This is a genomic window from Methylobacterium sp. GC_Met_3, from assembly GCF_026540775.1.
Classification (GTDB): Bacteria; Pseudomonadota; Alphaproteobacteria; order Rhizobiales; family Beijerinckiaceae; genus Methylobacterium.
Map to the genome: position 1 here is coordinate 1 of NZ_JALNUL010000023.1, position 57671 is coordinate 57671.

Sequence of the window (57671 nt, forward strand, 5' to 3'; positions counted from 1 at the left end):
CTAAAGCCACGACCCGTTGAACGGTGCACATCTATACATTCCAAGAAAGCTTTGTTTCGGCATTCCGGCAAGTGATTATTTTATCCATAGGCCGCGCCAAGCAACAGCGTTTAGCCTTCGCCAATATGACTGATACTGTATTCCGAACCGAATCTCTGTATAATGTCATACTTAGAGACCAAGAATCGATAAATCTCTTAATAAAAATCTATTCAAGCGATCGCCGCACGCCGAACCCATGCAATCCCTGTTTTCGACGGAAGGCCTCCATCCAAGCGGCGGCTTCAAACTGTGGCGCGAACTCCTGGGCGAGCGGCTCGTCCCTATCGAGGTCGAACGTCTCGACGCGGATGGCCCCTTCCGTGGCAAGCTGTATATCGCCGAAGTTGGCCTCCTTCACATCTCGCGCCTGACGCAGAGCGCGCTGCGGTGTGAAACGACGCCCGCGGCAGCCCGGCGCCACGACAGGGCCGGCATGGTCGTGGTGCTGTTCAAGCTCGCAGGCATGTCGACCAGTGTTCAGGACGGACGCGAGGCGATGCAGCGCCCCGGAGACATGGTCGTGCTCGACCATCGGCCCTCCGTGCTCACGACCCATGAGGACAGCCAAGCCTTGTTTCTTGAGCTACCCCGAGAACGTCTGGAGCGCGTGCTCGGGTCAACGCGCCTCTATACAGGGCTGTCCCTCAGCGCGGATCTCGCGTCCACCGAATTGACCACGTGCTTCATCCACGAGCTGATCCGCGTGCGTCGCCAGCTGACACCCGATGCGGCGGAGCGCATGGCGGCGATCGGCGTCGATCTGATCGTGGCCAGTCTCGCGGAGCGGATGGCGCAGAACGTACCCCGGCCGATCCATGGCAGCGTCGTGGTCCAGCGCGCCAAAGCCTACGTCGAGGCCAATCTTCAGGACACGGCCCTGGACCCCCCACACCTTGCCGCCGCGGTGGGCGTTTCGTTGCGTCGGTTGCAGGAGCTGTTCCACGAACGCGGCCAGCATATTTCGGACTGGATCTGGGAACGCCGGCTGGCCGTCGCTGCCAAGCGCTTAGCCGATCCGGCCTGCGTTCACCTGCCGATCGGCACGCTCGCATACGGATGCGGCTTCATCAGCCAGTCCCACTTCGCACGTCGCTTCAAGCACCACCACGGCATGAGCCCACGCGAATACCGCTACGCCGCGATCCTAAACGGCCGCGAACACAGGGCTGCCGTCGCTTCGCACCGTGTTTCGTAAGCCGCCCATCTGCGAACGGCCCGCCAACATCTCCCACCAACTGGCCGGAGCGGTTGATGAGCGGACTATCGCACCCTGCCCCCCAATCACCGTCATAGGTAAACCGAACACGTTCGGCCCCAAGCGTAGGTTAAGAGGAAGGGTCATTCCCTTACCGACTTCATGCCTTGAGCCCGTCAACCAGCACAGCCAGCGTCCCCCGAAACGCGTCAGGGCTCGCGAACAAGCGCTCCATCAGCAGCGCCCCCTCCAGGGTGGCGATGACGAAACGGGCCAGCACCGCCGGATCCGTGCCAACGCGGACGCTGCCGTCCGCCTGACCCGCGCGTAAAATCTCCTCCAGCCAGGCGAGGTGGTCCGCGAAGAAGGCCGCGATGTCCCGGCGCAGGCGCTCGGGCAGCGCTTCACCCTCGATAGCCAGCGCCGCGCACAGGCAGCCGAGCCCTTGCTCGACACCGCCAAGATAGAGGCGTCCGTAGGCCTCGATCCGGCCCGTCCCGTCCGGCACCTCCGCGCGGATCGCCGCCAAGGCGGCGGCGTAGCGTGCCGCGTAGGCCGCCACCAGAGCGGCGCCGAGATCGACCTTGCTGGGGAAATGGTGGTGGATGCTGGCCTTGCGGATGCCCACCGCCTCCGCGAGATCGGCATAGCTGAACCCGGCATAGCCCCGCCCCCGGACCAGGGTCTCGGCCTGCATCAGCAATTCGGCGCGGGTGTCCCTCATCGCAGCCTCGTCTGGGGCATGGTTCACACGAACGTGCGGCCGGCGCCTGTCCTGCTGCCTCTCTGCCACTTGACGGGATGGAAATCTACCTACCTAATGGTAGACAAGAATAACAGGAGGATGCGGCATGACGGCTTCCGCCGTCCAACCGGGGGCGTTCGTGGGCGGCCGAGCCTTGTCTCGGCGCGGCGCCCTGTTCGGCGGCCTGTGCCTGTGCTGCCTGCCGACTTTGGGCCGCGCAGCCGAATCGTTCACGCTGGAGGAGGTCGGGCCGGGTATTTTCGTCCGCAAGGGCCTGATCGCCGACGCAAGCTCTGAGAACGGCGACGCCATCGCTAATATCGGCTTCCTCATCGGCAAGACCGGCGTGCTGGTTACGGAATCCGGCGGCAGCCTCGCGGATGGCCAGTGGCTGCGCGCCGAGATCGCCAAGCGCACCCCAAAACGCGTCACCCACGTGGTGCTGACCCATGTCCACCCGGATCACGTTTTCGGGGCCGGGGCCTTCTTGGCGGACAAGCCCGTGTTTATCGGCCACTCTAAGCTCACCGAGGCGCTCTCCGCCCGAGGCGAGTTCTACCGCAGTCGCCTGATCGACCTGCTCGGCGAGGAGCGCACCGGCCCGGTGGTCTATCCGACGATGAGCGTGGCCGAAACCGCGGAGGTCGATCTCGGCGACCGGCGCCTGACCTTCACGGCGCACGGGCCGGCCCACACCACCTCGGACCTGTCGATGATCGATTCCGGCAGCGGCCTGCTGTTTCCCGCTGACCTGCTGTTCGTGAATCGAATCCCGTCCCTCGACGGCAGCCTGAAGGGCTGGCTCACGGAGATCGAGCGCCTGAAGGCCATGGGCCCCGCCCGCGCGGTGCCGGGCCACGGGCCGGTGGCGGTGGATCTCGCCCCGGCGCTGGCCGACCTCAGTGGCTACTTGACGGCGCTGCGCGATGGCACCCGCGCGGCGATCGCCAAGGATGTGCCGATCGACAAGGCGGTGGACAGCGTGGCCCGGGATCAACGGGACAAATGGGCCCTGTTCGACACCTATAACGGCCGCAACGTTACCGTGGCCTACCAGGAGCTCGAGTGGGAATAGGTTTTCGCGATCACCATATCTGATAACATCGGGAGTCACGCCATGACGTTCAGAATCAGAAAGACGGTTTCCAGCTTCGCCCTTGGCCTAGCTCTGGCGACGACGGCGCTCACCCCCGTCGCGTGGGCCGCGGGCGCCTCCGACACCGAGCAAGAGCGCACGGCCCGCTGGCAGGAGATCGCCAAGTCGATCTTCGGCGACCGGCAGATCGCCCAGACCGACAGTCTGGTGAAGATCGAGGCGCCGGCCCGGGCGCTCGACGCCGCCCTGGTGCCGATCACCCTGACCATGCTCAAGGACGGGCAGATCAAGGCGGTCTCGCTGATCATCGACGACAACCCGGCGCCCTACGCGGCCCGCTTCGAGTTCGGCCCGGCCGCCGATCCGGCCGAGCTGAAGCTTCGGGTGCGGGTCAACAACTACACCGACATGCACGCCGTGGTGGAGACGCAGGACGGCAAGCTCTACGAGGCCAAGCAGTTCGTGAAGGCCTCCGGCGGTTGCTCGGCCCCGATGGGCATGAGCGACGAAGAGGCCATGAAGGGCATGGGCGACATGCGCATGAAGTTCGCCGAAACCCAGCCCGGCAAGCCGGTCGAGGCGACGCTGATGGTGCGTCACCCGAACTTCTCCGGCATGCAGATGAACCAAGTGACCCGCGAGTACACGCCGGCGCGCTACATCGACAAGCTCACCGTCTCGGCCGGCGACCAGACGATCTTCACCCTGACGGGCGACATCTCGATCTCGTCCAATCCGGTGATCAACTTCGCGTTCAAGCCGGACGGGAAGCCGATCCAGGTCGCGGCCTCGGACAACCAGGGCGGACGCTGGCAGCACAGCTTCAATCCGCCGAGCCCGACGAACTGAGCGATGCGGGACATGCGCCTGATCGTTCGGGTCGCGGCGTCCTGCGCCGCGCTCCTGTGCCTCGCCGCCGCTCCGGCGGATTCCCCGGTCGCCGTGCCCGAGCCGGATGGGCTCTATGCCGGGCCCCCGAAGGGCTACACGCCGCCGACCCTGAAGGGCGCCACGGTTATCGACGCCGAGGGCCTCTCCGCCCTGATGGCGGGGCCGGACAAGCCGGTGCTGATCGACGTGGCCGCCTCGGACCGCAAGCCGTCGAACTTTCCAGCCGGACGGCTCTGGCTGCCGGTGCATCCCTCGATCCCCGGGGCCCTCTGGATGCCGGAGGCGGGGGCCGAGCCCCTGGCCCCCGAGCGGGAAGCGTTGTTCTACAAGCGGGTTGCGGAGCTGACCGGTGGCGACAGGGCCAAGCCGGTCGTGGTGTTCTGCCATGTGGAATGCTGGGGCAGCTGGAACGCCGGCAAGCGCCTCGTGCTGAAGGGCTATACCGGCGTGCGCTGGTTCCCCGAAGGCGTCGAGGGCTGGCAGGACAAGAACGAAACCACCAATCTGCAGGTCGATCCGGCCTGGAGAGCTGGGTCCGAGCCGCAGGCGGGGCGCTGACCGGCGCCACCGGGCGGTGTAAGAGGCTTTTCGCGCCTCTCGCATGTGGGGCTTGAAAGACACTCAAGGATCCGACCGGGATCTCTCCTCCCCCTTGCGGGGAGGAGTTGGAGGTGGGTGTGGTAGAGGAGGCACCGCGGTGCTTCATCCTGAACCACCCCCACCCCTGGCCCCTCCCCGCAAGGGGGAGGGGAAGGCGCTCGAGCCGAAAGGGATCTGAACCATGTCGCAGGTCGTGCAGTCCCGCAGGCTCCGGGCGATCGATATCGGCAAGCGCAAGGCCGAAGGGCGTAAGATCATCGCGCTCACCGCCTACCACGCGCACACGGCCGGCATCGTCGATCCCTATTGCGACTTCATCCTCGTGGGCGATTCCCTCGGCATGGTCATGCACGGGATGGAATCGACCATTCCCGTCACCCTGGAAATGATGATCCTTCAGGCGCAGGCGGTGATCCGAGGCACCGAGAAGGCGCTGGTGGTGGTCGACATGCCGTTCGGCTCCTACGAGGCAAGCAAGGAGCAGGCCTTCCTCAGCGCTGCCCGGGTGCTCAAGGAGAGCGGCGCCGGCGCGATCAAGCTGGAGGGCGGCGCCCATTTTGCCGAGACGGTGGCGTTCCTGGTCCAGCGCGGCGTTCCGGTGATGGGCCATATCGGGCTCACCCCCCAGGCCGTGAACACGATGGGCGGCTTCAAGGTTCAGGGCCGGGCGCCTGACGACGAGCGTCGCCTGCTGGAGGATGCCCGGGCGATCTCCGAGGCCGGGGCCTTCGCGATCGTGCTGGAGGGCATCGTCGAGCCGGTGGCGCGGGCGATCGCGACCTCGCCGCGGGTGACGGCGGCCACGATCGGCATCGGCGCCTCCGCGGTCTGCGACGGGCAGATCCTCGTGTTGGAGGACATGCTCGGCCTCTCCGAACGCACGCCGAAATTCGTGCGCCAGTTCGGCAGCCTGCGAAGCCATATCGAGGAGGCCGTGAAGGCCTACGCGGATGAGGTGCGAGCCGGGCGGTTCCCGGCCGCGGACCACACCTACGGGTAGGCTCGCCCTCAGCCCGGCGGCAGCGGCCGCGCCGGATTGCCGACGACGGTGACGCCCGCCGGCACATCACGGGTAACGACCGCGCCCGCGCCGATGATGGCATCATCGCCGACCGTGACGCCGGGCAGGATCAACGCGCCGCCCCCGATCCAGACATTCGCTCCGATCGTGATCGGCCGGCTGGATTCCAGGCCCGCCCGCCTCAGTTCCGGATCGCGCGGATGGTCGGCGGTCAGGAACTGCACCCCGGGGCCAACCTGGGTGAGATCGCCGATGGAGACCGCGGCGACGTCGAGGATCACGCAGTTGAAGTTGAGGAAGACCCCGTCGCCGACCGAAATGTGCTGGCCGTAATCGCAGAAGAACGGCGGCCGGATCACCGCACCCTCGCCGACATGGCCGAGGAGCTCGCGCAGGAGGATGCGACGCTCGTCGGGGGAGGCCGCCAGGGTGGCGTTGTAGCGGACCATCCAGGCGCGGGCACGCCGCGCGTCGGCGGCGAGTTCCGGGTCGCCGGGCCTGTAAGCCTCGCCGGACAGCATCTTCTGCTTTTCGGTCTTGGTCGTCATGCGGGCTCTCCTGCAGCGGCACGGGGCGACGGGACGCGGATCCTGCACCCGGAAGACGGCCTCGGCCCGCCCGAACCGCATTCTGCAGGCCGGCCCTGCGCAGTAGCCCGACCCATCACCCGACCCGCCGCAAGGGCAGCCGCAGGCCCGGCGCCGGCCGTTCCAGCAACACCTCACGCCGGAACCGCACCAGCCGTGCCGGACGGCCGGCGGCGCCGCTGGTTACGCTCTCGGTCTCCTCCACAAGTCCCTGCTGGGCGACCAGCCGCCGAAAGTTCTGCTTGTGCAACTGCGTGCCCGAGAGCGCCTCCACGGTGCGCTGGAGCTGGAGCAGGGTAAATTCCGGCGGCATCAGCTCGAACACCACCGGGCGGTACTTGATCTTGCCGCGCAAACGACTGATCGCGGTGGCCAGCACCCGCCGGTGGTCGAAGGCCATGGGCACGCCGGTCGGGTCGTTCGGGAGCGCCGGGCCGGTATTACCGCCGGCCTCCGGGATCAGCCCGGCCTCGAACAACAGCTCGTAGCGCTCCAGCACGCGCTCCTCGTTCCAGGTGCCGCCGTTCATGCCGAAGGTCAGGCCCAGGCGGTCGAGGCGGCGGGTGCGGGTGGCACAATCTTCGGGCTCGGCCGCCCAGGCGGCGAGCCGCGCCTCGATCGCGTCGAGCTGGCGCGGGCGCCCCTGACGGAAATCCTCGTAGGGCAGGTAGCGGTACCAGTTCTGCCACGCGGCCTCGGCGAGGCCGGCCGGCCGCTCCTCGCGGACCAGCGCAAGATAGGCCACCGAGAGCGAATGCACCCCCGACTGCTCCAAGGCCCCTGAGCGGTCGCGGTCACCGAAGGTATAGAGCTGCTCCACGTAGCCGAGGCGCTGATGCGTCTGCCGCTCCACCCAGGCGCGCAGGCCGCGCTCCAGGGTTGCGTGCTCCGGGACGAGCGGTCCGGCCGGCAGGCCGTCGCCGCGGCCCGGTGCCTGATCGGGCACGCGGATCGTCAGGGCGCGCGGCTCCCCCCCGGTCGCGGCGACGATCACCGCGACGAGGCCTACGGAAGAGCGCTCCGGCAGGGCCTGCGCCCCGCGCGCACCCGTCTGCGCCGCGGCAACCGTCATCGTCCCTCGACCACCTGTCCTGTCGAATGCACTGTCAAATCGAACGTTTCCGCGGACACCGGCGCTCGCTTCGGCGGAGCGCGTCCCGGCGGATCTCGCCTATAGGGGGGCAGGATCGGCGCGCGTCAACGCCGCCGCATGACGGTCGAGAGCCGCAGGGCCGTGGCGGACGCCTCCGATGAGGCGCTTCACGGAGCGCTTGCCAAGGCGGCTGCGTCTGACCAAACAGGGCCCCTCTGAAGGGGTCGGCCCGGAGCCGATGGGGACGGAGGCCGAGCGAGACCGATGCCAGCCAGCGCGAACGCTGCACAGACCGGGGGCAAGGCGGTCGACCTGCGGCTCTACGGCCTCCTCGATGTCGGCGTACTCGGCGGCGACGGCAACCGGCTGGCGCGGCTCGGCGCCGAAGCGGTCGCTGGGGGCTGCACCCTGCTGCAGTACCGCGAGAAGGACATCCCCGATGCCCGTGCTGCCCTGGCGCGGATCCGGGCGATCCGCGAAGCGGTGGGCGGGCAGGTGCCGGTGCTCGTCAACGACCGCGTCGACCTCGCCCTCGCGGCGGGGGCGGAGGGCGTGCATCTCGGCCAGAGCGACCTCCACCCGGCCGATGCCCGGCGACTCCTGGGGCCGGGCGCGATCATTGGCCTCACCGTGAAGACCACGGCGCAGGCCGATGAACTGTACCGGCTGCCCGTGGACTACGCCTGCATCGGCGGCGTTTTCGCCACCACCAGCAAGGACAATCCCGACCCGCCGGTCGGCCTCGAGGGCTTTGCCAGCATCGCCTTCCGGGCCCGGCTCGCCCGGGGGGCCGGCCTTCCGCTCGGCGCCATCGCGGGGATCGGCCCGGAGAACGCCGCCGCCGTAGTCGCCGCGGGGGCGGACGGGGTCGCGGTGATCACCGCCCTGTTCGGCGCGGAACCGGTGCGCCAGCGCGCCCGGGATCTGCGCGCACGGATCGACACCGCCCTGACGGAGCGCGCGGCGCGATGAGCGACCCCACCCCAATCGCCGTGACCATCGCGGGCTCGGATTCCGGCGGGGGCGCCGGCATCCAGGCCGACCTCAAGACCTTCTCGGCGCTTGGCGTCTATGGGGCCAGCGTGATCACGGCGCTGACCGCGCAGAATACGCGGGGCGTTCAGGGCATCCACGACGTGCCGTCGGAGTTTGTCGCTCGACAGATCGACAGCGTCTTCTCCGACCTCGCGGTGCGCGCCGTGAAGATCGGCATGCTATCGCGGACCGACGTGATCGTGGCCGTGGCCGAGGGTCTCGCGCGGCATGCCGGGGCGATCCCCGTCGTCCTCGACCCCGTGATGGTCGCCACGAGCGGGGACCGGCTGATCGCCGACGACGCCGTGGCGACACTCCGAGATCGGCTGCTGGCGCAGGCCGACCTGATCACCCCCAATCTGCCGGAGGCCGCGGTGCTGCTCGGCGAATCCATAGCCGAGGATCCGGCCACCGCCGCCGCCCAGGCCCGGCGACTCGTGGCGCTGGGCGCCCGGGCGGTTCTGATCAAGGGCGGACACGGGACGGGGCGCGACAGCATCGACCATCTGGTCACGGCGGACGGGACCCTTCAGACCCTGGTGGCGCCGCGGATCGCCACCGCCAACACCCACGGCACCGGCTGCACCCTTTCGTCGGCCATCGCGGCGGGTCTGGCCCGCGGCCTTGCACTGCCGGCCGCGGTGGCGGAGGCCAAGACCTATCTGACGGCAGCCCTCGGCGCCGCGGACCGGCTCCAGGTCGGCGCGGGTCACGGGCCGGTCCACCATTTTCACGGCCTCTGGGCTTAGCGCGAAGAGCCGGCGCGATCTCCATTGCCTTGCAACCGGACGACGATTGCGTTTGAAGAAGCGCACGATCGTTCGGATAATGGAACGGCGCGAGCGGGCCGGTGACAATGCAGGATCAGGCGGAACGGCCGGACCGGGCGCGCGGGCGTGACCTGCTGACGGGCGCGCAGGTGCTCTCCGGGCAACTCGGCAAGACCATCCAGCGGCTGCGCAAGGCTTACAACCTCTCGCTGTCGGAACTCGCCGAGCAATCGGGCGTGGCCAAGTCGATCATCAGCCAGATCGAGCGCAACGAGACCAACCCTACGCTCGCGACCATCTGGCGGCTCTCCCAGGCGCTTGACGTGTCGATCGAGCGCGTCCTGGCGACGGGCGACGAAGAACCGTTCATCGAGAAGACCTCTCGGGCGGATACGCCGATCCTGGTCTCCGAGGACGGGAAAGTGCGGCTGGCGATCATCGGCTGGCTGAAAACAATCGAATGGCTGCAATGGTACGAGGTCTCGGCCGATTTCGGCGGCGTCCTCGACTCGGATCCGCACCAGCGCGGCTCGGTGGAATCGCTGTCGGTCGGCGAGGGGGCGTTCGAGGTCGAGATCGGCGGCATCGTGCAGCGGGCCCGGGCCGGCGAAACCCTGCGCTATCGCTGCGACCGCCCCCACCTCGTGCGCTGCACCGAGGGTCCGGCCCGGGCCACCATGGTGGTGATCCTGAAGGCTGCCGTGATGGAGTGAGGTGCGCTCAGCGCCCCGTATTCACCCATCGCACCACGTCGGCCAGCACGGTGGTGAGCGCCTGATCCAGGGCGCGCGCGCCGTTGCCGGCGTCGATCTTGGCCACCGGCACCCGGGCCACGAAAATCCGCGCGGCGGTCACCTTTCCGGTGCCGTCAGCCACCAGCTTGAGCGCCAGGTCGACCACCGCCTCACCGGTCACCGACTGGACGTCGAAGGCGCGGATCTCGCTGACCAGCTGGTAATCGGCCACGATCTTGTCGCCGGGCCGGCTCACCGAGCGCAGCCGCCCGGAATTCTCCAGGCTCTGGATGATCCGGGACTGGATCAGCCGCGGCAGTCGGTCGGCCCATTGCCCACCGCCCAGGAAGGCCAGTGACCCACCGATCTCGCGCACGATGATCCGGTCCGCCTCGAAGGGCTGAATGCCCACCGGCTCCGACACCGCGATCGACCGGCCAGCCGCCACGGGCCGCCCGGTCGCAGGCAGGGCCGCGAGATCGAAGGTCAGCGGCGCCGCGCCGCCGCCGCAGCCACCCAGCAGGGCGGCAATCAGCGCAGCAGCGGCGATATGGGACGAGCGGACCATACACATGACCTGAGGAACCCCGCCGACGAACGGCGGAGTTGTATAAGCTATGCCGTTAAAACTACCCCGCGCTGGTATCCGTGCCGTGCGCCGGGACACATCGACCCGGCAAGCGGCGTTTTCACCGGCCGCCGTTGTATTCCGGCAACGATGGTTTGCCGCCGAAGATCACCTGGCTCGGGTCGCGCTCCAAGCTGCGCACGGTGCGGTTGAGGGTGCTGAGCGTCCGCTGTCCGTCCCCCGACAGGGCCTCGACCTCCCGGCGCCCGGTGCCGCTCAGGCGGCCGAAATTGGTCGAGATGCTGGCGGTGCGCTTGTCGAGATTCTCCGACATAACCCGGAACGCCTTGCCGGCGTCGCGCACCGAGATCGCCGCAGCGCGGATCTCGGCGAAGGTGCTGGAACCCTCCTGGCCGGAAGCCGAGCCGAGGAAGCCCTGGGCGCCGTTGAGCACCGCGTCGATCTTGTCGGCCGAGGCGTTGAGCTTGGCGGCGAGCGAGCGGGCATCGTGCACGGCGCCCTCGATGTCGGGGCTCGATTTGGACAGGGCCGCGGAGAAGCGGTCGGCATTGTCGATCACGTGGCCGAGCTTCGCCCCGTCCACCGCCTTGACCAGCGCCGAGATGTTCGGGCCGGCATCGGCCAGCGTCTTCGAGAAGGTGTCGACGTTGGCGAGCGACCGGCTGATCGCACCCTCGTTGGCCGAGACGACCCGGTCGAGGCGGGCCAGCATGTCGTCAGCCCGCTGCGCCACCTGGCGGGCGAGCGCCATCATGTCCTGCATGTCGGAGGAATCTGCGAAGATGGTCGGCGGCTCGCCATTGGCCATCGGGGTCAGCACCGGTGCGTCGGCGTTGCCGCCGGAGAGCGAGATCACCGAGACGCCGGTCAGCATCGCCGAATCGAGCCGGGCGCGGGTATCGGCCCGCAGCGGCGTCGACGGGTCGACCTTGATCTGGGCCAAAACCCGGCGCGGATCCTGCGGGGCGAGGCGGATATCGGTGACCTCGCCGACCTTGATGCCGTTGAAGTTCACGCTCGACCCGCGCGACAGCCCCCCGACCGAGCCGGAGAACACGATCCGCACCGTCTGGCTGACCTGCCGGGACGAGCCGCCGGAGAGCCACAGCACGGTGCCGAACCCCGCCAGGATGACGGCGATGGTGAAGGCCCCGATCAGGGCGTAGTTCGCGCGGGTTTCCATGCGCTCAGCCTGTGTGTCTGCCCGGCAGGGATCCTGCCGGGCGTCTGGCCCCGGCTCCCGGGCGGGAGCGGGGCGGGATTGGGTCGGGACGACGCTCAGGCATGGACCGCAGCGCCACCCGTCGCGATGGTCCGGGCACGCTTGCCGTGGAAGTACGAGCGCAGCCAGGGATGGTCGCTCGCCAGCATCTCCTCGATCGTGCCGGCCGCGATGATTTGGCCGTCGCCGAGCGCCGCGATGCGGTCGCAGGCGGTGTAGAGGCTGTCGAGGTCGTGGGTCACCATGAAGACGGTCAAGCCCAACGTCTCCTTCAGGGTCGAGACGAGGTCGTCGAACTCGCCCGCGCCGATCGGGTCGAGGCCCGAGGTCGGCTCGTCGAGGAACAGGATCTCGGGGTCGAGCGCCAGGGAACGGGCGAGCGCCGCGCGCTTGATCATGCCACCCGACAGTTCCGAGGGCAGCTTGTCGGCGGCGTCGGGTTGCAGGCCGACCATCTCGATCTTGAGCCGGGCGAACTCGTCGAGCAGGCGCTCGGACAGATTCAGGTGCTCGCGCATCGGCACCTGGATGTTCTGCTTGACGGTGAGCGCCGAGAACAGCGCGCCCTGCTGGAACAGCACGCCCCAGCGCTGCTCCATCCGCCGCCGCTCGGCGTAGGTCAGTTCATCGACGTCGCGGCCGAACACCTCGATCGTGCCCGCCCGCTTCGGATTGAGGCCGAGGATCGTCCGGGTCAGCACCGACTTGCCTTGGCCGGAGGGGCCGACGAAGCCCAGGATCTCGCCGGGGCGGATGTCGAGGCTCAGGCCCTTGAGGATGTTGCGGTCGCGGAAGCCGACCACGAGGTCGCGCACGCGGATGATCGGGGCGGGATCCGCTTCGGCGTGCAGGTTCATGGCGGGGGCGATCACCGGGCGGGGCTCAAAAATCGATCGCGGCGAAGAAGACCGCGAACAGGCCATCCAAGAGGATGACCATGAAGATGGACTTCACCACCGATGCGGTGACGTGGCGGCCCAACGATTCCGCCGAGCCCTCCACGGCGAACCCCTCGATCGTGGCGATCACCCCGATGATCAGCGCCATGAACGGCGCCTTGATCAGGCCGACCATCACGTGGTGGACGCCCACCGCCGCCTGGAGCCGGGCCAGGAACTGATCGAGGGTCAGCCCACCATACAGCATGGCGGTGAGGCCGCCGCCGGCGAGCGCCGCGATGTCGCCGATCAGCGTCAGCATCGGCAGGCCGATCATCAGGGCGAGCACCCGGGGCACGATCAGGATCTCGACGGGGTCGAGACCCATGACGCGCAGGGCATCGACCTCCTCGCGCATGCGCATGGAGCCGATCTCGGCGGTGATCGCCGAGCCCGAGCGGCCGGCCACCATGATCGAGGTGAGCAGCACCCCCATCTCGCGCAGGATCAGCAGGCCGATCAGGTTGACCACGAAGGTCTGGGCGCCGAAGCGCTGGAGCTGGAAGATCCCCTGCTGGGCGACGATGCCGCCGACCAGGAACGAGATCAGCACGATGATCGGCGTGCCGTTCAGCGCCACCTGCTGGATCTGGTTGATCAGGGCGTTGCCCCGGAAGGTCCCGGGCCGCAGGGCGACGCGGCCGCAGGCGGCGATCAGCTCGCCCAGGAAGGCGAGGGCGGTGACGAATTCCTGCCCCCCGCGCACGGTCTGGCGCCCGGTCGCGTCGAGGGCGCCGACGATCACGCCGTGCCGCCGTGGCGCCGGCAGCTCGGGCTCGCGCAGCCGGACCTCGCCGAGCAGGGTATGGTGCTCCGGCCGGACGCCGATATAGGTGAGGGCGCCGCCCGCCTGCTCGATCTCGGCGCGGGTACGCTCCAGCACCCAGGCGCCGAGCGTGTCGAGGCGCTCGATCCCGGACAGGTCGAGCGCCACGGGGCCCGCCCGGCCGGAGGCCGCGATGCGCGCGGCCGCGGCCTCGACAGCGGGTGCCTGGTCGGCGGCCCAGCGGCCGTCGAGCTGCAGCCGGCCGTCCTCCGGCCTGTCCCGCACCGATGCACCCGCCGGGGTGGCGGGCACAGTGCCCTGACTCAGCAAGACCCTCTCTCCTCGATCGCAGCGCCACCCTGCCGGGCGGTTATGTCGACATTACGGTTGACGATTCGTGTCGGTCCTCACCGCTGCCGCAGGGCGGGACGCGAGGGCGAGCCCGAGGCCGGCGGCGGCGAGCGGCGCCATCAACAGGAAGGCGAGGGGGCCGCCGGCCCGGTAGGCGAAGCCGCTGACCAGGGTGGCGACCACGGAGATGCTGGCATTGACCGCGCTGAGCGTACCCTGCGCCCGGCCCCGCGCCCCGTCCGGGGCATAGGCCGAGACCGCCGCCATGGCGCCGAGCTGCGTCGCCCCGAAGGTCAGCCCGTGCAGGCATTGCAGCGGCACCAGGGCGGCGAGGCGGTCGCCGATCAGTAACATGCCGACCGCCCGCAGGATCGCGGCGGCGGCGCCGAGGCTCAGGAGCCGCACCGGGCTGCGCCACGCGGCCGGCAGGGCGGGCATGGCGGCGAACAGCACGATCTCCGAGAGCACGCCGACCGCCCAGAGCGACCCGACCCAGGCGGCCGGGATGCCCGCGCTGGTCCAGTAGATGCTGCCAAACCCGTAGATCGCTCCGTGGCTCGCCTGGATCGCCGCGGCTGCGCCGATGCAGAGCCAGAGGCTCGCAGGCAGCTTCGGCCGGCCGGCCCCGGCTTCGGAGTGCGGCAACCCCGTCACCGAACGGCTGCGCCACGCCACCACGGCGGCCCCCAGCGCGAGGCCGGTCAGCAGCAGCGGCACCGCGAGCTTTCCGCCGAGCGCCGAGAGCAGGAACCCGCCCGCGAGATTGGCCAGCAGGAAGGCGATGGAGCCCGCCATCCGGATCCGCGAATAGGCGAGGCGGCTGTCCCGGCGCACGGCCGCCAGGGTCAGGTAGTCGATACACGGCACCAGGGGCGAGCCCGCGACCGCGTTCAGCACGATCAATACGGCGAGCAGGGGCCAGCCGATCCCGGCGGCCCCCGGCATCAGCGCATAGGTGAGGCTGAGCGCGAGGCTGCCGGCGAGGATCATCCGGCGCGGCCCGAGCCCCCGGTCGAGCAGGCTCATCAGCGGCGCGGTCGCGGCGATCCGGGTGGCGATCGGCAGGGCGAGCAGCACCCCGATCACCGCGGCATCGAGCCCCAGGGCGTCGAGCCAGAGCGGCATGAACGGCATCGCGATGCCGATCTCGGTGAAGACCACGGCGTAGAGCAGCGACAGGCGCGCCGGGCCGGACGGGCGGGGCAAGGTGAGGCTCGGGGCGGGGACTTCAGGGCGCGTGCGGACGAAGCCCGCGGCGGGCGCCCCGTAAGCGCCCGTTAAATGGATCCTGTCAAATTCCGCATTGCCGCGTGCGCCGAGCCCGCGTTCAGGGAAACCCATGTCCGGTCCCGCAACACCGAGCCCGAACGCGTCGGCCGAGTATGAGGCCATCGAAGCGACCATCTCGGACACCGAGCGGGGGCGCTGGTTCCTGGCCGAACACGCCCGCCGCAGCCGGGGCGCCGAGACCGAGATGCTGCTCGGGGCGATCGCCCGCCTGGAGCGGACCGTCACCGCGGATCGCGGCCACGAGGCATTCGGACACCTGCGCGGCAACCTCGTCGACATGGCCGACGCGATCAGCCGGACCAAGGCCGAGATTGCCGCGATCAGCGCGGCCAACCACGAGCAGACGCATCTGATCCAGGCGTCGCTGGCGCTGGACGGCATCGTGCGCGAGACCGAGCGGGCGACCTCCGACATCCTCGGTTCCGCCGAGGCGATCCAGGAAGCGGCCTGGACCCTGCGCGAGGCGGGCTCCGATGAGGCGGCCTGCGACGCCCTCGACCTCCACGCGACCGCGATCTACACGGCCTGCTCGTTCCAGGACCTCACCGCGCAGCGCACCGCCCGGATCGTCTACACCCTGCGCTACCTCGAGGATCGCCTGTCGGCGATGATCACGATCTGGGGCGAGGAGGCCGAGCCGATCCCGCCGCTGACCGAAGCCGGCCCCCCGGAAATCGGTGCGTCCGATCTCTGCCAGAGCGACATCGACCGCTACATCGGCATGGATGTCCCGGCCGTCACGGCCGCCGCCCTAGTGGCCCGGCCGGGAAGCCTGCCGCTGCACGAGGATCTGGTGTTCCTGCCGGTCGCCGGCGAGCCGGAGCCGGAGGAATTTGTCCCCGAGAGCGCGGCCCCGGAAAGCACGGAAGACGCGAACACGGACGACGAGAGCGCCGTGACCGAGAGCGCCCCGGACGGCGAGCCGGCCGGCGACGCGAACGCGTTCGACTGGTCCGGGTTCGCCGCGGACGCCCCCGATCCGGACGCGGTTCAGGCTCAGCAGGGCGAACCGGAAACGGTCCTGAGCCTTGCCGAGATCGATGCGCTGCCGCCGGAGCAGCGGCTGGCGCTGTTCGCCTGAGCGATTCGCCCCGGGATCGCCCCGGACATCCGCCAGCGGATCACGAGTCTGCGAAACCGCATCCCCCTTCCGCGCCGCATGCTCTATCAGGGGCGCCCCGCCGAGACCTCCGAGACCGCCCGCCCGTGGCCCTGCACCTGATCAAGCTCTGCGTCGGCCCGGCCTCGATCGCCGACCTCGAGGCGCGGCAGGCCCGCTACCGGGCCGAGTCACTGCGGGACGGGCGGTCTGCCGCGCCGGTCCACGTCACCCGGACCCTGCCGAAACGCCACCGCGAGATCACCGGCCAGGGCTCGATCTACTGGGTGATCCGCGGGACCCTGTCGTGCCGTCAGGCGATCACCGCCATCGAGCCGCTCACGGGCGAGGACGGCATTCCACGCTGCCGGCTGGTGTTCGACCCGCACCTCGTTCCGGTCGCCCCGCGGCCGTACCGCCCGTTCCAGGGCTGGCGCTATCTCACGGCCGGCGACGCGCCCGCCGATCTCGGCTCGGAGGCCTCGGGCGACCTCGCCGAAATGCCCGAGGCCCTGCGGCGGGAACTGGTCGGCCTCGGGCTGCTGTGACGGGGCGGGGTTGAGTTCTGTGCGGGTGCCGGGAAGACGGACGACCGAAGATCGAACGCGAACACGCGTGGCGCCGGACATGCCTCATCGTCCCCACCCGCCTTTCGGCGCCGGGGGCATGGCCCAAGAGTGACAACACGCGGGACGCGGGACGCCGCGGGGACCCAGGTGTCGGCCAAGTAACGCGCGGGATCCGATCCCCGCGGCGCCCGCGGCATCGACCGGGCATGGTCCCCGGCCGGTGCCGTCTTTCTCGTCGCGGTGTCTCCGACGTCCCGATCCTGCGACTCCCCGTTAGCGGTCTCGGGCGGGGTGCACGCACCCCCGGAACCCGCATCGGCGCCGTGGCCTTCCAGCCGTCCCCCGCCTCGTCGTGGGCGGGTCCGCAGGTCGCTCAGGGTCAGCCCAGACGCGGGTCGGCGCGGGGGGCATTTCCTCCCCCCGCCGGGCAAACTGCCGCCCGGTCTCACGCCCGCATCCGAGGCACGCCCCGTACCGGTCCGCCGCCCGGGGCGATGGCGGCTGAGAGCCACCGACGCGGGCACCGCCCCGTCCCCGGACCCGCCCAGTCAGCCACCGGGCGGGCCCCCGAAGGACGCCCCGGGATCGCTCCCAGGCCGCCGTGGACAGGTGGCGGCTAATGAGCACAAAATAGGAACATTGTCAACGGTGAATAGCGGGCGCTCTACGGCCGTCTCCTCCCGCCGCCCTCAGCCGGACTGCGCATTCACACTGCTGGGTCTGACACCAACGCGTTGAGAGGACAGAGCTTTTCCCCCTTGTGGGGAGGGGCCAGGGGTGGGGGTGGTGCAGAAGGCACCGTGACGGCACATCCTGCGCGACCCCCACCTCCAGCTCCTCCCGCTTGCTCGAGCGATCCCGGGCAGGCCCGGGATCGCCAGGGGAGGAGAGGGCGTTGGCGCGGTTGCGGACAACAGAGCCCCTGAAGGGGGGTTAACGCCCCCGACCGGCGGGGCGCCCTACGCCCCGTCGAACCGCCCGCTGGCATGGGCCAGCATCGTGTAGACCTTGCCGGTCTCCGAGGTGAGATAGGCGTCGGTCCGCTTGGCGTCGCTGTCGTTCTTGACCACGTCGCCGAGCAGGCGCTCGAACTCGCTGACGTAGCGGTCGACGCTGCGGCGGAACTCCGCATCCGCCCGGTAGCGGCGCTGGATCTCCGTGAAGGTCGTCCGCCCCTGCGCCGTGTAGATCCGCGGGTCGAACAGGTTCGGCTCGCCGCGGCGGTAGCGTTCCCACAGGTCGACCGCGGTCTGGTGCTCGATCATCTTGGCGATGTCGGTCGAGATCGTGTCGAGGGCGATCCGCCCGGTCTCGGCGGCCGCCACGGCGGGCCGGCGGGCCGACGCGGCGGGGGCCGGCGCGTCCGTCGCCGGCACCTCCTCGTCGTCGTCCAGCGAGGCGCGGGTCAGCAGGTCGGACAGCCAACCCCGCTTGTCGCCGGTCCGCGCGGGTGCGGCGGCGCGGGCCGGTGAGGCCGGGCGGGGCGTCTCGCCCCGGGTCGCGCTCCCCGTAGCCGGCCGCGACACCGCCGGAAGCGCGGGCAGCGCGGGTGCCGGTGCGGCGGGCGGCGCCGACGCGAAGGCGGCGAGGGGCGCAGGCTGGGAAGCAGCGGGCGCCGCGACGGCACGACCACCGCCCTCCGCGGCCCGCCGCTGCGCCTGCGGCTGAGCGACGTCGACCGAGCGGCCGGAGCGGGAGACCAGGGACGAGAGCTCGTTGAGCGCCTTGATCTGGTCGGAGACCACCCGGCGCATCTCGCCGGTGGCATCCTGGGTCTCGCGGGGCAGGTCGAGCACGCCCTTGGCGAGTTCGGCGCGGGTTGCGTCGAGTTCGCCACGGATCGAGCCCGCCATATCGCGCAGGGCCGAGAAGGAGTCGCCGAAGCTGGCCTGGGCCTCCTGGAAGCCGGTGCGCATGTCGCGCGCCGCTTCCTCGATCGCCTGCCGCACGCCCTGGGCGGCCTTCTCGCCCTCGGCGCTGGCGCTGTCCTTCAGGTCGGCGAAGGCGCTGGTCACCGAGGCGCCGGCGCCCTCCGCGGTCCGGGTCAGCGTCTCGCCGACGCTGCGCGCCCGTTCCTCGGCGGCGCGCAGGGTCTGCTCGATCGTCCGCTCCAGAGCCTTGCCGTTCTCCTCCAGGGCGGCGGCGCGGGTCTCGAAAGCGGCCAGCGCCTCGGTCAGCGCCGTCTCGCGGCCCGAGAGGGTCGCGCCCAGCCGCTCCTCGATGGCGGCGAGCGACACGGCGGCCCGATCGAGGGCCGCGACGTGCGCGCCGGTTTGCTCCGCGAGCGAGCGGCCGCGGCCGTCGAGGGTCTCGGCGAGGCGGGAAGCCTCGCTCAGCGCCCCATCGGCGGCCCCGCGCAGGGCCTCGACCTGGGACGAGACGCCGGCGCTCGCCCGGCCGGTCTCGGCCGCGATGCGCTCCAGGGCTGCCTGGACCTGCTCGATCCGGCCGGCGAGGCCCCGCTCGATCGCGCCGAGATTGGTGTCGGCCCCGGCGACGAGGTCGCTGAGCGCCGTGTTGGCGGCCTCGATCCGATGGAGCAGGCTGCCGAGTTCGCGGCCCATCCGGTCATTGGTGTCGAACAGTTCCGAGAGGGTGCGGCCGGCCCCGTCCTCGATGGCGGCGCGCAGCAGCTCGGCCGAGGCCCGCGACTGCACGGCCAGCTCCTCGGTCCGCTCCCGCAGGCTGTCGGCCAGCGGCATGCCGGTCTCCGACAGCGCCCGCTCGATCGCCTCGGCCCGATCGGCCAGGGCACGCGCGAGGTCGAGCATCGGCCCGTCGATGGCGCCGCGCAGACGCTCGACATGGCCTTCCAACGCATCGCCGACGGTGCGCCCGCTCTGGTCGAGACCGGTGAGCAGCGCGCCGCCCCGGTCCTCGATGGCACGCACCAAAGCCTCGGCACTCTCCGCCAGGCGGCGCGACAGGGCCTCGCCGCGGGTATCGACAAGGGCACCCAGGGCGTCGGTACGCCGCTCGAACGCAGCCCCCAACGCCTCGACGCGCTCGTCGATCAGGCCGGCCAGGGCGTCCTCGCGCCGACGGAGCGTCTCAGCCAGAGCCGCATTGTGGACGTCGACCTGCTCGGCATGGGCGCGCGCCCGCTCGTCGAGGGCGGCGACGAGTGTGGCGGTGCGCTCGTCCACGAGGCTCGCGAAGGCGTCGTGGCGGTCGTCGAAGGCATTGGCCAGGGTGTCGGCACGCTGCGCCACCAGGGTCGCGAACAGCCGCATCCGGCTGTCGATGCGCTGGGTGAAGGCATCGGCGCGGGCATCGACGCCCTGAGCCAGGGCCTCGCTATGCGCCGACACGGCCTGCGCCAGGGACGCCGTGCGGTCCTGCACGACGCCGTCGAGGGCGCGCAGGCGGGTGTCGAACACCTCGACCAGCGCGCCGGTGCGGCCCTGGGCGGTGTCGAGCAGGGCCTGGCTGCGGTCGTCGAGCAGCCCCTCGATCGCCGCCCGGGCCTCCTCGAACGTGGTCCGCAGAGCCGCAACCCGGGCATCGACCCGCTCGGACACGTCGCGGCCACTCCCCTCGACGATCGCCCCGAGGCGGTTCTGCACCCGGTCGAACAGGGCCTGCAATTCGCCCGTCCGCTCGCGGAGAGTCTCGGCGAGCTGAGTCTCGCGGCTCTCCAGCAGGCCCGCGATCGCGGGATGCGCCTTGTCGATGGTCGCCTGAAGCGCCTGGGTCCGGTGCTCGATCGTGCCGGCGATCTGGCGACCGCGGGTGTCCACCAGGCGGTCGATCTCGCCCTGCGCCCGCTCGAACAGGCCCTGCAGATCGGACAGGCGGTTGTCGAGCACGTCCGCCATCTGGGCGGGCGCCGCGTCGAGGGTCGTGCGCAGGCTGTCGGTCCGGGCCGCGATGGCGTCGGCGACCTGCTGGCCGCGCCCGTCCACGAGGTCGCGCAGGCCGGCCTGCGCCTCCTCGAACAGGGTCTGGAGACGCTGCGTGCGCGCATCGAGGGTGGCGGCGAGCTGGCGCTCGCGGGTCTCGACCAGGGCCGAGACGGCGGCCGGGGCCTCCTCCAGCACCGTGCGCAGGGACTGGATGCGGGCATCGACCGTGGCGGCGAAGCGGCCACCGCCGCCCTCGACCAGGGCATCGAGGGCCGTTTGGGCCTCCTCGAACAGGGTTCGCAGGGCCTGAGCCCGGGCGGTGAGCGTGTCGGCCAGGCGGTTGCCGCGCCCCTCGACCAGGGACTCGAGGTGGCCGAGCCGCTCGTCGAACAGGCTGCCGAGCTGATGGGTCCGGTCGTCCAGGGCGCCGGTCGCGGTGCCGAAGGCGCCGTCGAGGGCGGCGATCAGCGCCTGGCCGCGGCCGTCCAGCGCCTCGTTGATCGGGCCCATGCGGCCGTCGAGGGTGGCGGCCAGGGTGCCGGCATGGCCGTCCAGCATCACGCGGATCTGGTTGGTGCGGTCGTCCAACAGGGTGTGGACCGTGCGCACGCCGTCGTCGAGCAGGCCGCTGATGTCGGCGGTGCGGCTCGACAGGGTGTGGCCCAGGCGGCCCTCGCCGTCATTGAGCATCCGCTCGGCATCCGCGATGGTCTGCTGGAGCTTGGCCAGCACGCTCTCGCCGCGCTGGTCGATCAGCTCGGACAGCGACGTGCCGCCACGGTCGAACAGGCGGGCGAGCTCGGTGATCCGGCCGCCGATCGCACCGAACACGGCACGGCCCTTCTCGTCGAACTCACCCGACAGGGCCGCGATGCGCTGGTCGATCTCGCGGGCCAGCTGATCGGCGCGCTCCGCGAAGGCGGCACGGACGGACTCGGCGCGGGCAGCGAGCGTCGCGTCGGCGCTCTCGGTGCGCTCGTCGACCAGACGGACAAGCGCCTCGCCGCGGGTCGACAGGGCGGTCTCGAGGCCGGTCGTGGCCTCCTCGATCGTCGCCTTGAGGGCGCGGACGCGCTCGGCCATGGCGCCGTCGAGGCCGCCGGTCCGGTCGGTGATCGTCGCGACGAGGTCGCGGGTCCGGCCGGCCAGTTCCTCGTCGACCGCGCGGGTGCGGGCCTCGATGACGCGGATCGTCTCGAAGGCCTGGACGCCGAAGCTTTCGTCCACGAGGCGGGCGCGCTCGTCCAGCGCCTCGGCAATCGCCTGGAGGCGGCTGACCACGCCGGTATCGAACTGACCGGCGCTCTCCTCGATCCGGCGGGCGATCTCGCCCGTGTGCCGGGCGATGTCCTGCCCGAGCCCGGAGGTGCGGCCCTCCAGCATCTCCATGAGGCCGCGATGCCCCTCGGCCATGATGCGCGCCATCTCGTCGGTGCGGGCGCGCAGGGTCTCGTCCACCGCGGTGGCGCGGTTGCCGAGGTGGCTGTCGATGTGGCCGACAAGTTCCGCCACGGCCGCGCCGATCTCGGCGGCCCGCTTCGCGGAGCGCTCCTCCAGGCTGCCGAGATGGGTCTCGATCAGGCTGCCGGCCTCGTGGGCGCGGGCGGTGATCGTCTCGGCGACGGCCTGACCCTTGCCGGTCAGCAGGCGGTCCATCTCTTCCAACCGGGCGCCGACGGTCTCGCCGAGCGCCGCGGTGTCGCGGCCGATCCGGTCGGCCAGGATGTCGCCGCGGGCGATGGTTTCCTGCAGGGCGGCGAGGCGGTTGCCCAGGGTCTCGTCGATCGCCCGGACGCGGCCGTCGGCGGTCTCGGCGAAGCTCGCACCGGTCTGGCTGAGGGTGTCGGCGATGCGCGCGCCCTGGCTCGCCACGGCGAGCACGATGTCGCGGCCCGTGCCGCTGATCCGGGTCTGGGTCTCGTCTGCGTGGCCGGCGAGCAGCTCGGCGACGCTCCGTCCTTGTTCGCCGAAGGCCGCCTCCATCTCGCCGATCCGGGCGGCGAGGTCGGCCGAGATCGCGCGAGCGGCCTCGGCGAGGCTGCCGGTGGCGTCGCCGGTGCGGGCGGCGAGTTCGCGGTTGAGGTCGTCGAGGGCGGCGCGGACGGCCGAGACCGCCTCCGTGCCGCGGGTTCCGAGATCCGTGCCGGCGCGGTCGGCGGCTTCGAGGAACCGGGCCATGAGGGCGGCGGTCTCGGCCTCGACGGTGCTCGCCACCTCGGTCGAGGCGGTGCGCAGGGTCTCCAGGGTCGCGGCGAGACGCGCGGCGGCGTCCCGGGTCTGAGCCTCGGCGGCGGTGCCGGTCTGCTCGGCGGCGGCGCGCAGCGCCTCGGCGGCTTCCTCGGTCCGCGTCGCCAGGGCAGCGGCGGACTCGGCGACCCGCCGCTCCATGACCCGGACAGCTTCGAGAGTCCGGGCCTCGACCGCACCGGTGGCGGCCTCGGTGGTCCCGTGCAGGGCGGTGGTGGCCGCCTCGGCGCCGCGCCGGAGCGCCGCGACCGCCTCGGCGGTACGGTCGTCGATCTCGACCGACAGGCCCTCGACCGTGCCGCGCAGGGATTGGACCGCGCCGGCCGCGCCGGTCTCGAAGCCCCGGCCCAGGGCCGCGAAGGCGGCTTCCAGGCTGGCCGCGACCGTGTCGGTCCGCTGCGCGATGCCGCTCCCGGCGCGCTCCGCCGCAGCGGCGACCCGCGTCTCCAGATCGGCCGCCCGCACCGTCACGGTCTCGTCGAGCCGCGCCGCGACGCCGTCCATGCGTTCGGCCACGGCACTGCCGCGCTCCGTCAGCGCGTCGGCGATCCGCTCGGCGGCGCCGATCAGCTCGTCGCGGACGATGCCGGCCCGGGCCGACAGGGCGTCGCCGGCACCGCCGGCTGCAAGCGCCAGGGCAGCCTGCGCGTCGCGTCCGCGGCCCTCGATCGCCTCGGCGACCGACAGACCCGTGGTCTCGATCTCGGCCCGAAGCGCCGTGCCGCGGCCGGCGATGTCCTGGGCGAGGGCCGAGCCGGTCTCGGCGAAGCGCGCCGTGATCTCGGCGCCCATCGCGCCGAACCGGTCGGTCAGCTCGGAGCCGCGCGACAGGAACACGCTCTCCAGCCCGGTTGCCGAGCGCTCGAAGTTCTCGCGCACCGCACTGGCCTGGCGCTCCAACGCCGCCCCGACCTGCGCGCCGGTCTCCTCCAGGCTCCGGGCCAGGGTGCCGGCATTCTCTGTGAGACGGCCCGCCAGGGCGGTGCCGGCGGCCTCGAAGGCGCCGGTCGCCTCGCCGGCCCGGCTCTCGAAGGCGTGGGTCAGGCCCGCGCCGACCTCCTGAAGGGTGCCGCGCACCGCCTCGCTGGTGGCGGTCAGCGTGTCGATCAGGTCGCTGCCGCGGGCGGTCATCAGGCCGACCACCCGGTCCCCGGCCTCACCGAGGGAATCCGTGATGGCGGCGCCGCGGGTCTCGAGGGCCCCGGTCACGCGCTCGCCCGCGCCGGTCAGGGCCGTCACGATCCGGTCGGAGGCGCCCTCCAGCTCCTGGCTCAGGCTCTGATGCGAGCCGGTGATGGCGTTGCGCACCCGGTCGGCGTTGGTGACGATCGCCTCGCGCTGCGCCACCAGCTCCTCCACGAGGGAGCGGATGCGGATCTCGTTGTCGGAATAGGCGCGCTCCAGGGTGGCGATCTCGCCGCGCACCAGGGTCTCCAACTCGCCCGCGCGGGCCAGCGCCCGCTCGACGCCGTCGCCCACGGCGGCCACCTCGCGGCGCACGGTCTGCGACATGGTCAGGACCGCGTCGGTCGAGAAGCTCTCGGGCTCGGCGAGCCGCACCGCGACCTCGCCGACTGCCCGGGCGACGAGGCGCATCTCCTGCGCGCGCACCGCCAGCATGGCGGCGATCACGAACAGCACCACGGGTCCGAGCAGCGCAGCGGCGCCGACGCTCGCCTGAAGCGCCGTGAGCCCCGCGACGACGCCGCGCAGATCGCCCTCGGACTTGATCCAGGCGACCAGCACGAGGAGGCCGATCCAGGCGAGGCCGGCCGCGAGCGCGACGAGATACGGCTTGGGCGAGGAGCGCACCCGCAGAGTCTGTTGCAGGATGCCGATGTTGCGCCGGTCGTCGTTGGCGACAAGCGACCGGTCGGGCGGCAGGAGGCCGCCTTCCCGGCGCGGGCGCTCGAGGCCGGGCGGGGGCAGGTCGGAGGCGAGCGGTGGGTCGAGGTCCAGGCGTGGCGGCATGGTCCGGCCAGCCGCGTCCATCCCCCCGTCGCGCAGGGGATCGGTATCGCCGACATCGGGCAGGCGCGGCTCAGCGCGGCCGTCGAGGCCGGTCGGCGTCAGGGCGTCGAGGTTCAGCGCCTGCTCAATCGCAGAGAGCGCGGCCTCGGCCGGGTCCTTCAGCTTCTTCTCGGTCGCCATTCAACGCCTCGTGACACGGGTTCACCGGCACCTCGGGGGAGGCTGATGCCGGAGACGCAACGCCCCGTTTACCATTACAAGATTAGACCTGAGCAGCGATTGCCGATACCCGAGTCCCGGTCAGCCCCAGAAAACGTTAACCGAATGGTTACCGACCCTGCCGCTCACCGCGCCCGCATCGTGCCGCAGGGAAGGGGTCCGGCGCGATCCCCGACCGGCGAATCAGGGGGTGAATTGTGTGGATCAGATCCGCAATCCCCAGAGAACACCGAATCCAACGGCTCCGGCGCACCGCCGATCGACCGTTCGGTCGGTCCTGCGATAGACCGGGCGGCCCTCGACGCCCAGACCGGAGGCGACGCCGATCTCGCCCGCGAGGTCCTGGCGCTGTTCGCCGACCAGTGCCGGTCGATCCTGCCCCGGCTGGCCGATCCGGACCTGTCGCGGCCTGAGCGCGCCGACCTCGCCCATACCCTGAAGGGCTCGGCCGCGGGCGTCGGAGCCACGCGGGTCCATGCACTGGCGGATGCCGCGGAGACGCGCCTGCGGGGGGAGGGACATGGGGGTGTCGACGACCTCGCGGAAGCGGTCGACACGGCGCTGCGCGCGATCGCGGACGGCCGCGCCTGAGGGCAAGGCCGCCATCCATAAGGTCGCGGGCCGTTCCGGAAACAGGGGTGCAGCGATGCGGCGATCGATCCGGGACGGGTGTCAATCGCCGCGCTTGCATTCCGTGGGTTCAACCGCCAATCAGTCACGCCGCCCGTTGGACTGATTTCGCCCGACGCGAGCCCGGAGCCCCAGCATGCCCAAGATCACCTACGTCGACCACGCCGGGACGGAAAGGACCGTCGAAGGCAGTGTCGGCGCGACCGTGATGGAGACGGCACTGCGCAACAACGTGCCGGGCATCGACGCGGAATGCGGCGGCGCCTGCGCCTGCGCCACCTGCCACGTCTACGTCTCGGCGGACTGGATCGAGGCGGTCGGCAAGGCCCAGGATATGGAGCAGGACATGCTCGATTTCGCCAGCGACGTGCGCGAGAATTCCCGCCTGTCCTGCCAGATCAAGATCACCCCGGCGCTCGACGGGCTCGTGGTGACGACCCCGACGCAGCAGGGGTAGGATCGCGTCCCGTGCTGAAGCGGAACGCCGCGATTCAAGATGAGCGCGCGTGACGACGGTTGGACTCCGGCAGAACCGGAAGCCGGCGCCTCCTGGGGAGATGACCCGGCAGCGCGAGCGGCCCTTCTGGCAATCGCGAGGGCGGACATCGAAAGCGGCCGTTTCATCGCGGACAGCGATGTGAATGCCTGGCCTGAGGCCTGGGAGAAGGGGGACGCTGTCGCGCTTCGCGAGGCCTCGGCCCGCTGACTCAAGCGCCAAGGCTCGATGCGCTCCTCCTCGTCCCCTCAGAGCTACAGGATACAGAGGTTTCAGGTTTGGGCAGGCTCGGCCGCCGGCTTGAAAAAGCGCGGGGCCCCTCTCCCGTGTGAACTGCGGTCTTCACCCACCTGCGCCGACGCTGTCTCCTCCCCCTTGTGGGGAGGGGAAACGCGCTTGTTTCTCAAATCCTTGGCGTCTGGTGGAGACGTGTAGATCCGCTTGCGCGCACCGGAGAGGGGGCACGCCGCGCTCTCCCACGACCTGAGTGTCCGACGCAGATATGTGAATTTCGCAGACCACAGACGGCTGAGAAGCACGGAGCCGGCTGCTCCTTCTTCACGCGCGAGATACGAAACCGGCCACCCCTGTGAAAGAGGACACTGCCGCTGTCCTGGCAGAACGCGTCCTGCCCATGCCAGACCCATGTCAGCGGGCGACCTCCAAGGCCCGGTCACCCGAGCCACCACGATCAGCCCATCCACGATCCCTACCGCACCAGCGCCCGTGCCGCCGCGTCGAGCCCCTCCAGGGTCAGCGGGAACATCCGGCCCGAGACCAGCCGCTGCACCATGCCGATCGACTGCGTGTAGCCCCAGTGCGTCTCCGGCACTGGGTTGAGCCAGGCCGCCTTCGGGAAATGGTCGAGAAGCCGCTGCATCCAGACGGCGCCGGCCTCCGCGTTCCAGTGCTCGACCGCGCCGCCGGGCGCGGCGATCTCGTAGGGGCTCATCGAGGCGTCGCCCACGAAGATCAGCCGGTAGTCGCTGCCATAGGTGCGGATCACGTCGAGCAGCGGCGTCTGCGCCTCGTGGCGCCGCCGGTTCTCGGTCCAGACCGCCTCGTAGGGGCAGTTGTGGAAGTAGTAATGCGCGAGATGCTTGAACTCCGAGCGCGCCGCCGAGAACAAAGCCTCGGCTTGTTCGATATGCCAGTCCATCGAGCCGCCGACATCGAGGAACAGCAACACCTTCACGGCGTTGCGCCGCTCCGGCCGCAACTTCACGTCGATGTAGCCCTGGCGGGCGCTCGCGCGGATCGTGCCGTCGAGGTCGAGTTCCTCGGCCGCCCCCGCCCGGGCGAAGCGGCGCAGGCGCCGCAGCGCGAGGCGCATGGTGCGCGCGCCGATTTCGCGATCGTCGTCGAGATCCTTGAACGTGCGCTTGTCCCAGACCTTCACGGCGCGGAAGTTGCGGTTTCCGTCCTGGCCGATGCGGATCCCTTCGGGATTGTAGCCGTAGGCGCCGAACGGCGAGGTCCCGCCGGTCCCGATCCACTTGGAGCCGCCCTGATGGCGCCCCTTCTGCTCGGCCAGCCGCTGCTTGAGGGTCTCGAACAGCTTGTCCCAGCCGAGCGCCTTCAACTCCGCCTTCTCGGCCTCGGTCAGGTATTTTTCCGCGAGCTTGCGCAGCCACTCTTCGGGAATGGGCGTCGGCTCGACCGCCTCGCCGAGGGTCTCCAGCCCCCTGAACACCGTACCGAACACCCGGTCGAACCGGTCGAGATGCGCCTCGTCCTTCACCAAGGCCGTGCGCGACAGGAAGTAGAAGGCCTCGACCTCGTGCCCGGCCAGCCCCTGGTCGAGGCCGCCCAGCAGCGTGAGGTACTCCCTCAGGGAGACGGGGACCTTGGCGTCTCGCAGGGCCGTGAAGAACTGCAGCAGCATCCGAGACAAACGCGCCAGTTGGCGATGCGGGTCAAGTCCAGGCGAATCGAAACCACCGGCCCCAAGCTGCTCTGGACTTTCCGTCAGCGACCGCGAGTCTTCGCGAATGGTCGACAAGATTCAGCGCCGAAGCCCGAGTCGATTTCGGCACCCCCGCGAGTCTCTCCGGGCTCTCGACTCGCAAAATCTGGGTATAAGTCGTCGAATCTGTTGATATGTGCCGCAGCACCCCTCGGGCAGTCACGCAATCCGTCATGGGAATCGCTCAACTCGATGGATCGAGTGGGTGCGGACGCGGCGACGCGGTCCGCACAGGACAAGCGAGGAGGCCTGCAATGGCGGTCATCCTGCGGAATCTGACGGAATTCAAGCGGTTTCTCGGGAAGCCGGGGGCGACGATTCAGTTGGTGCGCAACACCTTCATGGACCGTCAGCCCGCGGCGACCCGGGAGGCCTATCGCGACAAGGGCATGTACGTCCCGCGGACGGTGCAGGCCCTGTCGCGCAAGGCCGCCGTGTTCACCCTGCGGGGCCATCCCGGCACGGTCTGGCTTTACTGGGATAAGGGCGCGCGCGGCTGGCGCTTCTCCGGCGACACCGTGACGGTGCCGCTCGTCACCGGCCTGGGGCCCGCCGATGAGCTGGTCTACCGATGCAGCTTCGCCGAGGGGTTCGAGCCGGCGACGCGCAACCGCGTGGTGCGGCGCCCCAAGGTCACAGAGGCGCAGCCCGCCTTCGTCTGACGAAAACCCGCGGCCTCTGTGCGCCGATCCGTTCACCGTGAGGCGGACAGCCAAGGCCGCGTCGTTTGCGCGGCCCGCGTGAAGCTGGACGCGGCCTTGTACTCCGTCGGCGTGTGCCCGAACCGCTCTTTGAAGCGGCGGGAGAAATGCGCCTGGCTGGCGAACCCGCATTGATACGCAATGAGCCCGACCGGCACGGAGATGTGGGCCAGATCGGCGAGCTTCGTGCGCGCCAATTGCAGACGCCGCTCCCACATCCAGTCCATCAGCGCGATGTTCTCCGCGCTCGCCACCTCCTGAAGCCGGCGGACCGAGATGTTGAGCGCAGCCGCGACGTCGTTGATCGACAGGCCCTCGACGCCGATGTGCTCGGTGATGAAGGCCTGCGCCCGGCTTACGATCGCGGCGGCGCTCAGAGACCGGGGTGGATCGGTTTGCAGCTTCTCGGAGAAGCCCGCCGCGATGAGCTCGACGGCGACCGCGGCCATCCGCGCCTGCCGATCCGGATCGAGCGTCGCGCCGTGCTTGATCAGCGACGCGAGGTATGAGGCGATGATGGGAAAGCTCGTCTGCGTCGCGTCGATCGACAGGCCCGTCAGGGACCGGGCCGGCCCGACCGCCTGCTCCAGCACAGCCCGCGGGATGAAGACGTTGATGATGTCCAGGCCCTCCGGATGGGCACCCAGAAAGGGCTGGGTGTTGTCCATGAGCGAGATCCCGCCGGGGCTGGACCTGCAGTATCGGCCGTGCTCCAGATTAAAGACCCGCTCGGAGGCGAGGATGACGAGATAGGTATCGTTATCCGAGGATCGGATGTGCGACTTCGCCCGGCTCATGGCGTGCGGCGTGCCGACGTAATGACCGATCGCGAGATTATCGACGGTCAGCGCGTTCAGTGCGGCGTGAAACCCCTTCCGCTCCACGTCCACGAACTCGAAACCGCCGAACATGGATCGGCGGTTTCGATCCAGTAATCGAAGCGCGCGCCGGGCGGCACTTCGTCGGTGCTCATCTTCAGCGTCGCGTAAGCGGAGATATCGCGCTTTCCGCCGATCCGGGGGAACCGGCCATCCCCTTCATACATGGCGGCCCCGCCCGATGCGGCCCGGCCCGATCGGATCGAGCCAGCAGCGCGACGGCTGGTCTTTCGTCGCGGTCGGTCGCATTCGATGCGCAGCCATCACCGTCAGGATACATGTTCCGGCCCTCATGAGGCTCGCCGACCGATACTGACCGGCCCTCCGGAGACACGTTACAGTGATAAAAAATATTTAACAACTCGCATCCGCAATCAAGACTCCGGTGAGACCCCATCGTCCCGCGAATACATCATTATCAGTTCGACATTTCAACGTTATTCTAATATTTCGCCTAATAAATACATCCAAAAACAAATAAAACCAACGTATATTAAAAAAATCATTGTTTTCATACGTCCAAACCGATACGATATCGTGCTGCCTGCGGGTCGACACGGTCGCAGGGGTACGTCTCCCCAGTTGCCCATCCGCGCCACAGGCGACTACGCTATGTCTGGGTCAGAACGCACCGGATCGGCGCAAGGGCGCAGTTGAAGCCGTCCGTCGATCGACCAAATCCAGCGCGCGGTCATTCCTCTGGGTCCGGCAGCCGGCTGGGCCTGGGCTGAGAGCATCAGCCCAGACGGTGGCTTCCGACTTTCGAAAAAGCCGGCTCACGCCTCCTGGCCGGCCGCCGCCTGGGGCTCCGGCTCCCGCTTGACCGGCGGCTTGCCCAGGGTCTTGCCCACGGTGCGGCGGGCCCGGAAGATCGGCTTGGCCTCGTTCTCGCGCTTCTTGAGCAGGGCGCGGTATTCGTCCCGCCGCTCGTGGATCGACGCGATGACGAGCCCCATCGGCACGCCGACATCGACCAGCACCGCCTCCGACAGTTGCAGCGAGGCCTCGATCGTCTCCGGCACCGCGTCGTCGACCCCGAGTTCGTAGAGCGCCGTGGCGTGGCGGGCGTCGCGGGCCCGGGCCACGATGGTCAGGTCCGGCCGCTCGGCGCGGGCCGCCGTCACCGCCGCCTCGACCGCCCGGGGGCTGTCGAGCGTCACCACCAGGGCGCGCGCCGAGGCGATATCGCAGTGGCGCAGGATCTCGGTGTTGCCGGAATCGCCGAAATAGACCGGCTTCCCGGTGCGGCGCTGCTCGGCGACCCGGGCGGGGTCCGAATCGAGGGCGAGATACGGGATCTTGTGCTTCTCCAGCATCTCGCCGACCTGCCGGCCGACGCGGCCGAAGCCCGCGACGATCACCCGGTTCTCCACCTTCTCGGGAAGCGGTGTCTGCGCCCCCGCGGCGGCCTGGGCCTGGGCGGTCGCCCGTTGCTTGAGCCGCCGGCCGACCGCCGCGAGCGCCGGGATCATGATCATCGTGACGGTGGTCACCACCAGGGCGGCGGCCCCGACCTCCTCGGGCACCAGCCCGGTCGCCATGGCGCCGCCGATCAGCACGTAGGCGAATTCCCCGCCCGGCCCGAGCAGCAGGGCCGTCTCGATCGCCACCGGCCGGGGGATCTTCATCACCGGCGCCGCCATCACCACCACGGCCCCCTTGATGGCGACCAGCGCCAGGGCGAGACCCAGGATCGCGCCCGGGGTCGCCATGAGCTGAGCCGGATCGAGGTTCATCCCCACCGAGACGAAGAACACGCCGAGCAGCAGGCCCTTGAACGGGTCGATGGTCGCCTCGATCGCCCGGCGGTACTCGGTCTCGGCGAGCAGCAGGCCCGCCACGAAGGCGCCGAGCGTCATCGACAGGCCGCTCGCCGCCGCGGTCAGCGCCGTGCCGACGATGACGAGGAGGCAGGCCGCCATGAACAGCTCGGTCGAGCGCGTGCGCGCCACGAGCTGGAACAGCGGGCGCAGGGCGAGGCGGCCCGCGATCACGATCAGCACCAGCGCCACCGCCGCCTGGCCCAGCGCCATGGCCAGCGCCCAGCCCTTGTCGCCCCCATCGTCGCGGCCGAGCACCGCGATGGCGAACAGGGCCGGCGCCACCGCCAGATCCTGGAACAACAGCACCGCGAAGCTCGTGCGCCCCGTGGGCGCGTTGAGCCGCTTCTGCTCGGCCAGGACCGGCAGCACCACCGCGGTGGAGGAGAGCGCGAGCCCGATCCCCACGATCGCGGCGCCGACCAGCGGCACGTTGAGCCCGTAGAGGATCATCGCCAGGATCAGCGTGGAGCAGCCGACCTGCAGCGAGCCGAGGCCGAAGACCAGCCGCCGCAGGGTCCGCAGACGCTCCCAGGACAGCTCGATCCCGATCATGAACATCAGGAAGATCACGCCGAACTCGGCGAGATGGGAGATCTCGGCCCGGTTGCCGATGGTGAAGAGGTGGACGAACGGATAGGCCTCCGCCAGACGGCCGAGGCCGTAGGGTCCGAGCAGGGCGCCGGCGCCGATGAAGCCGAGCACCGGCGAGATCCGCAGGCGGTGGAACAGCGGCACCACGATCCCCGCGGTGACGAGGAACAGGATCGCTTCCTTGTAGGAACCCGGATGGACCTCTGGCATCGGCGTGGGATCGAACCTCGTCTCTGGCGGCGGCGGGGGTGCCGATCACGGCTTCGCGATCATGGGTCCCAGGCCGACGGGGAGCAAACGAATTCCTGCCAGGTTCAGGTGTGCTGCGACACAAGCCGGATACATGAATCGGGTGAGACATTTCCGCCACCCGGGCGGCGGGCCCGGTATCGTACAGTGCAGGCGTGCGCGGCGGCCTAAAATCGGCACAATGCGCGCATACACGCAGGAGTTAAACCGGGGTTAAACTCGGCTGGCTGTGCCCGGGACCGGACCCGATGGAAGTGTTGAGGCCGATGATCTCCATCAAATCGATCTTTGCCGGTCCCAAAGCGCCCCCCAACCGCGACCGCAAGCGCGAGGAGCGCGAGTGGAGGCTCGAATCGGACCGCTGGCGCCATCAGCGTCACGTCGATCGGGGCTACCGCGTCAAATGGGGCTACGTGGCGATCGCCTACCTCGTCGAGTTCATGGTGATCGGCGCCTCGCTCTGGGGCGCGTGGCTGTTCGCGGGCGTCTACAGCGACGGCGACTGGCACGCCTTCTATTTCATGCTGCTGGCCCCCCTGGTCTACGCCGCGGTGGAGCTGTGCCGGGTGCCGCTGGGCATCCTGGCCCGCACGCAGCGCTCGCATTTCGTGCGCGGGCTGGCGGTGCTCGGCATCATCTTCGCCGCCGGCGTGACCACCAAGTCGGTGTCGCAGCTCGGCGAGATGATGTTCCATCCCCGGCTGATGGAGGCCGCCAAGGCCAAGACGGCCCTCAAGGACGCCCAGGCCGACCGCGCCACGATCGGCGACCGGATCAAGGCGGCGGACGAGCGCGTCGCCCAGTACACGGCCGAACTCGACCAGATCGAGAAGCGCGCCGCCGACAACGCCCAGCAGCTCGCCGGCCTGCCGGCCCAGCGCTGCGAGCGGGTCTTCGGCACCAACAGCAAGGGCCGGTCGTACCAGAACCTGAAATGCCTCGCCGACCCGCGGGTGGCGGCCCTGTCGGCGCAAGTCAGCAAGGCTTCGACCGACCGCGCTGCCCTGGTCAAGAACCTCGAGGAGGCCCGCAAGGCCCGCGCGGCGCTCGATCCCGGCGCCGCCGACCGGCGCGTTGCCGATGCCGAGCAGGGCTACCGCAACGCGGTCAACCGCTCGCAGCTCCACTCCTTCACCGCCATGGTGTACGGCGTCGATCCGATCGACGTGACCGAGAGTCAGGTCCACGCCTTCCTGCGGATCTTCGTGTTCGTGCCGGCCATCTGCGCCGCCTTCGCGTCGACGATCCTGGCGCTCTGCGCGGTCTCGACCCGCCGGACCTTCATGGATGAGGACGACCTCGGCGCCGCCGTGAACCCGGAGGCCGCCCCCTACATGCTGGACGCGATCGCCGACGCGCTGCGCTCGAACCCTGAGCCGATCCTGCCCCGGGCGGCCAACGCCTCCGGGGCGGTCATCCCGATGAACCGGCCGGTTCCGGGCCAGCAGGCCCTGCCCGGGCAGAACGCTCCGGGCCAGACCCTGCCAGCCGCGGGAGCGGGCGCATGAACTACGTCGCCGGCGGAACCCCCGAGAACGTCGCCCTCGCTCAGCAGGTGAATTCCCGCCTGCGGGCGGATTCGAGCTACGTCGCGGCCCGGGCCTTCCTGTTCCGGGCCTTGGGCTTCGGCGCCTTCCTGTGCCTCGCCGGAATTGGCGTCGGCGCGGCAGCCTATGGCTGGGCCACGCTCAACCAGTTCGATACGGCGGCGGAGAAGATCGCCTCCGCCATGCAGGCCGCGCTCTCGGACGTGACGCTCAAGACCAAGGGCGAGGTCACGCTCACCGACAACACGCTCAAACTCGAAGGTCTGCCCAAGGCCGCCACCGGGTCACCGACCCCCACACGGGCGCAGCTCGGCAGTGACGCCACCCCGGCCTCGAAGGCTGCGGTGAACACCACCTTCACGGTGTTCAAGCAGGTGCCCTATCTCGACGGGCAGATCGTGACCGGCTGGAACTTCAAGGACAACGCCGATCAGCCCTACCAGCAATATTGCTACTTCTCCCGCCGCACGGCCGAGGCGAAGGGTCAGGTCGAGATCAAGATCGACCTCGCCATGGACGGCAAGACCCTGCCGCAGCCGCAGAAGTCGGACGTGAACCTGGAGATCCTGGCCCGGAACTGCGTCTGGCACGAGAAGGGCTGAGGAAGGCCCAAGGAAAAGCTCGAGGATCCGATCCTCAGCCTCATCCTGAGGTGCCGTAGCGTAGCGAAGGCCTCGAAGGAGCCCTCCAGGAATCGCGCGGCTGGCTGGAGCCCTCCTTCGAGGCCCGCTGACGCGGTCACCTCAGGATGAGAGGGTGGGTGGGACAGGCGCTGTCAGCGAAGCCGCGCCGTCAACCGCTTGCGGCCCGCCCGCACCCCGCGTTACCCGTTCTCCCAGGCCCCTCTCTCCGAGACCGCGATGCGCTTTTCCGGCACCGAGTCCTACGTCGCGACCCCCGACCTCACGGCAGCGGTCAACGCCGCCGTGGTGCTCGAACGGCCGCTCCTCGTGAAGGGCGAGCCCGGCACCGGCAAGACCGTGCTGGCCGAGGAGATTGCCAAGGGGCTGAACGCGCCGCTGATCGTCTGGAACATCAAGTCCACCACCAAGGCGCAGCAGGGGCTCTACGAGTACGACGCGGTCTCGCGGCTGCGGGATTCCCAGCTCGGCGACCCGAAGGTCTCGGACATCGCCAACTACATCCGGCGCGGCAAGCTCTGGGAGGCGTTCACGGCGCCCGAGCGCCCGGTCCTGCTGATCGACGAGATCGACAAGGCTGATATCGAGTTCCCCAATGACCTGCTCACCGAACTCGATCGGATGGAATTCCACGTCTACGAGACCGGCGAGACCGTCAAAGCCGTGCGGCGGCCGATCGTGATCATCACGTCGAACAACGAGAAGGAATTGCCGGACGCGTTCCTGCGCCGCTGCTTCTTCCACTACATCACGTTCCCCGATGCCGAGACGCTGCAGCGAATCGTGGACGTGCACTATCCGGGCATCAAGCACCGCCTCGTCGAGGAGGCCCTGCGGACCTTCCTGGCGATGCGCGAGGTGCCGGGCCTCAAGAAGAAGCCCTCGACCTCCGAGTTGCTCGACTGGCTGAAGCTCCTCGTGTCCGAGGACATCGCCCCAGAGACCCTGCGCGAGCAGGACGGCCGCAAGCTGATCCCGCCCCTGCACGGGGCGCTCCTGAAGAACGAGCAGGATGTCAGCCTGTTCGAGAAGCTCGCCTTCATGATGCGGCGCGAGCAGCGGGGCGGCTGACGCGCACCGCGCTTTCGGCTAGAGCCGTGCCCCATCGCGTTGCAATCGTGCGCGGCGCCAAGCTTTTGTTGTGACGCGCTCTCTTACGCCGAACCGGTGTCCACTTCGGCGGAGAGCGCTCTAACCGGCATCACGAGACCGCGAGGCCGGTCCGAAATTCTTGCAGGGGCTGACGTCATGCGCAGGCTGATCCTGTTGCGGCACGCCAAGTCGGACCGCCCGGCGGGCGTCGCCGATCACGGCCGACCGCTCAACGACCGGGGCCGGCGGGCCGCGCCGGCCGTGGGGACTCGTCTCGCCGAGGAGGGCGTGCGGCCGGACCTTGCCCTGGTCTCGACGGCCCAGCGCACCCGGGAGACCTGGGAGGCGATGGCGGCCATGCTCGGCGACCCCGAGATCCGTTGGCAGCGCGAGATCTACGAGGCCTCGGCGCACCAAATTCTGACGGTGATCCAGTCGGCGCCCGACAGCGCCGCCACGGTGATCGTCGTCGGCCACAATCCGGGGTTGGGCGATCTGGCTTCGGACTTCGCAGGGGAGGGGCCGCGCGCCGTGCGCAACCGCCTGGCGCTGGAATTCCCCACCGCCGCCTACGTGGTGATCGATTTCGACACGGACAGCTGGGCCGAGATCGGCCCGGGGCAGGGACGTCTGGACCGGTTCGTCCGCCCCCGCGACATCGACCCGGATCTCGGCGGCTGAAGCGTCACGGGATCCCAAAGGGCTAAAGCCCTTTGACGGGGTGTCGGGGCGGGGCCCCGATATCGGGCTTCGCCCGAGCCCATCAGGGCTCTGCCCTGAACCCGCAAAAGGGCTCGCCCTTTTGAAACCCTGACGTCCGTCACGCCACCGGCACCGCGGTGGCGTGCGTGGCGACCTCCGCGTGGGAGGGCAGGGGCGAGCCCGGCACGAACGCCTCGAAGGCCGCCCAGAAATCCTGCCGGATCGCATCGCGCTCGGACAGGATCTCGTGCCGGGAATCCGGCAGGACCAGGATGTGGCCGGCCTTGAGCCGCGCGGCGAAGCGTTCGGTGTCGGGGGTTCCGCAGACCGGATCGGCGCCTGCGGCGACGATCAGGGTCGGCAGGGTGATGCGCGGCGCGGCGCGCGGATCGCGCAGGCGCGCCATCGCCCGGAACGACTCGGCGAGCCACGCGATCGTCGGATCGCCGACCGCGCCGGCGCCGACCTGCCGGGCCGCCGCGGCGTTGCGGGCGTAACGGACGGGATCCCGCGTCAGGCGGTTGCCGGGATAGGGATTGGTGGCGATCGAGACCGGCTTGCCGAACGGGATATAGCGGCCCCCGAGCCCGAGCCGGTGCAGACCCTGGGACAGCAGGGATGCCCCGGCCGGCCAGCGGATCATCCGGATCGACAGCATCGGCGCCACCGTCACGAGGCGCCGGAACGGCAGCCAGCCGTCGAGCGCCACGAGCAGAGCCACGCATCCGCCCATCGAGTGGGCGAGCCCGACATGGGGCTCCGGCATGAGCGGCATCAGCACGGCTTCGGCGACGGCCCGCAGGTCGAGCCGGTAATCGTCGAACCGGGCGACGTGGCCCTTGTGGGGGTCGTCCACCCGCCGGTCCGACTCGCCCTGTCCGCGCCAGTCGAAGGCGACCACCGCGAAGCCGCGGGCGCGCAGATCGCGGATCGTCTCGTAGTACTTCTCGATGAACTCGGCCCGCCCCTGGAGCAGGCAGACCGTGCCCCGGCAGGTGCGCGTTCCGGATTGCCAATAGGCCGCCCGCAAAGTGCAATCGTCGCGCGTGCCCACGGCGATCAGGGTGCCGCCAGGCGGGACCGGATTGTCGGGCGTGTCGCGCAGGGTGAGCAGCGGCTCACCCCCGGCCTTTCGCTCGAACCGCTTCATCGCCCCTCCTCATGCACCGCGGGAGCGTAGCGAAAAAATCTCACTTTTCCCTACGCGCCGGGGTCTTGAACCCCGATTTTCCCCCTCCGATATCTCGTCTGTGCCGGCCATCCGGCGGCACGAAAGACGGGTCCGGCCCCTCGGGGCGGACCGGAATTGCATGTTGCTCACACGAGGATATGTCATGCGTCAGTTCGATCTCGCGCCCCTCTACCGTTCGACCGTCGGCTTCGACCGGCTGTTTTCCGCGCTCGACCAGTTCGCCAGCGCCGAGGCTGCGCCCACCTACCCGCCCTACAATATCGAGCGGACCGGCGAGAACGCCTACCGCATCACCGTCGCGGTCGCCGGCTTCACCGAGGCCGACCTGTCGATCGAGGTGCGGGAGAACGCGCTCACGCTGAAGGGCGAGCGCAAGTCCGAGACCAAGTCGGAATTCCTGCACCAGGGCATCGCGGCCCGCACCTTCGAGCGCCGCTTCCAGCTCGCCGACCACGTCCAGGTGACGGGTGCGGCCCTGGAGAACGGCCTCCTCCACATCGACCTCGTCCGCGAGGTTCCGGAGGCGAAGAAGCCGCGCCGCATCCAGATCGCCACGGCCGGCCGCGCCAGCGCTCCGGTAATCGAGGGTGACGTCCGCACCGACGCGGTCCAGCAGGCCGCCTGACCGCGCCCGAACGCGCGGCTTTGTAAGAGCGCCCCGGTCCCCGGCCGGGGCGCTTTCGTATGGCGGCTGTCATAATGGCGTATCCACGCCGTGCTCTGCTTCCAGAGGAGCGGCGCACGACGCGCACCCGGAGCAAACCGGATCATGGTCGCCAATCTCGCCCGCGGAGCCTACAGCGCACTCGGTGCCGGGTGGCACAAGGGCGTGCAATGGGGCGTCGGCGCGCCGATCGCGAAGCTGAGGCGGCGTCACGCGCATCTCCGGGTCCCTGCGGGCGGTCCGACCGGCATCGCCGACGTACTTTCGGCCGAGCAGGCGATCCGCCTGCCCGAGCCGTTCGAGGGGCGCAGCCTCGGCCGCATCGGCAACCTCGAAGTGCGTCTGGCGACGAAGAGATCCGAGATCCGCCGGGCGCAGCGCCTGCGCTTCAAGGTGTTCTACGAGGAGATGTCGGCGGTGCCCTCCGGGCTCGCGGCCCTGTCGCGCCGGGATGCCGACGGCTACGACGCGCTCTGCGACCACCTCCTCGTCCTCGACCACACCCCGCCGAAGCGGAAGAAGCCCTTCGCCAAGCCCCGGCCGAAGGTGGTCGGCACCTACCGGCTGCTGCGCAGCGAGGTGGCCGAGCGCCATGCCGGCTTCTATTCCGAGAGCGAGTACGACCTCGCGCCGCTGCTCGCCGCCCAGGGGCACCGGCGGATCCTGGAATTGGGTCGCTCCTGCGTGCTCAAGCCCTATCGGGGCAAGCGCACCGTCGAATTGCTGTGGCAGGGGATCTACGCCTACGTCCTGCACCACCGGATCGATGCGCTCATCGGCTGCGCCAGCCTGGAGGGCACCGATCCGGACCGGCTGGCCCTGCCGCTCGCCTTCCTGCACCATCATGCCCGCGCGCCCGAGGGCTGGCGGGTCCGCCCGCTGCCGGAGCGCGCGGTGGCGATGGATCGGCTGCCGAAGGAGGCGGTGGATCCGAAGGCCGCCCTGCAGAGCCTCCCGCCCCTGATCAAGGGCTACCTGCGCCTCGGCGCGACCTTCGGCGACGGCGCGGTGATCGACCGCCAGTTCGGCACGACGGACGTGTTCGTGACGCTGCCGGTGGAGACGATCGGCGCGCGCTACCGGGGGCATTTCGCGCCGGCGGGGTGAGGGGCCTAGGTCCGCACGACCTCCATCCCGTCAGCGCCCTTATCCTGAGGTGCCGGAGCACAGCAGAGACCTCGAAGGAGGGGGGCTGTTGAAAGGTACCAAGCACCCCTCGGTCCGCTCCCTACAAATCCCCCAGCGCCAATTGCCCCTGGTTGCGGGCCTTCGGGGGGGCAGCCTTGCGCTCCTTGGGCCGGCTGGCGGTGGCCCGCGCGACCGGCGGCTTCCTCGGCTTCGGGTCCCCGCGCATCCGGGCGACCGCCTTGTCGCGGGCCACGGCCTCGGGGGCGCTCGGATCGTCGGACAGCCACTTGCCGCGCTTGATCACCTCGTTCACCCGGCCCTGATTCACCCCGACCTTGAAGGCGATCTCCTGCTGGGTCATGCCGGTGCTGGCATGCAGGTCCAGGATCGCCCGGGCGAGTTCCGGGGTCATCTTCTGGCCCGTGAGCCGCCGGGCGGGCTTGACCGTGCGGGTCGCGCGGTCGCGCTCGCGCAGGCGCTCCAGCAGCGCCAGCGCCATGTTCATGCCATGCTCGCGCAGGGCTTCCTCGAATTCCTTCAGGGTCGCCATCGGCGCCATCCTCCGCCGGGCACTTGGGCCGGTCATGCTCAGGAGAACGTGGCGGGAACGGCCGGGTTGCGCAAGCCGCGCCGGGCCGGCCTCTCGGATGCCGTGCGGTCATCCACCGGAAATGCAGGCTCTGGCCTCGCCGCGGGCGCTCGGTTACAGGGGTCCGGCATCCGAGACGGCAGGGTCAGCCCGGCACGATGATCAGTCCGATCCGCACAGTCGCCCCCGGCGAATCCCCCGGCTCCCTGGCGCGGGAGCTCGAGGCCGGGGCGGTCCTGCTGTTTCCCGACCTGCCGTTCCCGTTCACGGAGTTCGAGCGCCGCTTCACCGAGCGCCCCTTCGCGGACGGCAAGGCCAAGAACGTCAACATCCGCGGCGAGGCGGCGCATCTGCGCGGGGCGGCCGGCACCCCGGAGGAGCAGGAGGCCCTGCGCCAGCTCCTGATCCGCTACCGCGCCTTCGCCCGGGACCTGATCGGCACCTACCTGCCCGACTATGCCGACCGGGTAAGTCTCGCCGGCACCTCGTATCGCCCCTTCGACGTGGACCGGCGCAAGCTGAGCTGGCGGCGCGACGACACGCGGCTGCACGTCGATGCCTTCCCGTCGAACCCGATCGGCGAGAAGCGGATCTTGCGGGTGTTCCGCAACATCAACCCGGCGGGCGAGCCGCGCCGGTGGCGGGTCGGCGAGGATTTCGGGTCGATGGCGGAGAAATTCCTGCCCCGGCTCCCCGGTTATTCGGCACTTTCGGCGCGTCTCCTCGCGACGCTGCGCGTCACCAAGGCCAAGCGCTCCGAATACGATCACCTGATGCTGCACCTGCACGACGCGCTCAAGCAGGACGAAGCCTATCAGGCCTCGGCCCCCCAGGCCGATGTCGCGTTCCACCCCGGCGAAACCTGGGTGACCTTCTCGGACCTCGTGATGCACGGGGCCATGGGCGGCCGCTACATGCTGGAGCAGACCGCCTATCTGCCTGTCACCGCCCAGGCCGACCCCAGTTTAAGCCCACAGCGCATCCTGGCGGCCAAGCTCGGTCGCCCCCTTCGAACCTGAGAGAGGGACGTCACCCATGATCCTCGAAATCGCGCAGATCGAGATCAAGCCCGGGATGGAAGCCGATTTCGAGGCCGGCATCACGAAGGCTTCGGCGATCTTCAAGGAGGCCAAGGGCTGCCGGCATTTCGAGGTGCGGCGCTCGATCGAGCACCCGCAGCGCTACCGGTTGCTGATCCACTGGGACACGCTGGAAGCCCACACCAAGGACTTCACCGGCTCGCAGCCCTGGCAGGATTACCGCGCCCTGGTCTCGCACTGCTTCGCCGGGCCCGTCTCCGTCGAGCACACCGAGCAGGTGCTGAAGGCGTTCTGACCGGAGCAGCCGCCAACCGGCGACGGTCAAAGCGTTGCGGCGGGGGCCGCCGGTGCGAAGCAGGGTTCGCAAAAGTGGCTGCCGGTTTTGCGACGAAAACCTGCGATCGACGAAAACCCTAAGCGCATGTTGCGTTGGCGCGCCAACGCAACTTTGCTTAGGCTCCCGCACGACCGATCCCGACGCGAATCATCGGGGATTCGGCAGGTGGGGAACAGGCTGATGGCGCGGCTCGGACGGCTCGCGGGTGCCCTGGCGCTGCTCGGATGGGTCGCGGGCGGCCCGGCGCTGGCCCACAACGCGGCCGCGCCCCGCACCGCCCCCCGCGCGACCGTGCCCGCACCGTTCGCCCGGACCGTCGTTCGGGACGACCTCGCCAGCTCGGCAATCCGCCTTGAGGCGGCTCTCAAGGCCGAGGCCGGCACGTCGCTTCGGCCGGCGGCCCAGTCCCGCACCGCCGGGCAGGCGCTGCTTGCCGCCGGCAAGCCCGATCAGGCCCTCACCCCGCTCGCCGCCGCCGTGGCGGCCGACCCGGCCGACATCCGCAACTGGCAGACCTATGCCCGCGCGGCCGCCGCGGCGTTCGAGACCCTGGACGAGAACGATTACAAGGGCCGGACCCGGCTGCGCGAGCGGGCGATCGCGGCCGCCTACCGTGCCTACGAGCGCTCCGGTACAGCCATCGACGCCGCGGCGTCCCTGGCCCTGGTGGGCGCCGCGGAGGCCGAGCGGGAATCCTGGCGCCCCGCCCTCGACGCCTACGCGGCGAGCCTCGCGCTGGCCGACGACGGCGCGGTCCGGGAGACCTACGACACGCTGCGGGCCGAGCACGGCTTCCGCATCCTCGGCTACAAAATCGATTCCGACGCGGCCGCCCCGCGAGCCTGCTTCACCCTCTCGGACGCCGTGGTGCCCAAGACCGACTACGCGCCCTTCGTGGCCGTGTCGGGCAGCAGCAGCGCCGCCGTGACCGCCGAGGACACGCAGATCTGCGTCGACGGGCTCAAGCATGGCGGGCGCTACGCGATCGTCCTGCGCCAGGGCCTGCCCTCCACGGTCGGCGAGAGCCTGCTCAAATCCGCCGATTACGAGATCTACGTGCGCGACCGCGCCCCGCAGGTGCGCACCACCGGGCGCAACTACGTCCTGCCCCGCACCGGACAGGCGGGCGTGCCCCTGGTCTCGGTGAACGCGGCCAAGCTCGATGTCGAGGTGCTGCGGATCGGCGACCGCGGCCTGCTGCCGACCCTGCGCTCCGAGGACTTCCTGGGCCAGCTCAGCGGCGCTACCGCCCGGTCGATCGCGGCCGAGAAGGGCGTGCGCGTCTGGAAGGGCACCCTCGACACCGCCAAGGCCGAGCTGAACCAGGAGGCGGTCACCGCCTTCCCGGTCCTGCAGGCGGTCGGAAAGCTGGAGCCCGGGATCTACGTGATGCTGGCCCGGCCCTCCGGCACGGCCACCGCGGACGACGAAGGCTACGACACCCAGGCGACGCAATGGTTCGTGGTCTCGGACCTGGGGCTGACCGCCACGAAGGGGCGGGACGGGGTCCACGTGGTCCTGCGCGCGCTCGCCTCCGCGCAGGTGATGCCGGGCGCCGAGATCCGGCTGATCGCCCGCAACAACGAGGTTCTGGGCACGCGCACCACCGATGCGCAGGGCCACGCCGCCTTCGATCCCGGCCTCGCCCGCGGGGAGGGCGGTCTGGCGCCGAGCCTCGTGGTGGCCCAGGCGGGCACCGATTACGGCTTCCTCGATCTCAACCTCGGGGCCTTCGATCTCACCGACCGCGGCGTGAAGGGACGGCCCGAGACCGGCGGCCTCGACGCCTACCTGTTCCCGGAGCGCGGGGTCTACCGCTCGGGCGAGACCGTCCAGATCACCGCCTTGCTGCGCGATGCGGGCGGCGCGGCGGTGCCGGACCTGCCGCTGACCCTCGTGGTGAAGCGGCCGGACGGCGTCGAGTACCGGCGGGTCTCCGTACCCGATCAGGGGCTCGGCGGACGGGCGCTGCCGCTGCCGCTCCTGTCGGGCGCCATGCACGGCACGTGGCGCGTCTCGGCCTATACCGACCCGAAGGCGCCCGCGATCGGCGAGACCAGCTTCCTCGTGGAGGATTACGTCCCCGAGCGGCTGGAGGTCACGCTCAAGGCCCGGCAGGCGGCGCTCCACCGGGGCGAGGCCGCGCAGGTCGATGTCGCCGCGCGCTATCTCTACGGCGCGCCGGGGGCGGATCTCGACGTGTCGGGCAGCGTCACCGTTCAGGCGGCGGCCACGAGTGGCATCAAGGGGCTGGACGGCTACAGCATCGGCCTCGACGACGAGGCCGTGGAGCCGGCCACGCAGGAGCTTCAGGAGCACGCGACCACGAGCGCGCAGGGCAGCGCCGTCGCGACGGTTCCGGTGCCCCAGGTGTCGGCCGTGCGGGCACTGGAGGCCAAGATCACGCTCGCGGTCGGGGAGCCCGGCGGACGGGCCCTGTCGCGCAGCCTGACCCTGCCGATCCTCCCGGCCGGCCCGGTCATCGCCCTGCGCAAGGGTTTCACGGCGTTGAACGACGGTGGGATCGCGGGTTTCGACGTGGTTCTGGCGACGCCTGAGGGCGCGCTCCTCGCCCGGCCGGGGGTAAGCTGGACCCTGTCGCGGGTCGATCAATCCTATCAATGGTATCGGGCGGACGGGCGTTGGTCGTTCGAGCCGGTCAAGACCACCAAGCGCGTGGCCAGCGGTACGGTCGATCTCCGGGCCGGCGGTTCCAGCCGGATCGAGGCGCCCGTGGGGCTCGGCCGCTACCGGCTGGATGTCTCGGCGCCGGGCGCCCCGGAGGCGAGTGCCAGCCTCGGCTTCGAGGTCGGCTGGGGTGGATCCCAGACCGCGGACGCGCCGGATCTCCTCGACCTGACCCTCGACAAGCCCGCCTACGCGGCCGGCGACACGCTGCGGGCCAAGCTCAGCCCGAAGTTCAAGGGGCAGGCCAGCCTGATGGTGGTCAGCGACCGGGTGCACGAGACCCTGGAGGTCAGCGTGCCGGAGGGCGGCACCACGGTGAGCGTTCCGGTGAAGGCCGAATGGGGGGCCGGCGCCTATCTGGTCGCCACCGCCTACCGGCCCCTCGATCAGGCGGCCAAGCGCCTGCCGGGCCGGGCACTGGGTCTGGCGTGGTTCTCCGTGGACCGCGAGAAGCGCAACCTCGACGTCGCCGTGAAGGCGCCCGAGCGGGCGCGCCCGCGCCAGGACCTGACCCTGCCGATCCAGCTCACCGGCCTGAAATCCGGCGAGGCGGCTCGGATCACCGTGGCGCTGGTCGATGTCGGCATCCTCAATCTCACCCGCTACGCCGCGCCGGACCCGACCCAGTATTTCCTCGGCCAGAGGGCGCTCGGGCCGGAATTTCGCGATCTCTACGGCTACCTGATCGACGGCATGCAGGGCTCCGTGGGCGCGATCCGCTCCGGTGGCGATGCGGGCGGCGGCGAACTGGCCGATTCCCCACCGACCCAGGCGCCGCTCGCCCTCTATTCCGGGGTCGTGACCGTGGGGTCGGACGGTGCCGCCAGCGTCACCTTCCCGATCCCCCCCTTCAACGGCACGGGCCGCGTGATGGTCACCGCCTGGAGCGGCGGCCGTGTGGGCCAAGCCCAGGCCGACGTGATCATCCGCGATCCCGTCGTGCTCACCGCCACGCTGCCGCGCTTCCTCGATACCGGCGACCGCTCGCGCCTGTTCGTGGCCCTCGACAACGTCGAGGGTCAGGCGGGCGACTACACGGTCGATCTGAGCCCGAGCGGGCCGGTCGTGGTCGGCGCCAGTGCGTTGCGCCAGACGTTCCGGCTGGAAGCCGGCGCCAAGGGCCAGTTCGCGATCCCGCTGACCGCGGCGGGGCCGGGCACGGCGCGGCTCGACCTCGCTCTGTCGGGCCCCGGCCTTCCGACTGCGCTGAACCAGAGCTTCGCCCTCGGGATCGCGCCCGGAACCGGCACCCTGCTGCGCCGCTCCGTGCACAGCCTCGCCCCCGGGGCGGCACTGACGGTCACGCCGGATCTGCTGGCCGACCTGCTTCCCGGTACCGGCAGCGTCTCGCTCTCGGTCACGCCGCTGCCGGGCCTCGACGTGGCGGCCCTGCTCCAGGCGCTCGACCGCTATCCCTATGGCTGCTCCGAGCAGGTGGTCAGCCGGGCGATGCCGCTGCTCTACGTCAACAAGCTCGCCACGCTGGAAAAACTCGCCCTCGACGCGGGCGCGGACGAACGTGTGCGCGAGTCGATCGAGCGCCTGCTCGCCCGCCAGGATTCGAGCGGCGATTTCGGCCTGTGGTCGGCGCAGGGGTCGAGCGACCTGTGGCTCGACGCCTACGTGACCGATTTCCTGACGCGGGCCCGGGAGCGCGGCTTCGCGGTGCCGCAGAAAGCCTTCGCCCAGGCGCTCGACTACCTGCGCAACGCAGTGGCCAACGCCTCCGAGGTGCGCAACGGCGGCGCCGACCTCGCCTACGCGGCCTACGTGCTCGCCCGGAACGGCCGCCCGGTGATGGGCGACCTACGCTACCTCGCCGACACCAAGCTCACCGACTTCTCCTCCGCGCTCGGGCGGGCGCAGCTCGCCGCCGCCCTGGCGCTGCTGGGCGACCGCGGCCGGGCCGCGCGGGCGATGGAATCGGCGCTCACCGTGCTGCGGGCGGAGCGGGACAAGGGCCAGTACCGGGCCGATTACGGCTCCCGCCTGCGCGACGGCGCCGGGCTGATCACGCTGGCGGCCGAGAGCGGGCTGACGCAGGGCGCCCTCGGCCCGGTCGCCGCATTGTTCGGCGAGGAGCAGCAGACCGAGCGGTCGACGAGCACGCAGGAGAACGCCTGGATGGTGCTCGCCGCCGAGAGCCTGTCCAAGGAAGCGGACGCCCTGTCGTTCAGCCTCGACGGCGCACCGCAGACCGGGATTCTCGCCCGGGTCTACCGACAGGCGCGCTTGGCGGAGCAGGGCGTGCAGCTGGTCAATACCGGACGCGGCTCCGTGCAGGTCGCCGTGACCGTCAACGGCAATCCCCTGGCGCCGGAACCGGCAGCCTCCCAGGGCTACACGGTGGAGCGGAGCTACCACCGCCTCGACGGCAGCCTTGTCGATCCGGCGGCGGGCCTGCGCCAGAACGACCGGCTCGTGGTGGTGCTGAAGGTAAGCGAGGCCAAGGCGGAGGCTGCGCGCCTCCTGCTGGTCGATCCCCTGCCGGCGGGGCTCGAGATCGACAACCCGAAGCTCCTCGATGCCGACGTGCTCCAGAGCCTGGCCTTCGCCAAGTCGGATGTGCAGCCGGTCCATACCGAGTTCCGCGACGACCGGTTCGTGGCAGCCTACGACCGCGACCCGAGCCAGTCGGCCTTCTTCACGGTGGCCTACACGGTGCGGGCGGTCTCGCCGGGGACCTACGTGCATCCGGGCGCCACCGTGGAGGACATGTACCGCCCGGCGCGTTTCGGGCGGACCGCAACCGCGAGCGTCACAGTCGCGGCAGCGAAGTAGGCGGCGGCGGGTCCGGCTGCTCAGGCGCTCCGGCCGGGTTGCTGCGTTGCGGCAGGCACATGGTGCGCTGCGGAACCGCCGCCGAGGCCCACCCATTCCCATGGTGTCCCGTCTGGAACCCGTGGAGGTGATGCCCGATGCCGGACCTCGACGCGCTCACCGGCCCCACCGCTCGCGCACTCGCCTACCTGCCGTGGTGGGCCGAGAGCCTCATTCTTATCCTGGCCTGCTGCGCCGTCGTGATACCGCTCCACGGAATCGTCTACCGGGCGATGAAGCGGGCGGTCGCGACCAAGACATTGTTCTGGCGCTCGCTCGTCGCGCGGACGCGTGGTCCGAGCCGGCTGGGCCTGATCGTGGTGGCGATCAGCCTCGCCTCGACCATCGTGCACCTCTCCTGGGAGGTGCGGATCGCCCTCAACCAGATCCTGCTGGTCGCCTTCGTGACGCTGACCGGCTGGTGCTGCGCGACCGCGCTCCACATCGCCACGGTGATCTACCTGCGCCGGTTCAAGCTCGACGCCGAGGACAACCTCCTGGCGCGCAAGCACTTCACGCAGATGCGCATCCTGGAGCGCGCGGGCGTCACCCTCGTGGCGCTGATCACCCTTTCGGTGGCGCTGATGACTTTCGAGCCGGTGCGCCAGTACGGCGTCAGCCTGCTGGCCTCGGCGGGGGCAGCGGGTCTGGTCCTCGGTCTGGCGATGCAGCCGGTCCTGTCGAACCTCGTGGCCGGCATCCAGATCGCGATCACGCAGCCGATCCGGATCGAGGACGCGGTCATCGTGGAGAACGAATGGGGCTGGGTCGAGGAGATCAACGCGACCTACGTGGTGGTGCGCCTCTGGGACTGGCGCCGGCTGGTCCTACCCCTGACCTACTTCATCCAGAAGCCGTTCCAGAACTGGACACGCGATGGCGCCTCGCTGATCGGCAGCGTCTTTCTCTACGTCGACCACCGCGCCCCGGTGGCCGCGATGCGCGAGAAGCTGACCGCGATCGCTCGCGCGTCGCTGCTGTGGGATGGCAAGGTGGTCAATCTCCAGGTGTCGGACGCGAAGGAATCGACCATCGAGATCCGGATGCTGGTGAGCGCCCGCAACGCGCCCCAGGCCTGGGACCTGCGCTGCGAGGTCCGCGAGGCGATGATCACGTGGCTCCAGGCCGAGCACCCGGAGGCCCTGCCGCGGCAGCGCACCGCGTGGGTCGGGGCCGAGGAGCAGCCCCTGCAACGGGCGGACGGGCGGCGGATCGCGGCGTGAGCGTCTTGGGCGGTCGGACGCTCAGGCGAGGGCCGAGCGGATATCGGTCTGCGAAAAATCGGCGCCGATATAGAGCAGCGGCACGTCGTACACCCGCGCACAGGCATAGGCGAAGCAATCGCCGAGGTTCAGGCGGGCGGGGTGGCGGCCCTTGCCGTAGCGGGTATGGGCCGTGATGGCGAGTCGTGTCTCCGCAGCCGCAATTGCGACCCGGGTGACACCGGTGGCGTCCAGAAAATCATCCACGATTTCTTGAGCGACTTCGGGTGGGACGGACTTAAGCCGGGCGATGGCAAGTGCCGCCTCGTAGACTGCGACACCGCTCGTGAGCCGCACGGGACCCTCGCGTAGCCGCTCCAACAGCGGCCGATGCCCTGACTCGCAGACAACGATCGCCACGATGGCGGATGCGTCGACGAACATCACTCGTCGTTCAGACTGTCGTAGAACGCCTTGTCCGCCTTGAGGCCCGTAGATGGGTAGGATGCCAACCGGTCCTGGATTTCCTTGACCCGTTCCATGAAAGACTCACGCTCCGAGTTCTGCCGACCCAACTCGTTCACGAGCGCGAGTCGCACCGCCTCGGTCTTGCTCACGCCGGCCTTCAATGCCAGCGTCTCGGCCAATCGATTCACCTCTTCGCTGCGGATGTTGAGCGGCATGGTGGCCTCCGTGTAGACACTCGAGGTTAGTGTCTACACGCCGACGCTGCAAGCAGCCCGTACCCCGACCCAGGATCCCGATGACCCGCCTCGACGAGGCCCGCGCCGCGCTTAAAAAAACCTTCGGCTACGAGGATTTCCGGCCCGGCCAGGACGAGGTGATCGGCGCGGTGCTGGACGGCGCCGACGTGTTCGCCGTGATGCCCACGGGCTCGGGCAAGTCGATGACCTATCAACTGCCGGCTCTGGTCGATCCGGGGCTGACCGTGGTGGTCTCGCCGCTGATCGCGCTGATGCATGATCAGGTGCAGCAGATGAAGAGCGTCGGCGTCGAGGCCGCGACCCTCAATTCGAGCGTATCGGAATCCGACTCGCGCGAGACCTGGCGGATGCTGCGCTCGGGGGAGCTCCGGCTGCTGTTCGTCTCGCCCGAGCGCCTGCTGATGGAGGGCTGCATCGAGGCCCTGCGCGGGGCCGGCGTCAGGCGGCTCGCCGTCGACGAGGCGCATTGCGTCTCGCAATGGGGCCACGATTTCCGGCCGGAATACCGCGAGATCGCCCGCGCCCGCACGGCGCTCGGCAACATCCAGACCCTGGCGCTGACGGCCACCGCCGATGCCGCGACCCGCGCCGAGATCGCCGAGCGGCTGTTCCCGCAGGGGCGGCCGCCAAAGATCTTCGTCCACTCCTTCGACCGGCCGAACATTCGGCTGACCTTCCAGCCGAAGGACAACCCGGCCCGGCAGATCGAGCGCTTCCTGAAGCACCGGCGCGCGGAGAGCGGGATCATCTACTGCTCGTCGCGCAAGCGCGTCGAACAACTCGCCGAGACCCTCAAGAAGGACGGGTTCGACGCGCTGCCCTATCATGCCGGCCTCGACCAGGGCACGCGGATGCGCAACCAGGACCGGTTCCTGCAGGAGGACGGGGTGGTGATGACCGCCACGATCGCCTTCGGCATGGGCATCAACAAGCCGGACGTGCGCTTCGTCTGCCATGCCGACATGCCCAACAACGTCGAGGGCTACTATCAGGAGATCGGCCGCGCCGGCCGCGACGGGCTGCCCGCCGACACCCTGACCCTCTACGGCCTCGACGACATGGCGCTCCGCCGTCGCCAGATCGACGAGAAGGAGATCTCCGACGAGCGCCGCCGGGTCGAGCGGCGCAAGCTCGAGGCGATGATTACCCTGTGCGAGGGTGCCACCTGCCGGCGGCAATCGCTGCTCGGCTATTTCGGCGAGGCGAGCGAGCCCTGCGGGCGCTGCGACCTGTGCCGCGGCGGCGTCACGCTGGTGGACGGGACCGTCTCGGCCCAGAAGATCATGTCGGCGATCGTGCGCACCGGGCAGCGCTTCGGCGCGGCCTACATCTGCGACGTGGTCCACGGCAAGGAGAGCGAGCCGATCCGCCGCAACGGCCACGCGAGCCTGAAGACCTTCGGGGTCGGCGCGGACAAGCCTGTGGCGGCATGGCGGGCGATCCTGCGCCAGCTCTTCGCGGCCGGGGCCATCGCCGAGAATACCGACGGCTATGGCGGCCTGTCGATGACCGCGAAGGGCGAGGCGATCCTGTACGGACGGGAGCCTGTCCAGCTCCGCCCCGATCCCGAGCCGAAGGCGGAATCCCGCGACCGACGCCGCGCCGCGCCCCGCGAGGACGGGGAGATCGCGCTGTCGGAGACCGACGAGGCGCTGTTCCAGCACCTGCGCGGCCTGCGCGCGACGCTGGCCCGGGCCGAGGGGATCGCGGCCTTCATGGTCTTCCCCGACCGGACGCTGATCGAGATGGCCCGCCAGAAACCCGTCGATCTCTGGGCCCTGCGCACCGTGCACGGGGTCGGCGAGCGCAAGCGCGAGGCCTATGGCGAGCGGTTCGTGGCGGCGATCGCCGACTTCCTGTCCCATCCCCCAGCGGCGTGAGCTGAGGCCCGCCGTCTCAACGCGCCGCGGCGGTTGGTGTAGGCAGGGCGCCCCCAACCGAATCGATCGGACCCGTCATTTCTGTTTCCGCACCCGTGACCGATACGCCGCCCCGGACTGCCCCGGATGAAGCCGCAGCCCGATCGGGACCGCCGCGTTCACCGATTCTGACCTCCCGGACCGTGTTCTACCTGCCGGGCTTCGACCCGCGGGAGCCCGAGGTCTACTGGGGCCTGTTTCGCCGCGAGGCCCGCCTCACCGCGTCCCGGCGCGGCGCCGCGATCACGGTGGGCGATCCGGTCCGCTCGGCGGACGGGCTCGACCTCGCCTGGAGCGTGCAGTCGCGCGGTGTCGACACCCGCTATGTCCTGCTGCGCTGGGAGGACATCGTCGGCGCGCGCTTCCCGCAATCCGGCTGGGCCCGCCTCCGCGGCGTCCCGACGCTGCTTTGGCGGCTGTGGCGCTCGGGCTACGCGGCCGCTCTACACCGGGAGGGCTGGCGTTTCTCCACGGTGATCTTCGGCGTGCATCTCATCTATCTGGCTCTGGTCGGCCTCAGCCTCGCGCTGGCGGGGGGGCTCGTCGCCCTGGCGCCGGACGCGCTGCGCCCCTGGTCCCTGCTGGCGGTGCCACCCCTGGCCTACGCGATCCTGGCCGGGCTGATGCGGGTGACCCGCGGCAAACCCCTCTATGTCTCACACCTCGTGGACGACACCGCCTTCACCCACGCCTACGCGGCCGGTGCGGCGCCCGAAATGGCCCCCCGCCTCGACGCCTTTGCGGCCCGCATCCGTGCCGCCGAGGGCGAGGCCGACGAGGTGGTGGTGGTCGGACATTCCTCGTCGAGCTTCCTCGGGATCGAGGTGCTGGACCGGGTACTCGCCCACGATCCCGGCTTCGGAACCCGTGGCACGCCGGTCACCTTCGTGAGCATCGGCAGCGTCATACCGTGGCTCGGTCTCGACCCGGCCGCGCAGGGGTTCCGCGACGCACTCCTGCGCTTCGGGCGGGCGCGGCAGATCGGCTGGATCGATGTGCGTGCCCCCTGGGACTGGCTATCGATCCACGCCCAGAACCCCCTGGCCGCCTGCGCGCTCACTCCGCCAGACCCGGAGCGCCCGGCCGTGCTCGGGGTGATGATCAACGACCTGATCACGGGCAGCGATGTCCGCCGGCGCCAGTGGAACCTGTTCCAGATGCATTTCCAGCTGCTCATGGCGAGCCAGAGCGTGGGCGGCTTCGATTATCTCGACCTGATGACCGGGCCGGAGCCGGTGCATGATCTGATCGCCCGGGGTCGGGAGAATGGGCTGCGAGAGGGGCCGGATGGCGATGCCGATCCTTGATGGATTTGGGCGCTTTGACGTTTTGGAGGATCGTTGCCAGCCGCCCCCCGCCCCGTAGGTGATCCGCGAGCCCGCGAGGCCACGTTCCCGCGCCGGAATACCCACGGATGTTGCCAGGGCGGGCGCTTCCGCTCTAGAGCCGGGGCAGCCTAGATGCCCGCCCGGTCCGGGCTCGCCGCGGCCCGTGTCTCCCGGAACGGGCCGCTCTCTGCCGAGACCCTTCTCATGTTCCGCAACGACGTTCCGATCACCCCCGAACTCGTGGCCCAGCACGGCCTGACGCCGGACGAGTATCAGCGCTTCCGCGGCCTGATCGGGCGCGACCCGACGCTGACCGAACTCGGCATCGTGTCGGCGATGTGGAACGAGCATTGTTCCTACAAGTCCTCCCGCAAGCACCTGCGCGGCCTGCCGACCTCGGCGCCGTGGGTGATCCAGGGGCCGGGCGAGAATGCCGGCGTCATCGATATCGGCGACGGCCACGCCTGCGTGTTCAAGATGGAGAGCCACAACCACCCGAGCTATATCGAGCCCTACCAGGGCGCGGCGACCGGCGTGGGCGGCATCCTGCGCGATGTCTTCACCATGGGCGCGCGGCCGATCGCGGCGCTCAACGCCCTGCGGTTCGGCTCGCCCGACCATCCGCGCACCCGCGCCTTGGTCTCGGGCGTGGTCGCGGGGGTCGGCGGCTATGGCAATTCCTTCGGCGTGCCGACCGTCGGCGGGCTGACCGGCTTCCACAAGCGCTACGACGGCAACATCCTGGTCAACGCCATGGCGGTCGGGCTCGCCCGTACCGATGCGATCTTCTACGCCGCCGCCACCGGGGTCGGGAATCCGATCGTCTATCTCGGCTCCAAGACCGGCCGCGACGGCATCCACGGCGCCACCATGGCGTCGGCCGAGTTCGACGAGGCCACCGAATCGAAGCGCCCGACCGTGCAGGTCGGCGATCCCTTCGCCGAGAAGTTGCTGCTCGAAGCCTGCCTGGAGCTGATGGCGTCCGGTGCGGTCATCGCCATCCAGGACATGGGCGCGGCCGGGCTGACCTGCTCGGCGGTCGAGATGGGCGCCAAGGGCGACCTCGGCGTCGAGCTGGACATCGAGAAGGTTCCGGCCCGCGAAGCCGGCATGACCCCCTACGAGATGATGCTGTCCGAGAGCCAGGAGCGGATGCTCATGGTGCTCAAGCCCGGCATGGAGGCGGAGGCCGAGGCCATCTTCGTGAAGTGGGGCCTCGATTTTGCGGTGATCGGTCGGACCACCGACACGCTGCGCTTCGTCGTCAAATGGCACGGCGAGACCGTCGCCGACCTGCCGATCAAGGAGTTGGGCGACGAGGCCCCGCTCTACGACCGGCCGCATCTCGCCAACACCCACCAGCCGGTGATCGCGGCCTCCGCGGTGCCGGCCCCGGCCTCGCTCACCGTCGCGCTCAAGCGCCTCGTCGGCTCGCCGGACCTCGCCTCGAAGCGCTGGGTGTTCGAGCAGTACGACCACTTCATCCTCGGCAACACCGTGCAGAAGCCCGGGGGCGACGCCGCCATCGTCCGGGTCGAGGACGGGCCGAAGGGTCTGGCGCTGACCTGCGACGTGACCCCGCGCTATTGCGAGGCCGACCCGGTCGAGGGCGGCCGGCAGGCCGTGGCCGAGGCGTGGCGCAACATCACGGCCGTTGGCGCTCGTCCGCTCGCCATCACCGACAACCTGAACTTCGGCAACCCGGAAAAGCCCGAGGTGATGGGCCAGCTCGTCGGCTGCCTCCAGGGCATCGGCGAGGCCTGCCGGGCGCTGGATTTCCCGGTCGTGTCCGGCAACGTCTCGCTCTACAACGAGACCAACGGCGTCGGCATCCTGCCGACCCCGACCATCGGCGGCGTCGGCGTGCTCGACGACGTGGCGCGCCACGCCACCATCGCCCTCAAGCGCGAGGGCGACGTCCTGGTGCTGATCGGGGTGAGCGAAGGCTGGCTCGGCCAGTCATCCTACCTGTCGGTGATCGAGGGTCGTGAAGAGGGCGCGCCGCCCCCCGTGGACCTCGCCCTGGAACGCCGCAACGGCGATTTCGTCCGCGGCCTGATCCTGGCTGGCACCGTCGACACGGTCCACGACCTCGCGGATGGCGGCCTCGCGGTGGCGCTCGCCGAGATGGCGATGGCGGGCGTGATCGGCGCGGCGCTGCCCGACGTTCCGGTGGATCTGGCGCCCCACGCCTACCTGTTCGGCGAGGATCAGGCCCGCTACCTGCTGGCGGTGCGGCCGGAGGCGGCCACCGAGATCCTTTCGGCCGCCGCGGCCCAGGGCATCGCGGCGGCCTCGGTGGGCGTCACCGGCTCCGACCGTTTGACCCTGCCGGGCGGCGAGACCATATCGCTGGCCGACCTGAATGCGGCGCACGAGGGCTGGCTGCCCGCCTACATGGCGAGCCAGCCGGCCGCGCCCGCCGCCTGACCCCTTCTCCCAGGAGTAACCCGATGCCGATGGATGCGGGCGAGATCGAGCGCATGATCCGCGAGGCCCTGCCGGACGCGCAGGTGGAAATCCGCGACCTCGCCGGCGACGGCGACCACTACGCCGCCACGGTCCTGTCGGCGGCCTTCAAGGGCAAGACCCGGGTGGCCCAGCACCAGATGGTCTACGGCGCCCTCCAGGGACGGATGGGCGGCGTGCTCCACGCCCTTGCGCTGACCACGGGCGTGCCGCAGGATTGACACCTCACACGGGAGTCCTCCCGATGGATCGACCGAGTCCCTACGACGACGATATCGTGACCTGGGCTGAGGAGCAGGCGACGGCTCTGCGCGCGCTGGCTCAGCGGCCTGACCTGTCGAACGTGGTCGATTGGGCGAACGTAGCCGAGGAGATCGAGAGCGTGGGTCGATCGCATCTGCGGGCGGTCGAGGGCCTGCTGATCCAGACGCTCGCCCATCTCTTGAAGCGCGTATCCGCCCCGTTGGCACCCGCGAGCTTGCATTGGCGGGAAGAAATCGCGACCTTCCAGTTCACCGCATGGAACGCCTACGAGGCGTCGATGCGGCAGAGGTTGAACTGGGACAGGATCTGGAAATCCGCCGTCACGGCGGCCGAGGCCGGTCTCGGTGCCCACGGGAACGTGCTGCTTCCGGGGCTGCCGAAGGCCTGCCCGATCCGTCCTGAGGACCTTCTGACCGAGACTTTCGACATGGAGCGCGCGCTTCGCACGCTCGCCACATCGGTTGCACGCCGCTGACTCAGACCTCACATACGATTGACGAGCAAGGACAGAACGATGACCGACGCCAACACGACCATCCAGAACGAGATCACCTCCCAGGACGTGGTGGTGTTCATGAAGGGCACGCCGCAGATGCCGCAATGCGGCTTCTCGGGGCAGGTGGTGCAGATCCTCAATTACCTCGAAGTGCCGTTCAAGGGCGTGAACGTCCTGGCCGACCAGGGCATCCGCGAGGGCATCAAGGCCTTCTCGAACTGGCCGACCATCCCGCAGATCTACGTGAAGGGCGAGTTCGTCGGCGGCTGCGACATCACCCGCGAGATGTTCCAGTCGGGCGAGCTGCAGACCTTCCTGGCCGAGAAGGGCATCCCGGTGAAGACCGCCGCCGCCTGATTGTTTTTGGAATTCACGAGACGGATCGGGGCGCCTGCGGGCGCCCTTTTTTGTGGGCTCGCAAGGACAAAGGCCCGATCAACGCGGCTCGCGCGCGACGAACAGGGCCACGCAGCCGACGACCGTGATGTCTGCCGACCGGAAGCGCCGGTCCAGCGCCGCCCGCAGCTCCGGCAGGGTGTCGGCGGCGTTCGAGAACACCCCCTTGCGGTTGTAGACCCGCATCAGCGCCCGCGCTGCGGTCGTGGTCGGGACGCCGCCTGCCAGGATCGTGGCGCCGAACACCACGCCGTCATCGCGTAGGCAGGGCCGCACCGTATCGAAGGCCTTGGCCTTCTCGGCGATGTCGCCCGGGAGGCAGTGCAGCAGGTAGGTCATCCCGATCGAGTCGAACGGCGCGATCCCGGCGGCCACGGTGCCGAGTACGTCGATGCGGTAGGTCTCGGGCCGGTAGCGTTCGATCCGACGGGCTGCGCAGGCGAGGCTGTCGGCGTTGAGGTCCATCAGGCCGACCCGCGGCCGAGGTGTGGGGAAGCGACACCGGTCGAGATACCAGCCGGTCCCGACCCCGACATCGCAATGCGCCAAGCCCACGTGCCGGTCATAGAGATCCAGGATCCGAGCCGTGGGGCAGCGCCAGATCAGCGGGTTCGACAGGCGCAGCACGACGAGGTCGTAGATCTGCAGGGTGCGCGGATTGTAGATCGCCTGCCCGGCCTGTGTGTCGGTCGCAATCGCTCTCCGTGGGGTCAGCCGTGGGCGGCGCGCATTCGCATTCGCCGACGCGATCGCCTATATCAAAACCTTTCCAAGTGGATGGATTGTTTGAACGCCATGGCGAGCCCGTCGCTCGACAGCGCCCGCGCGGCCGATGCCGCGATCGAGAAGGCGCCCGATTTCCAGCCCGCGCTGCTGCCCGGCCGGCCGCCGTCGCTGGTCGGCCTGACCCGGGACGCCCTCAAGGCGCAGCTCATCGGCATGGGCGTGCCCGAGCGCGAGAGCCGGATGCGCGCCGGCCAGATCTGGCACTGGGTCAACTTCCGCGGGGCGACAGACTTCGCCGAGATGACCACGATCGGCAAGGCGCTGAAGGCGCAGCTCGCCGAGCACTTCACCCTAGAGCGGCCCGAGGTGGCAAGCCGCCAGGTCTCCCGGGACGGCACCCGCAAATGGCTGTTGCGGATGGCGCCGACCAACCCGCAGGAGCACAATCGCGGCGCCGAGATCGAGTGCGTCTACATCCCGGGCCCGGATCGCGGCACGCTGTGCGTGTCCAGCCAGGTCGGCTGCACGCTGACCTGCTCGTTCTGCCACACCGGCACGCAGCGCCTCGTGCGCAACCTGTCGGCGGCCGAGATCGTGCAGCAACTGGTGGTCGCCCGGGACGAGCTCGGCGACTGGCCCGGCCAGATGCCGAGCCGGGACGCGGGCGGCTCCGGTGAGGTCGGCCGGCTCGTGACCAACATCGTGTTCATGGGCATGGGCGAGCCCCTCTACAATCTCGACGCGGTGGTCGACGCGGTCGGGGTGATGTCGGATCAAGAGGGGCTCGCTTTGTCCCGCCGCCGGATCACGGTCTCGACCTCCGGGGTCGTGCCGCAGATCCCCCGGCTCGGCGAACAGGCCAACGCCATGCTGGCGATCTCGCTCCACGCCGTGCGCGACGACCTGCGCAACGAGTTGGTGCCACTCAACCGCAAGTACCCGATCGCCCAGCTGCTTGACGCCTGCCGCAGCTATCCGGGCCTCAGCAACGCCCGCCGGATCACCTTCGAGTACGTGATGCTGAAGGGCGTCAACGATTCGGACGCGGATGCCCGGGAACTGGTCCGCCTGCTCAAGGGCATCCCGGCCAAGATCAACCTGATCCCGTTCAACCCCTGGCCGGGCAGCCGCTACGAATGCTCCGACTGGGACCGGATCGAGCGCTTCTCCGAGATCGTGTTCAACGCCGGCTACGCCTCGCCGGTGCGCACGCCGCGCGGTCGGGACATCCTGGCGGCCTGCGGCCAGCTCAAGAGCGAGACCGAGAAGCTGCGCGCCCGCGCCCGGATGATGCAGGAAGAGGGCATCGGCGTGGAGGGCTTCTACGCCGGCGCCGACGACTGAGCGGGCGGCCGAAAACCGCCTCTGAGGCTCAGCCGCCGTGGAACTCGGCGACGTGCTGGGCCACGATCGCATCGAAGGATGCGTCCGCCCGGAAGCCGAGCGCCAGCGCCGCC

Annotated in this window: 48 protein-coding genes (1 of these 48 running past the window's edge); 30 read left to right on the forward strand and 18 right to left on the reverse strand. The window is 70.1% G+C overall.

The window, feature by feature from the left end:
* Positions 1-238: 238 nt before the first annotated feature.
* Positions 239-1237, forward strand: a complete 999-nt coding sequence (locus OXS27_RS21595; RefSeq protein WP_267358628.1) for a helix-turn-helix domain-containing protein — start codon at positions 239-241, stop codon at positions 1235-1237.
* A gap of 160 nt (positions 1238-1397) precedes the next feature.
* On the opposite strand, the gene OXS27_RS21600 is transcribed toward OXS27_RS21595, so the two are convergent.
* Complete coding sequence (locus tag OXS27_RS21600; RefSeq protein WP_243923193.1) at positions 1398-1961, reverse strand: TetR/AcrR family transcriptional regulator; 564 nt, start codon at positions 1959-1961, stop codon at positions 1398-1400.
* Between the two features lie 127 nt (positions 1962-2088).
* Here OXS27_RS21600 and OXS27_RS21605 point away from each other — a divergent pair, with 127 nt between their 5' ends.
* The 4 genes from OXS27_RS21605 to panB all read left to right on the forward strand — a co-directional run bounded on the left by OXS27_RS21605 (position 2089) and on the right by panB (position 5569).
* A complete protein-coding gene (locus OXS27_RS21605) occupies positions 2089-3057 on the forward strand; it encodes a quinoprotein relay system zinc metallohydrolase 2 (protein ID WP_267358629.1) in 969 nt (322 codons plus the stop codon).
* Between the two features lie 42 nt (positions 3058-3099).
* Entirely contained in the window at positions 3100-3927 is an 828-nt protein-coding gene (locus OXS27_RS21610; protein ID WP_243923184.1) for a quinoprotein dehydrogenase-associated SoxYZ-like carrier, read from the forward strand.
* Positions 3928-3939: 12 nt separating this feature from the next.
* Positions 3940-4527: a rhodanese-like domain-containing protein gene (locus tag OXS27_RS21615; protein WP_267358630.1), complete on the forward strand. Its 588-nt coding sequence runs from the start codon at positions 3940-3942 to the stop codon at positions 4525-4527.
* 223 nt (positions 4528-4750) lie between these two features.
* Entirely contained in the window at positions 4751-5569 is an 819-nt protein-coding gene (gene panB / locus OXS27_RS21620) for a 3-methyl-2-oxobutanoate hydroxymethyltransferase (protein WP_243923181.1), read from the forward strand.
* A gap of 8 nt (positions 5570-5577) precedes the next feature.
* Here panB and OXS27_RS21625 read toward each other — a convergent pair whose 3' ends face one another.
* Both OXS27_RS21625 and OXS27_RS21630 read right to left on the reverse strand, forming a co-directional pair.
* Positions 5578-6138 carry a sugar O-acetyltransferase gene (locus tag OXS27_RS21625; RefSeq protein ID WP_267358631.1) on the reverse strand — a complete coding sequence of 187 codons (561 nt, stop codon included), beginning with the start codon at positions 6136-6138 and terminating at the stop codon, positions 5578-5580.
* Positions 6139-6253: 115 nt separating this feature from the next.
* Complete coding sequence (locus tag OXS27_RS21630; RefSeq protein ID WP_267358632.1) at positions 6254-7249, reverse strand: hypothetical protein; 996 nt, start codon at positions 7247-7249, stop codon at positions 6254-6256.
* A 285-nt stretch (positions 7250-7534) separates the two neighbouring features.
* Here OXS27_RS21630 and thiE point away from each other — a divergent pair, with 285 nt between their 5' ends.
* The 3 genes from thiE to OXS27_RS21645 all read left to right on the forward strand — a co-directional run bounded on the left by thiE (position 7535) and on the right by OXS27_RS21645 (position 9788).
* Positions 7535-8242 (forward strand): thiamine phosphate synthase, encoded by a 708-nt coding sequence (gene thiE / locus OXS27_RS21635; protein ID WP_243923175.1) that lies wholly within the window; start codon positions 7535-7537, stop codon positions 8240-8242.
* Complete coding sequence (thiD, locus tag OXS27_RS21640) at positions 8239-9054, forward strand: bifunctional hydroxymethylpyrimidine kinase/phosphomethylpyrimidine kinase (protein WP_267358633.1); 816 nt, start codon at positions 8239-8241, stop codon at positions 9052-9054. Before thiE ends, thiD begins: the two co-directional genes overlap by 4 nt.
* 107 nt (positions 9055-9161) lie before the next feature.
* A complete protein-coding gene (locus tag OXS27_RS21645) occupies positions 9162-9788 on the forward strand; it encodes an XRE family transcriptional regulator (protein WP_243923212.1) in 627 nt (208 codons plus the stop codon).
* A 7-nt stretch (positions 9789-9795) separates the two neighbouring features.
* Here the strand turns inward: OXS27_RS21645 and OXS27_RS21650 are convergent, their stop codons facing one another.
* The 5 genes from OXS27_RS21650 to OXS27_RS21670 form a co-directional block, all read right to left on the reverse strand.
* Positions 9796-10377, reverse strand: a complete 582-nt coding sequence (locus OXS27_RS21650) for an ABC-type transport auxiliary lipoprotein family protein (RefSeq protein ID WP_243923172.1) — start codon at positions 10375-10377, stop codon at positions 9796-9798.
* Positions 10378-10498: 121 nt separating this feature from the next.
* Positions 10499-11581, reverse strand: a complete 1083-nt coding sequence (locus OXS27_RS21655) for an MlaD family protein (RefSeq protein WP_267358634.1) — start codon at positions 11579-11581, stop codon at positions 10499-10501.
* Between the two features lie 95 nt (positions 11582-11676).
* Positions 11677-12477 carry an ABC transporter ATP-binding protein gene (locus tag OXS27_RS21660; RefSeq protein ID WP_243923210.1) on the reverse strand — a complete coding sequence of 267 codons (801 nt, stop codon included), beginning with the start codon at positions 12475-12477 and terminating at the stop codon, positions 11677-11679.
* Between the two features lie 25 nt (positions 12478-12502).
* A complete protein-coding gene (locus OXS27_RS21665; RefSeq protein WP_267358666.1) occupies positions 12503-13636 on the reverse strand; it encodes an MlaE family lipid ABC transporter permease subunit in 1134 nt (377 codons plus the stop codon).
* A 69-nt stretch (positions 13637-13705) separates the two neighbouring features.
* A complete protein-coding gene (locus OXS27_RS21670) occupies positions 13706-14881 on the reverse strand; it encodes an MFS transporter (RefSeq protein ID WP_267358635.1) in 1176 nt (391 codons plus the stop codon).
* A gap of 133 nt (positions 14882-15014) precedes the next feature.
* Here OXS27_RS21670 and OXS27_RS21675 point away from each other — a divergent pair, with 133 nt between their 5' ends.
* Positions 15015-16046 carry a hypothetical protein gene (locus tag OXS27_RS21675; protein WP_267358636.1) on the forward strand — a complete coding sequence of 344 codons (1032 nt, stop codon included), beginning with the start codon at positions 15015-15017 and terminating at the stop codon, positions 16044-16046.
* 125 nt (positions 16047-16171) lie between these two features.
* On the forward strand, positions 16172-16612 hold the full coding sequence (locus OXS27_RS21680; protein ID WP_267358637.1) for a DUF1489 domain-containing protein: 441 nt from the start codon (positions 16172-16174) through the stop codon (positions 16610-16612).
* A 980-nt stretch (positions 16613-17592) separates the two neighbouring features.
* Here the strand turns inward: OXS27_RS21680 and OXS27_RS21685 are convergent.
* A complete protein-coding gene (locus OXS27_RS21685) occupies positions 17593-24876 on the reverse strand; it encodes a hypothetical protein (protein ID WP_267358638.1) in 7284 nt (2427 codons plus the stop codon).
* 297 nt (positions 24877-25173) lie between these two features.
* Between OXS27_RS21685 and OXS27_RS21690 the strand changes: the two genes are divergently transcribed.
* Both OXS27_RS21690 and OXS27_RS21695 read left to right on the forward strand, forming a co-directional pair.
* Positions 25174-25506 (forward strand): Hpt domain-containing protein, encoded by a 333-nt coding sequence (locus tag OXS27_RS21690; RefSeq protein WP_267358667.1) that lies wholly within the window; start codon positions 25174-25176, stop codon positions 25504-25506.
* A 175-nt stretch (positions 25507-25681) separates the two neighbouring features.
* The gene (locus tag OXS27_RS21695; protein ID WP_243916291.1) at positions 25682-26002 is read left to right on the forward strand and encodes a 2Fe-2S iron-sulfur cluster-binding protein; all 321 of its coding nucleotides are present in this window, start codon (positions 25682-25684) and stop codon (positions 26000-26002) included.
* Positions 26003-26750: 748 nt separating this feature from the next.
* On the opposite strand, the gene OXS27_RS21700 is transcribed toward OXS27_RS21695, so the two are convergent.
* Entirely contained in the window at positions 26751-27926 is a 1176-nt protein-coding gene (locus OXS27_RS21700; protein WP_243916292.1) for a VWA domain-containing protein, read from the reverse strand.
* A 335-nt stretch (positions 27927-28261) separates the two neighbouring features.
* On the opposite strand from OXS27_RS21700, the gene OXS27_RS21705 reads away from it, so the two are divergent.
* Positions 28262-28669 (forward strand): hypothetical protein, encoded by a 408-nt coding sequence (locus OXS27_RS21705; RefSeq protein ID WP_243916293.1) that lies wholly within the window; start codon positions 28262-28264, stop codon positions 28667-28669.
* 32 nt (positions 28670-28701) lie between these two features.
* Here OXS27_RS21705 and OXS27_RS21710 read toward each other — a convergent pair whose 3' ends face one another.
* Both OXS27_RS21710 and OXS27_RS21715 read right to left on the reverse strand, forming a co-directional pair.
* Positions 28702-29619, reverse strand: a complete 918-nt coding sequence (locus tag OXS27_RS21710) for a helix-turn-helix domain-containing protein (RefSeq protein ID WP_267358639.1) — start codon at positions 29617-29619, stop codon at positions 28702-28704.
* Positions 29620-30362: 743 nt separating this feature from the next.
* Entirely contained in the window at positions 30363-32210 is a 1848-nt protein-coding gene (locus tag OXS27_RS21715; RefSeq protein WP_267358640.1) for a cation:proton antiporter, read from the reverse strand.
* A 287-nt stretch (positions 32211-32497) separates the two neighbouring features.
* On the opposite strand from OXS27_RS21715, the gene OXS27_RS21720 reads away from it, so the two are divergent.
* From OXS27_RS21720 to OXS27_RS21735, 4 genes are all read left to right on the forward strand, one after another.
* Entirely contained in the window at positions 32498-33757 is a 1260-nt protein-coding gene (locus OXS27_RS21720; RefSeq protein WP_267358641.1) for an ATPase, read from the forward strand.
* Entirely contained in the window at positions 33754-34398 is a 645-nt protein-coding gene (locus OXS27_RS21725; protein ID WP_243916297.1) for a hypothetical protein, read from the forward strand. The genes OXS27_RS21720 and OXS27_RS21725 overlap by 4 nt, the downstream gene beginning before the upstream one ends.
* A gap of 258 nt (positions 34399-34656) precedes the next feature.
* Entirely contained in the window at positions 34657-35508 is an 852-nt protein-coding gene (locus OXS27_RS21730) for a MoxR family ATPase (protein WP_243916298.1), read from the forward strand.
* Positions 35509-35685: 177 nt separating this feature from the next.
* Entirely contained in the window at positions 35686-36210 is a 525-nt protein-coding gene (locus OXS27_RS21735) for a histidine phosphatase family protein (RefSeq protein ID WP_267358642.1), read from the forward strand.
* 139 nt (positions 36211-36349) lie between these two features.
* Here the strand turns inward: OXS27_RS21735 and OXS27_RS21740 are convergent, their stop codons facing one another.
* Complete coding sequence (locus tag OXS27_RS21740) at positions 36350-37381, reverse strand: alpha/beta hydrolase (RefSeq protein WP_267358643.1); 1032 nt, start codon at positions 37379-37381, stop codon at positions 36350-36352.
* Positions 37382-37565: 184 nt separating this feature from the next.
* Between OXS27_RS21740 and OXS27_RS21745 the strand changes: the two genes are divergently transcribed.
* Together OXS27_RS21745 and OXS27_RS21750 are read left to right on the forward strand one after the other, a co-directional pair.
* Entirely contained in the window at positions 37566-38048 is a 483-nt protein-coding gene (locus OXS27_RS21745) for an Hsp20 family protein (protein ID WP_243916301.1), read from the forward strand.
* Between the two features lie 144 nt (positions 38049-38192).
* Complete coding sequence (locus tag OXS27_RS21750) at positions 38193-39194, forward strand: GNAT family N-acyltransferase (RefSeq protein WP_267358644.1); 1002 nt, start codon at positions 38193-38195, stop codon at positions 39192-39194.
* 121 nt (positions 39195-39315) lie between these two features.
* Here OXS27_RS21750 and OXS27_RS21755 read toward each other — a convergent pair whose 3' ends face one another.
* Positions 39316-39765: an RNA polymerase subunit sigma-70 gene (locus OXS27_RS21755; protein ID WP_243916303.1), complete on the reverse strand. Its 450-nt coding sequence runs from the start codon at positions 39763-39765 to the stop codon at positions 39316-39318.
* Between the two features lie 197 nt (positions 39766-39962).
* Here OXS27_RS21755 and OXS27_RS21760 point away from each other — a divergent pair, with 197 nt between their 5' ends.
* The 4 genes from OXS27_RS21760 (at position 39963) to OXS27_RS21775 (ending at position 47912) form a co-directional block, all read left to right on the forward strand.
* Positions 39963-40823 carry a Kdo hydroxylase family protein gene (locus tag OXS27_RS21760; RefSeq protein ID WP_267358645.1) on the forward strand — a complete coding sequence of 287 codons (861 nt, stop codon included), beginning with the start codon at positions 39963-39965 and terminating at the stop codon, positions 40821-40823.
* A gap of 16 nt (positions 40824-40839) precedes the next feature.
* Entirely contained in the window at positions 40840-41139 is a 300-nt protein-coding gene (locus OXS27_RS21765; RefSeq protein ID WP_243916305.1) for an antibiotic biosynthesis monooxygenase family protein, read from the forward strand.
* 222 nt (positions 41140-41361) lie between these two features.
* The gene (locus OXS27_RS21770; RefSeq protein ID WP_267358668.1) at positions 41362-46650 is read left to right on the forward strand and encodes an alpha-2-macroglobulin; all 5289 of its coding nucleotides are present in this window, start codon (positions 41362-41364) and stop codon (positions 46648-46650) included.
* Between the two features lie 137 nt (positions 46651-46787).
* The gene (locus tag OXS27_RS21775) at positions 46788-47912 is read left to right on the forward strand and encodes a mechanosensitive ion channel domain-containing protein (protein WP_267358646.1); all 1125 of its coding nucleotides are present in this window, start codon (positions 46788-46790) and stop codon (positions 47910-47912) included.
* 21 nt (positions 47913-47933) lie between these two features.
* On the opposite strand, the gene OXS27_RS21780 is transcribed toward OXS27_RS21775, so the two are convergent.
* The gene (locus OXS27_RS21780; protein WP_267358647.1) at positions 47934-48335 is read right to left on the reverse strand and encodes a type II toxin-antitoxin system VapC family toxin; all 402 of its coding nucleotides are present in this window, start codon (positions 48333-48335) and stop codon (positions 47934-47936) included.
* Entirely contained in the window at positions 48335-48574 is a 240-nt protein-coding gene (locus OXS27_RS21785; protein ID WP_243916309.1) for a type II toxin-antitoxin system VapB family antitoxin, read from the reverse strand. Before OXS27_RS21785 ends, OXS27_RS21780 begins: the two co-directional genes overlap by 1 nt.
* Positions 48575-48654: 80 nt before the next feature.
* On the opposite strand from OXS27_RS21785, the gene recQ reads away from it, so the two are divergent.
* The 6 genes from recQ to grxD all read left to right on the forward strand — a co-directional run bounded on the left by recQ (position 48655) and on the right by grxD (position 55449).
* Positions 48655-50496 carry a DNA helicase RecQ gene (gene recQ / locus OXS27_RS21790; protein ID WP_267358648.1) on the forward strand — a complete coding sequence of 614 codons (1842 nt, stop codon included), beginning with the start codon at positions 48655-48657 and terminating at the stop codon, positions 50494-50496.
* Positions 50497-50678: 182 nt separating this feature from the next.
* The gene (locus OXS27_RS21795) at positions 50679-51842 is read left to right on the forward strand and encodes a hydrolase (protein WP_267358649.1); all 1164 of its coding nucleotides are present in this window, start codon (positions 50679-50681) and stop codon (positions 51840-51842) included.
* 225 nt (positions 51843-52067) lie between these two features.
* Positions 52068-54293, forward strand: a complete 2226-nt coding sequence (gene purL, locus OXS27_RS21800) for a phosphoribosylformylglycinamidine synthase subunit PurL (protein WP_267358650.1) — start codon at positions 52068-52070, stop codon at positions 54291-54293.
* Positions 54294-54316: 23 nt separating this feature from the next.
* Positions 54317-54553, forward strand: a complete 237-nt coding sequence (locus tag OXS27_RS21805) for a BolA family transcriptional regulator (protein ID WP_007568343.1) — start codon at positions 54317-54319, stop codon at positions 54551-54553.
* Positions 54554-54576: 23 nt separating this feature from the next.
* Positions 54577-55071 carry a DUF29 domain-containing protein gene (locus tag OXS27_RS21810; RefSeq protein WP_243916313.1) on the forward strand — a complete coding sequence of 165 codons (495 nt, stop codon included), beginning with the start codon at positions 54577-54579 and terminating at the stop codon, positions 55069-55071.
* A 39-nt stretch (positions 55072-55110) separates the two neighbouring features.
* Complete coding sequence (grxD, locus tag OXS27_RS21815) at positions 55111-55449, forward strand: Grx4 family monothiol glutaredoxin (RefSeq protein WP_243997980.1); 339 nt, start codon at positions 55111-55113, stop codon at positions 55447-55449.
* A 78-nt stretch (positions 55450-55527) separates the two neighbouring features.
* On the opposite strand, the gene OXS27_RS21820 is transcribed toward grxD, so the two are convergent.
* The gene (locus OXS27_RS21820) at positions 55528-56184 is read right to left on the reverse strand and encodes a class I SAM-dependent methyltransferase (protein WP_267358669.1); all 657 of its coding nucleotides are present in this window, start codon (positions 56182-56184) and stop codon (positions 55528-55530) included.
* A gap of 99 nt (positions 56185-56283) precedes the next feature.
* Between OXS27_RS21820 and rlmN the strand changes: the two genes are divergently transcribed.
* Positions 56284-57558: a 23S rRNA (adenine(2503)-C(2))-methyltransferase RlmN gene (gene rlmN, locus OXS27_RS21825; protein WP_243916316.1), complete on the forward strand. Its 1275-nt coding sequence runs from the start codon at positions 56284-56286 to the stop codon at positions 57556-57558.
* A gap of 28 nt (positions 57559-57586) precedes the next feature.
* Here rlmN and denD read toward each other — a convergent pair whose 3' ends face one another.
* Positions 57587-57671: the 3' end of a D-erythronate dehydrogenase gene (gene denD, locus OXS27_RS21830; protein ID WP_267358651.1), read on the reverse strand. The gene runs 893 nt beyond the window's last position; 85 of the gene's 978 nt are visible here — the last part of the coding sequence; its start codon lies off the right edge, out of view; its stop codon occupies positions 57587-57589.

Coding starts and splice junctions, on each gene's coding strand:
- OXS27_RS21650 (WP_243923172.1), bottom strand. CDS start 10,377: ATGGTCCGCTCGTCCCATATCGCCGCTGCTGCGCTGATTGCCGCCCTG.
- OXS27_RS21745 (WP_243916301.1), top strand. CDS start 37,566: ATGCGTCAGTTCGATCTCGCGCCCCTCTACCGTTCGACCGTCGGCTTC.
- grxD (WP_243997980.1), top strand. CDS start 55,111: ATGACCGACGCCAACACGACCATCCAGAACGAGATCACCTCCCAGGAC.
- OXS27_RS21720 (WP_267358641.1), top strand. CDS start 32,498: ATGGAAGTGTTGAGGCCGATGATCTCCATCAAATCGATCTTTGCCGGT.
- OXS27_RS21760 (WP_267358645.1), top strand. CDS start 39,963: ATGATCAGTCCGATCCGCACAGTCGCCCCCGGCGAATCCCCCGGCTCC.
- OXS27_RS21715 (WP_267358640.1), bottom strand. CDS start 32,210: ATGCCAGAGGTCCATCCGGGTTCCTACAAGGAAGCGATCCTGTTCCTC.
- OXS27_RS21630 (WP_267358632.1), bottom strand. CDS start 7,249: ATGACGGTTGCCGCGGCGCAGACGGGTGCGCGCGGGGCGCAGGCCCTG.
- OXS27_RS21605 (WP_267358629.1), top strand. CDS start 2,089: ATGACGGCTTCCGCCGTCCAACCGGGGGCGTTCGTGGGCGGCCGAGCC.
- OXS27_RS21765 (WP_243916305.1), top strand. CDS start 40,840: ATGATCCTCGAAATCGCGCAGATCGAGATCAAGCCCGGGATGGAAGCC.
- OXS27_RS21695 (WP_243916291.1), top strand. CDS start 25,682: ATGCCCAAGATCACCTACGTCGACCACGCCGGGACGGAAAGGACCGTC.
- OXS27_RS21775 (WP_267358646.1), top strand. CDS start 46,788: ATGCCGGACCTCGACGCGCTCACCGGCCCCACCGCTCGCGCACTCGCC.
- recQ (WP_267358648.1), top strand. CDS start 48,655: ATGACCCGCCTCGACGAGGCCCGCGCCGCGCTTAAAAAAACCTTCGGC.
- OXS27_RS21660 (WP_243923210.1), bottom strand. CDS start 12,477: ATGAACCTGCACGCCGAAGCGGATCCCGCCCCGATCATCCGCGTGCGC.
- OXS27_RS21740 (WP_267358643.1), bottom strand. CDS start 37,381: ATGAAGCGGTTCGAGCGAAAGGCCGGGGGTGAGCCGCTGCTCACCCTG.
- OXS27_RS21685 (WP_267358638.1), bottom strand. CDS start 24,876: ATGGCGACCGAGAAGAAGCTGAAGGACCCGGCCGAGGCCGCGCTCTCT.
- OXS27_RS21710 (WP_267358639.1), bottom strand. CDS start 29,619: ATGTTCGGCGGTTTCGAGTTCGTGGACGTGGAGCGGAAGGGGTTTCAC.
- OXS27_RS21785 (WP_243916309.1), bottom strand. CDS start 48,574: ATGCCGCTCAACATCCGCAGCGAAGAGGTGAATCGATTGGCCGAGACG.
- OXS27_RS21750 (WP_267358644.1), top strand. CDS start 38,193: ATGGTCGCCAATCTCGCCCGCGGAGCCTACAGCGCACTCGGTGCCGGG.
- OXS27_RS21730 (WP_243916298.1), top strand. CDS start 34,657: ATGCGCTTTTCCGGCACCGAGTCCTACGTCGCGACCCCCGACCTCACG.
- panB (WP_243923181.1), top strand. CDS start 4,751: ATGTCGCAGGTCGTGCAGTCCCGCAGGCTCCGGGCGATCGATATCGGC.
- OXS27_RS21615 (WP_267358630.1), top strand. CDS start 3,940: ATGCGCCTGATCGTTCGGGTCGCGGCGTCCTGCGCCGCGCTCCTGTGC.
- thiE (WP_243923175.1), top strand. CDS start 7,535: ATGCCAGCCAGCGCGAACGCTGCACAGACCGGGGGCAAGGCGGTCGAC.
- OXS27_RS21700 (WP_243916292.1), bottom strand. CDS start 27,926: ATGCTGCTGCAGTTCTTCACGGCCCTGCGAGACGCCAAGGTCCCCGTC.
- OXS27_RS21780 (WP_267358647.1), bottom strand. CDS start 48,335: ATGTTCGTCGACGCATCCGCCATCGTGGCGATCGTTGTCTGCGAGTCA.
- OXS27_RS21805 (WP_007568343.1), top strand. CDS start 54,317: ATGCCGATGGATGCGGGCGAGATCGAGCGCATGATCCGCGAGGCCCTG.
- OXS27_RS21600 (WP_243923193.1), bottom strand. CDS start 1,961: ATGAGGGACACCCGCGCCGAATTGCTGATGCAGGCCGAGACCCTGGTC.
- OXS27_RS21625 (WP_267358631.1), bottom strand. CDS start 6,138: ATGACGACCAAGACCGAAAAGCAGAAGATGCTGTCCGGCGAGGCTTAC.
- OXS27_RS21595 (WP_267358628.1), top strand. CDS start 239: ATGCAATCCCTGTTTTCGACGGAAGGCCTCCATCCAAGCGGCGGCTTC.
- OXS27_RS21810 (WP_243916313.1), top strand. CDS start 54,577: ATGGATCGACCGAGTCCCTACGACGACGATATCGTGACCTGGGCTGAG.
- OXS27_RS21770 (WP_267358668.1), top strand. CDS start 41,362: ATGGCGCGGCTCGGACGGCTCGCGGGTGCCCTGGCGCTGCTCGGATGG.
- OXS27_RS21610 (WP_243923184.1), top strand. CDS start 3,100: ATGACGTTCAGAATCAGAAAGACGGTTTCCAGCTTCGCCCTTGGCCTA.
- OXS27_RS21725 (WP_243916297.1), top strand. CDS start 33,754: ATGAACTACGTCGCCGGCGGAACCCCCGAGAACGTCGCCCTCGCTCAG.
- rlmN (WP_243916316.1), top strand. CDS start 56,284: ATGGCGAGCCCGTCGCTCGACAGCGCCCGCGCGGCCGATGCCGCGATC.
- OXS27_RS21755 (WP_243916303.1), bottom strand. CDS start 39,765: ATGGCGACCCTGAAGGAATTCGAGGAAGCCCTGCGCGAGCATGGCATG.
- OXS27_RS21655 (WP_267358634.1), bottom strand. CDS start 11,581: ATGGAAACCCGCGCGAACTACGCCCTGATCGGGGCCTTCACCATCGCC.
- purL (WP_267358650.1), top strand. CDS start 52,068: ATGTTCCGCAACGACGTTCCGATCACCCCCGAACTCGTGGCCCAGCAC.
- OXS27_RS21675 (WP_267358636.1), top strand. CDS start 15,015: ATGTCCGGTCCCGCAACACCGAGCCCGAACGCGTCGGCCGAGTATGAG.
- thiD (WP_267358633.1), top strand. CDS start 8,239: ATGAGCGACCCCACCCCAATCGCCGTGACCATCGCGGGCTCGGATTCC.
- OXS27_RS21705 (WP_243916293.1), top strand. CDS start 28,262: ATGGCGGTCATCCTGCGGAATCTGACGGAATTCAAGCGGTTTCTCGGG.
- OXS27_RS21735 (WP_267358642.1), top strand. CDS start 35,686: ATGCGCAGGCTGATCCTGTTGCGGCACGCCAAGTCGGACCGCCCGGCG.
- OXS27_RS21645 (WP_243923212.1), top strand. CDS start 9,162: ATGCAGGATCAGGCGGAACGGCCGGACCGGGCGCGCGGGCGTGACCTG.